Source organism: Flavobacterium sp. XGLA_31 (genome assembly GCF_051547105.1).
GTDB lineage: Bacteria > Bacteroidota > Bacteroidia > Flavobacteriales > Flavobacteriaceae > Flavobacterium.
This window is the reverse complement of the sequence record NZ_JBPTTM010000001.1, coordinates 230,687-288,357: the sequence shown is the minus strand read 5'-3', so window position 1 is coordinate 288,357 and position 57,671 is coordinate 230,687. Positions and strand designations below refer to the sequence as shown.

Here is a 57,671-nt window from a genome sequence, read left to right as displayed (position 1 = left end):
CTTGTGCTGCTTCGGTTGCCGGAGCCATCTCTTTGTTTTCCTCTACTTGCGGCTCATCGGTTTTGACTTACGGAGGAGCGGATGCCGCTAACTGCTATTGGCAAACTACATCGGGCGGTACCTCAATGGCCAATGTGGCCACTACCAATTATACCATTTCAACTTCAGGCACCTACTACATAAGAAATTACAACGGTACCTGTTGGTCACCGGGTTTTGCTTCAGCTACCGTAACGGTAAACAATAACCCTGCCGTTACCTCCAGTCCCACCAACGTTACAGTAATCGAAGGCAATACCGCCTCCTTTACAGTAGGCGCTACAAATGCTGGTTCGTACCAATGGCAGGTGGACACCGGCAGTGGTTCGTTTGTCAACATAAGCGGAGCCACTTCAGCTACCTTAACCCTTACCGGTGTTACTTTGAGCATGAGCGGGTACAAATACTTGTGTATTGTAAATCCGTCCTTTCCTTGCACCTTACCGGCCGTTTCGGCTTCGGCTACGTTAACGGTAAACCCTTTTTTGAATTCCCTTTCTGATATAGTAGCTGTTTCTTTGTCTGAGGCGGCTACGATACCAACTACGGTGAATAACGTGACCATCAGTACGTCTACCGACGGCGTACAGGTATGGCAATTTACCGTACGAGACGGAGGTGCCGCCAGTCCTGATACAGATTTGTATCCTACTATACTGACCGCTTTCAATATCGCACAGGTGGGGAATACGGTTTCTACTTGGTCGGACGCTATTTACTCTATAGGATTGTTTGACGGAACGACTTTTATTGCCAACGGAACCGTAACCGGAACCCAAATTCAGTTCAGCGGCTTGAATGTAGTGGTAGCAGACGATAACACCAAAACTTTAACCTTGCGCTTGTCGCTCAAATGTTCTTTGGGAGCGGGCGCTTTAGACAACGACCACTTTGGGTTTTCTATCAGCAACGCCAATACCACTTTTTCCGCTTCGGGTTCGGGTAAATCGGGTTTTACAGCAGCGGCCTCCAACAATACTAAGAACGTGATTGCCGTAGATGCAACTAAACTTACTTTTACTACACAACCCGTTAACACCGGACAAAACAACACCATGGCTTCGGTTGTAGTCAAAGCTACGGATGCCTGTGGGAATGTGGATTTGGGCTTTACCGGCACCGTATCGTTAACCAGTACGGGTACGATGAACGCCGTGACGCCTATCGCCATGACCGCGGGAGTAGCGACTTTTACCACCATTGTACATACGGTGGTGGGAACCGGCTACACCTTGACGGCTTCGGCTGCCGGTGTAAGCATTGCGACGAGTACCACTTTTAACATTACGGCTGTAACCATCTTCAGCGAAGGAGACTTTGCGGTAGTGGGAGTGAACTCCAATATTACGTGTTGGACCGGTTCGTATGTATATAAAATAGGGGACGACGAAATCAGCTTCATTACCTTTAAAGACATTCAAAACGGCGATGTGTTTTACATTACCGATAACGGTTACGAAAGAACCACTGCCGGATTGTGGGGCGATACCGAAGGCGTGTATCAATTTACCCGAAACGGTTCTACCATACCGGCCGGTACCATCATAACCTTTAGATTCTTGCAGAATAATTCCGGGGTAACAGGAGGAGCACCAACGGATACGATGGAGTTTATGTCACCGGATGCCTCATGGACTTTTGTTAAAGCGACCGGATTTACCGGAACGTTGAATACCAATTCCGGAGGGGATCAAATCTTCTTTATGCAGGGCGGCACCTGGACCAACCCGGCGGGAACCCATGATGCTACCTACAGTGGCGGCACATTGTTGTACGCTTTCAATACCGGAACTGCATGGAATTCTTTTATGAACAACACCCAACAATCAGGCTTGCCGTTGGCCTTGCGTTGTTTCAACATGATGCCGGGCAGTGCGACCGATTACACCGAATATACCGGACCGACTACGGCCGCGTCTAAATACGACTGGATTGTACGATTGAACGACCCAACCAACTGGACCAACAGAGGCAGTTGTGCCGGTTACCTGCGTACTCACGTGGGCATGACCTATACCATCAATGCCGATACCTATGTAAACGGGGTATGGACGGGTTCAAAATCAACCGACTGGTTTGATTGTGCCAACTGGCAAACCCTGAAAGTGCCAACCGCCACAACCGATGTGAGCGTGAATGCCACGTATGCGACTAAAGATGCAGTGATTGATGTAGTAGCCAACGCGACCAATGCTGCTTTGTACAGCAATCAGGCCAAATGTAACAACATTGCCGTTTCGGCCCGCAAAGTACAATTGGAAGGCAACACGGCCAATACCTTAGATGTGAACGGGAATTTGACGATTTCCGGAGCGGGAGCCATTGATATGGATGACAGCAACTCGGGTACGGCCGACGGTCAGATTAACTTGTATGGCAACTGGACCAACAGTGTGGGCAACACGGCTTTCTCGGAAGGCAACGGAACGGTACAGTTTACCGGAACGGGAACCCAAGTGGTAAGCAACGTGACTCCGGAAGGCACCGAAACGTTCTACAATGTGATTTTGAACAACAACTTTGATACAACGGTTTCCAACGATTTAATCGCTTCGAACAACCTGACCATCAATGCCAACAAAACCTTGACGGTGGATTCGGCAGGTTATGTACGGGTGAACAACAAATTGTCGAACAACGGAAATGTATACATAGACAACAGCGGTCAATTGATTCAGGTGAACGATACCGATACCAATGACGGAACTTACACCGGAACCAAGTTCCAGGTGAAAAGAACCGCTATGGCCAAGAACACCGATTATATTTATTGGAGTTCTCCTTTGAACACCTTTGATGTTTCGGGCATCCCGAACGGCTACCGTTACCTTTGGAACACGACCTATGTGAACACCAACGGAACCCAAGGAAACTGGGTGCCGGCTTCAGGAAATATGAGTACCGGCAAAGGATACATTGCCCGCGCTTCTAACGGGGCGTCTGTGGCCACAGCCCTTCCGGTGACTTTCAGCGGCAGCAAACCGAATAACGGAGCGTCTACCTTTACGGTTTACAGAGGAAATTATACCGGCATCGACTATGATGCGGACTTGGCCAACGCCGACAATGTGTTGACGACCAAATACGATGACAACTGGAACCTGCTTGGAAATCCGTATCCGTCAGCTATAGACGCTGAGAACTTCTTAGTTTTGAATCAGGCGGTGATTGACGGTTCGGTTTGGATTTGGAAACACGGACTGTTGCCGAATTCGACGACCAATCCGTTCTATGCCAACTTCCAGTACAATTATTCTTCTTCCGATTATATAAAATACAACGGACTGGGTTCTACCGAACCGGATACCTTTGCCGGTAAGATTGCTTCCGGACAGGGATTCATGGTGAGTATGAAAGATGTGGGTACCTTTGTTTCGGCAGGGGCCAATACCAACTTGGATGTGTATTCGGGAACTATCGCGTTTAATAACAGTTTGCGTAGTGACTCTTCACTCAATCCGTACATGCCGCAAAACAATACCGATTTCTACAAATCGGCAATGCAGGCAGAGGTAGTGGGTAATCCGACTCCGGTAACCGAAGAGAAACACCGCATTTGGTTAGACATCACTAACAATACGACCCAGCAGTCAGACAATATGTTGGTGGGTTATTCTACCCATTCGACTATGGGAAGAGACAACTTGTACGATTGTTTCTTTGTGACGAGAGGAGAAGAGAGTTTGTATTCGTTGATTGACGACAAGTCCTTTATCATTCAGGGCCGTCCGTTGCCGTTTGACGAAAACGATCAGGTGCCGTTAGGCGTTAGCATCAATCAGGAAGGCAGCCATACCATAGGTATTAAAAAAGCCGACGGCTTGTTTATGGGAGATACCAACATTTATTTGGAAGACAAACAAATGCACATCATCCACGATTTGAAACAGGCGCCGTATGAGTTCACTTCCGCTAAAGGAACGTTTGACAACCGATTTGTGTTGCGCTACACCAACAGCGCATTGGCTACACCTGATTTCAACACCTTAGACAACAGCGTGGTGGTAGCGGCAAATCACGGAACCCTGACCATCAAATCCTATTTGGAGAACTTGCAGCAAGTGACGGTGTATGATGTGTTGGGCCGACAATTGCTGAGCGTTGCTAACCTGAGCAACACGGAATTCTCAGCGTCTGATATGGCGTCAGCCAATCAAACATTGATTGTAAAAATCAAACTTCAAAACGGAACAGTAGTAACCCGCAAAGTGGTGCTCTAACCGATAGATAACCTGGTAGAATACTAAAAAAGCGGCTGAGTTATCAGCCGCTTTTTTAGTTATACGATGGTGTTTTCAATTGCTTTTCGGTTCTTGTAGTCAATCCACTTTTGGCCTCTCCATTGGCGCATCAGGGAATCAAAATAGCGCATGATAAAGACATTGTAAGCCGCTTTGGACAGGTTGGTTATTTTGCGGGGAAATGCGCGAAGGCTCATGGAAAATCCCGGGGTGACATACTTCATGTAATGCCAATAGCCTTCCGGCATGTAGAGCATCTCACCGTGATTCAACTCGGTCACCAGCCCTTTGGCTTTTTTCAGGGCCGGCCATTTTTCAAAGTCGGGATTGTCAAAATCGATATCTTCTCTCGAGATTAAGGCATGCGGTACTTTATAGAGATACGGGGTTTGGTCGGGAGCAAACAACACGCACCTCTTTTTGCCGTGAAAATGAAAGTGCAGGATGTTGGAATAATCAATGTCATAGTGCATAAACACTTTTGAGTTTTCGCCGCCAAAGAAAAGCATCGGCAATTGTTTGACCAAGCGCAACCCGATATCAGGCCATTTAAAATCCTGTTTCAGCACCGGCACTTCCTTGATGAGATTGTACAGGAAAATGCGGTAATTGGTGGGTTTGGATTGGAGCAAATCAATATAATCGCCCATTTTCATCTGCGCATGCGCCTCGTTGAAACCGTCTTTGTGGGAAACCGGTCGGTCGTCATAAAGCGGTACCGTTTTATCGCCGGCTATGGTTTTGATGTAATTCAGATTCCACTTTTCATAAGCAGGCCAATCGGCAGTAAGCTGTTCGATAACGACCGGCTTTTGTTTTCTAACATAGTTGTTATAAAAATCTTCTTTGCTTATCGTTTTTACGCGTTCAATTTCTGACAATGCTAGCGCCATAGAAAGTGGTTAAAGGAAGTTACAAAAAATGCTCTGAGCTTGTGGCAAAGAGCAAATTTATGAAAGGTTTCCCGAAAAGAGAAAAACTTATGTTAAAATCTTATTTTCCTTTGGTTGAGGCTTCTAAGTTTCTTTCGATGGTATGACCCGGTCGGCTCCATTTTGGTTTTTCTCCTAAAGATTGGTATTGCGAATCTTCCGCTTCTACGGTTTTAGGCTGCATGATTTTGATAAATGGTTTTTGAGCTACTAAGCCAAGGGTTTCGAACATTTTCATGTCTTCATTCACATCCGGGTTAGGAGTGGTCAATAGTTTGTCTCCGGCAAAGATAGAGTTGGCTCCGGCAAAGAAACACATGGCCTGACCTTCGCGTGACATTTCGGTTCTTCCGGCTGAAAGACGCACCTGAGTTTCCGGCATCACGATACGGGTAGTGGCTACCATACGAATCATTTCCCAGATTTCTACCGGTTTTTCATTTTCCATCGGAGTACCTTCTACCGCCACTAAGGCGTTAATCGGCACCGATTCCGGCTGTGGGTTTAAGGTAGAAAGCGCTACCAACATACCGGCACGGTCTTCAATACTTTCACCCATTCCTATAATACCTCCGCTACATACGGTAACATTGGTTTTACGAACGTTCTCAATAGTATTCAAACGGTCTTCAAAACCGCGGGTGGAAATCACTTCCTTATAATAGTCTTCAGAGGTATCTAAGTTGTGGTTGTAGGCATACAAACCGGCTTCGGCCAAACGCTTCGCCTGATTTTCGGTCAACATCCCCAAGGTACAACATACTTCCATATCGAGTTTGTTGATGGTACGCACCATTTCCAATACTTGGTCAAATTCTTCTCCGTCTTTTACATTACGCCAGGCAGCTCCCATACAAACACGGGAGGAACCATTGGATTTGGCACGCAACGCCTGGGCTTTTACCTGACTTACGCTCATCAAATCGTTGCCTTCAATATTGGTGTGGTAACGGGCAGCCTGAGGGCAGTACCCGCAATCTTCCGGACAACCGCCGGTTTTGATAGATAATAAAGTGGAAACCTGAACCACATTAGGGTCGTGGTGTTGTCTGTGGATGGTGGCTGCTTCGTAAAGCAAATCCATTAAAGGTTTATTGTATATTGCGATGATTTCTTCTTTCGTCCAATTGTGTTTTGTGATACTCATAGGTGCCTGTTTTGATGCACCAAAAGTAGTTAAATTGTGATTAAGTTACAATTTTGTCACGCTTAAAAAGTGGCGGCTATGCGTTTTCGGTAGACGTTTTCTTTCTCCAGAACTGCATGGCTACAAAAACCACTATAACGGCAGAAGCAATCCCTTCAAAAAGTACTCCGATACAATATTCATTGGCAGTGGGATTACCGCCAAAAAGAAATTCACCCGAAAGGTTATCAATGTAGGTGTTTCCTCCTCTTAAATAAATGTAGGTCAACAGCCCAGCCACACTCAGCAATACTCCGACAATCGCCGTAATCCCGGCAGAGAGCAGGTTAAGGACATAACCGGTCTTGCCTTCCGCCATGTTCGATTGCAACGTACGGCTAACACCATAATACACAAAAGCCGCATTGAGTATGCGCAAATAAAGCAATTTGGACAGCCCGAAAAATTCCATGATCAAAAAGTAAAGGGCAATTCCGGTAAAGATTACGATTCCGTTGGTAAGTTCTTTTGGCAGTTTCATCTTGATGCGATTTTAAGTGAATAATCAAAAAGCAGTCAACCAAATTTAAGAAAATATCTTTGGAGTTGTGATTGTTTTAACAATTAATGTTAAAAATAGTTGCTGAAAACCAACAATTTACAACGTATTGATAAACTCTAAAGCCGTGGTTTTGTCCAGAGCTAATTGGCTTTTCAGAGCGTCAAGCGATTCGAATTTCTGTTCGTCCCGCATCCTTTTGAGGAAAGAAACGGTGAGGGTTTGGTTGTAGAGGTCTTCCTCAAAATCAAACAGGTTGATTTCGATGGTTTGGGAGGTTCCGTCAACGGTAGGTCTTGTTCCGATGTTCATCATCCCAAAAACAGTCGTACCGTGGAGTTGGGTTTTGGCGATGTAAACGCCGTTCAACGGAATGAGCTTGTAGTCTTCCGCAACTTGTATGTTGGCGGTAGGATAGCCAATGGTTCTGCCCAATTGTTTGCCTTTGGTCACCTTTCCGGTAAGAGCGTAATCGTAGCCGAGATAATCGTTGGCCAAAGTAATGTTGCCGGCCTCCAAAGCGGTTCTGATTTTGGTAGAGCTGATGGAAACTTCATTGATGGTTTCTGCAGAAATCTGTTCCACTTCAAAACCGAAGCTATTGCCGAAAACGATTAAATCGTCAATATTGGCGGTACGGTTGCGGCCAAAACGATGGTCGTGTCCGATGATGATTTTCTTGAGATTGAAGGTATCTTTCAAAACATCTTTGACAAACTCTTCTGCGGTTAGTCTCGAAAATTCTTTGTCAAACGGATGCACCACTAAATGATCAATACCCAAATGTTCCAACAAGGCAATTTTTTCGTCGAGCGTGTTGAGTTGTTTCATTTCTGTTCCTTCCTGAAGAACGGCTCTGGGATGAGGAAAAAAAGTAAGAACCAGGCTCTCACAATCCATCGCTTTGGCATTGGCGATAAGTTGATTCAGAATCTTTCGGTGTCCCAAATGCACGCCGTCAAAGGTACCGATAGTGACTACCGTTGGTTTGGTACTGTGAAAGGATTGTATGGAATTGAAAATTTTCAAAACGGATGCAGGTATAAAGCGCAAAAATAGATTTTTGAAATGAAAAAACGGCTTTGTTTGCCATTTTTTATGATTTGGAGATGAGGAAAAGGAACAGGGTTTTATGTGGATAAAAATAAATGAGAAGGAGAGTAGGGTAAAATCAAATATATTGGTTATAGGTGGTTGTAGGAGTCATACAATGACTGTTATTTATAATCTAAAACATACAACAAATTAGCTTCTAATTTACGGAAATACAACATAATGTTAATTTTTGTTGAAAAAGATTTAAAAAAAGTAGAGCCAATTTGTAAAGTATTGAAAGATAATTATCTTTGTTTCCTTTATTTAACCAAAAAACACCATGAAAAAAATTTTACTATTGACTTTTGTTTTATCCATTAGTCAAATTTTTGCTCAAAAGAACAATGCTTGGTCTTTTATAGACAATGAAAGAAGCATTACTTCGGAAAGAGTAAAAGAAATGCCTTATTCTGAAAACCAAAAACTGGTTGCCTTTAATTTTGATGTATTCAAACAGCAGTTGGTGAATGTAGCTCAAAAAGCTTCAGGACAGGCAGGGGTTGAGATTGTTTTACCCAATGTTGACGGAGGATTTGAAAAATTCTTAATTTGGGAATCTTCTAACTTTGAACCTGAATTACAGGCAAAATTCCCTAACATCAAGGCGTATGCAGGGATAGGGGTTACAGACCCTACAGCAAAATTATACTTCAGTTTTGCTCCGATCGGAATCCAAACTATGGTTATGAGAGCAGATAATGGTTCTGAATTCATAGAAGCTTTTACCAAAGACAAATCAGCCTATGTTGTTTTTGATTCTAAAACCAGAATCAAAGGAAATTTACCTTTTAACTGTACCACTAAAGATGTGGAGGTGGTAAGCCAATTAAAAAATAACCTTACCGTATTATCAAGCGCCCAAATATATAAAACCATGAGGTTGGCGTTGTCATGTACTGGTGAATACGGGGCTTATTTCGGAGGAACAACAGCGGGTGCTTTAGCAGGAATGAATGCAACTATGACCCGTTGTAATGGTATTTATGAAAATGATTTGGCCGTAAAACTTTTGATGATTGATAACACAGCCGTTATTTATACAGATGCGGCTTCAGATCCTTATTCAGATGCAAGCGGTATGGATAACTGGAATGCAGAGTTACAAACGACACTGACAGATATCATTGGTGAAGCCAATTATGATATTGGGCACTTGTTCGGAGCCTCAGGAGGAGGAGGAAATGCCGGTTGTATCGGATGTGTTTGTGTGAACGGATCCAAAGGAAGCGGAATTACCTCACCTGGTACAGGGGGACCGGTAGGGGATAACTTTGATATTGATTATGTAGCCCACGAAATGGGGCACCAAATGGGGGCTAACCATACCTTTACTCATACTACCGAAAACAATGCGGTTAATGTGGAGCCCGGAAGTGGTTCGACCATTATGGGATATGCCGGAATTACTGGGTCTACTGATGTGCAGGCCCATTCAGATCCTTATTATGCCTTCAAAAGCATCTCACAAATTCAAACGAACTTAGGAACCAAATCATGTCCTATATCTTACAATGCCTCATCTACACCGGCGTATACAAATCTTAAACCTACAGTAAGTGCAGGAGCGGATTATACTATTCCGATTGGAACAGCATTTAAACTGACTGGAACGGCAACCGGACAAACGGGAGAGGCGCTGACGTATTGTTGGGAAGAAAATGATGACGCTACTACTTCCTTAGGTCCTACGTTATGTTTTCCTTCACCGACGAAGACCAATGGTCCTAATTTCAGATCAAGACCACCAAGCACCTCAAATGTTAGATATTTACCACCATTGGCAAGCGTTTTGGCAGGAAATTTAACCACTACTTGGGAAACGGTTTCGACGGTTGGAAGAACATTAAATTTTGCCTTGACTGTAAGAGATAATGTACTTAACGGAGGACAAACCAATACGGATGCCATGATTGTAACGGTTTTAGCCACGGCAGGGCCTTTCACAGTAACATCTCAAAACACAAACAGTATCAACTGGATTCAGGGTTCCCAAGAGACCATCACTTGGAATGTGGCAAATACTACTGCTTTAGCAGGTTCAGCTAATGTGAATATTAAATTATCCACAGACGGAGGATTAAACTTTGATACCGTTTTGGCTTCTAACACACCAAATGACGGTTCTGAAATAATCACTGTACCTGCAGTACAAGCCCTTAATTGTAGAATCATGGTGGAAGCAGCAGGAAATATTTATTATGCTGTGAATTCAAAAGCATTTACCATTGGTGCCAACTGTCGTGTATATACGGCTACTCCTAATGCGGCCATTGCCGACGGTTCAGGAACAAATACCGCGGGAGCAACAACGACATCGGTGCTTAATGTACCGGATGCTTTTACCATCAGCGGATTGAAAGTGAATCTTAAAATAGATCATACAAGAATTGGAGACTTAGTAGTCAAAATTACACACCCTGACGGGACGTTAAGAACCCTTTGGAACAGAACATGTAACAGTGCGGTCTATTCAGGTATCGATATGACATTTGCCGATGGTACCGGAACAATCACTTCAGCATGTGCCAGTCCTACAGTGGGAACCCATCAGGCATCTCAGGCATCAACAGCTTTAGCAGGATACAACAACAAGACTTCAGCCGGAAACTGGACGTTAACGGTAACAGATAATTCGGCTACCAATACAGGAACTTTGGTTTCTTGGGGACTTGATTTCGGTTGTACATTAGCCAACAGTGAGTTCGAAATTTCTAATGTATCGGTTTATCCGAACCCTAACAGAGGAAATTTCAATATTCAGTTTGACAATCCGGCCGCTTCAGAAATCAAGGTGGTGGTTTACGATATGAGAGGAAGAAAAATATTTGAAAACAATTATGCTAATCAAGCTACTTTCAACGAAAACATTCAATTAGAGAATGCCCAAGCCGGTGTTTACTTAGTTAATGTTATTGACGGAAGCAAAAAGGTTACGAAGAAAATAGTTGTAGAATAAATTTCATTCTATTAAATAAAAAAAGGGGGCTTTCAAAAGCCCCCTTTTTTATGGGTCATCCATAAAAGGTTATGAAAACAACAGGCAAAGGACAACTCCGATTTTCTGTTACATTCAACAGGGAAAAGAAAAGTACTTGTAAAGATGAAGAATCCTTGAGTGGAAGAGACGATAAGATTTGCTAAAGTACTTGATACAAAAAGAGCCCGCTTATTGCGGGCTCTTTGTTTTTGTTATGGATTTTGATTTAAACGGCTTCGGCGTTTTTCATTCTTCGGTCTCGCAACCAATACTTAGTTCGTTTGACCAAGTAGAACATGACCGGAACCATTACTAAAGTCAATACGGTAGCATACGTCAATCCGAAGATAATCGTCCAGGCCAACGGCGACCAGAAAATAACGTTGTCTCCACCCATATACAAGTGTGGATTCAAATCAGTAATCAGTCCGAAGAAGTCAAAGTTCAATCCGATAGCTAACGGAATCAATCCCAATACAGCCGTCAAAGCAGTTAACAATACCGGACGCAGACGCGATTTTCCACTTTCAATAATAACCTCTTTTATTTCTGCTAAACTCAAATCATCATGACTTTCTACCCCTTTTTCAGCTACTTTTTTGTCAAGCAACAATACAAAGAAGTCCATCAATACAATGCCGTTCTTTACCACAATCCCGGCCAGTGATATAATACCCATCATGGTCATCAGTACAACGAAATCCATCCCGGCAATGACATAACCATAGAAAACACCACTGAAACTCAAGAGTACCGTGAATAAAATCACTATCGTTTTAGATACTGAGTTAAATTGTAATACAATGATAATCGTAATTCCCGCCATAGCTAAAAACAACGCATACATAAGGAAGCTTTGGTTTTTACCTTGTTCTTCCTGAACTCCTGAAAACGAATACGTAATTCCTTTGGGTAATTGGTATCCTTTTAATTCAGTAGCAATTTGTTTGGTGATTTCATCACCGTTATAACCGGTCAAAACGTTCGAATAAACAGTCATGATGCGTTTGTAATCTTTTCGCTTGATTTGATTGTAAGTATCCTTTTTTTCGGTATGGGATACTGCTGAAATAGGAACTTGCATAATCTGACCGTTTGCCTGATTTCTGAAGGTCAATGCCTGATTGAACAGTACATTTTCGTTTTTGCGTTGGTCTTCCTGCATACGAACCACAATATTGTAGTCGTCATCACCTTCTTTAAACGTGGAAATCTCCTGACCATAAACCGAACGACGTAAATTAAATCCTAATTGTCCTGTTGAAACCCCTAAGCTTCCGGCATTCACACGGTCTACTTTTACTTCCAACTCCGGACTTTCTTTATTCACATCCACATTCAATCGCTCAATTCCGGGAATTTTTTTCGAATCAATAAAAGCAATCATTTTGTCAGCTTCTTTCAGCATCACATCATAATCGGCACCCGCAGCACCGGTTAACTGCACGCTGATAGGATAACCGGCAGGGGGACCGTTGGCATCTTTTTCGACAGTAACCTTAGCTCCGGCAATTCCTTTTACACGTCCTCGAATCTCTTCCAATACGTCTGACGTGTTAACGCCTCTTCTGAATTTGAATTCGGTGAAGTTTACCGTAACTTTTCCTTTGAAAGGCGTTTCATTAGCAGATCCGGCATCCACATTTGGGTTTCCGGCGCCAACGCCCACCTGAGAAACAATACTTTCGGCCAAATAATTCTCGCCGGTCTTCGGATCGATATATTTTTTCATGATATCGATAATCTGTTTTTCAACAAAAAGTGTTGCCTTGTTGGTTTTATCAATATCGGTTCCTTGCGGATACTCTATGTAAGTGATGACCTGTCTTGGGGTGTTATCCGGGAAGAATAATACTTTTCTTGGAAACACGCCCAAAAGGATGATGGAAAGGAACAACATTCCGATAATCCCCACCAGCGCATACCAGGCTCTCTTACCGGTTAAAATTTTAGCCAAAAAGGTCTTGTATTTTTCTTCCAATCTCGGGAAGAAGCTGTGTTGGAAATCTTGTGTCCATTGATACAATTTGATTTTATACAACCACATTAATCCCAGAGAAATAATAGATAAGTGTCCTATAGCTCGGGCTAATTTGGAATCGTAAATGTTTCCGAGTAAGACAAAAATTACTCCGGTAGTCACAAAAATAATCGAATAGAACTTGGCTGTTTTTTTGCTTACATTTTTATCTTCAATATCCATTGAACCTCCTGTCATGGCAGCATTGATAACCATGGCCACAAATAAGGAAGCAGTCAGGGTAACAGTCAGCGTTATCGGGAAGTAAATCATGAATTTACCCATAGTGCCCGGCCAAAGAGCAAACGGTAAGAACGCCATCAAGGTGGTTGCCGTTGAGGAGATTACCGGCCAGGCTATTTCACCGATACCAATTTTGGAGGCCTGCAGTCGCGACATGCCTTTTTTCATGTTGGCAAACACGTTGTCTACCACCACAATACCGTCATCTACCAATAATCCCAATCCCATTACCAATCCGAATAGTACCATGGTGTTCAGCGTTTTTCCGAAAGCAGCTAATAAGGTAAAGGCAATCATCATCGAGAGCGGAATGGCCGCCCCGACAAATAAGGAGTTACGCAATCCCATGGTAAACATCAGTACAATCATTACCAATACGATTCCGAAAATGATGTGGTTGGACAACTCATCAACCTGATGCTCTACACGCGAGGATTGGTCATTAGTCAATTCTACTTTTAAATCTTTCGGCAAATAGTTTTCATGCGCTTCTTTGATTTTTTCTTTCACTTGATCAATAGCCGAAATCATATTCTGACCCGAACGCTTTTTCACGTTAAGCATCACCACTTCTTTGCCTTTTTCACGGGCATAGGTGGTTTTTTCTTTTTCTTTAAACGAAACGGTAGCAATGTCTTTTAAGTACACTGTTCCGCCGGTGTGTTTTACGATAACGTTTTCCAACTCCATCGGGTCTTTGATTTCACCCACTACACGAATGTTATTTCGGGAACCTTGTGAGATTAGATTTCCTCCCGAAATGGTCATGTTTTCGTATTTCACAGCATTTTGAATGTCGTCAAAAGAAACCTGAGCGGCAGTCATTTTGAAAATGTCTACGGCAATTTCTACTTCTTTGTCATCCACTCCAAGGATATCCACTTTTTTGACTTCGGGAATTTCCTCTATGTCATCCTGCAACTTCTCCCCATAGTCTTTTAACTGTTGGGTCGTGTAATTTCCTTTCAGGTTAATGTTCAGAATTGGCACCTCTTCAGAGATGTTCAATTCAAAAACATTGGGCTCCACCTTACTGCCATTGTCCAGATTAGGCCAGTCGGTATCGGCTTTAACGATATCAACTTTGTCTTTGATTTTGGTTTTGGCTTCTTCAATGCCCACATTATCGGAGAATTCGGCAATAATCATCCCGTAATCCTGATAGGAGTTGGCGGTTACTTTATCTACACCACTGATGTTTTTGATTTCTTTTTCGAGTGGTTTGATAATTAGTTTTTCTACATCTTCAGCTGAATTTCCGGGAAAAACAGATGAAATGTATACTTTGTTTTCAATAATCTCCGGAAAATCCTCCCGGGGCATATTAATATAGGATAGCAATCCTGTAATGACGATAAGAAAGGTGAAGATGTACACCGTGACACGGTTATCTATAGCCCAACTTGATATGCTGAATTCTTTACTTTGGTGACTCATTTCTGTTTTGATTGAGAGGTTTGTTTAATTAGAAATTCAATTTCATGCCTTCTGAAATGCTGTTCACACCTTCGGTTACGATGATTTCATTAGCCGAAATTCCGCTTAGAATTTCAGTCACGTTATCGGATGATTTACCCGCTTTAACAATGGTTTTTTTGGCGGTTCCGGTTTTGCCGTTGCTGCCGTCTACCGTAAAAATGAATTTATTGCCTTCCCCGTCTTCTTGTACTACATTGGTAGGAACCACTATAGCATTTTTGTTGGTGTAATCAATGATTTTCAATTTGGCTACCTGATTCGGACGCAGCATGTTGTCCGGATTCGGTACCGCTACTTCAATACCGAAACTTCGGTTGTTCGGGTTGATAAAATTCCCCACCTGACGTACTTTTCCTTTATAGGTTTTTCCCAAAGAGGTTAAATACACATCTACAACCGTTCCTACTTTAAGCTTACCGATATAGGTTTCCGGGATAGTGGTGGAAACGTACATGTTGCCCAGATTTACAATTCGCATCAGACCTTGAGGACTGGGAGCAACTACCTGACCTTTTTCTACAAATACTTCATCAATAGTACCGGTAAAAGGAGCTTTGATAACCGTTTTAGCCAATTGGGCTTTGATTTGAGCTACACCCTTTTGAGCAGACACCATTTGTGTTTGGGCTTGCAGGTACTGAATTTCTGAACCGATTTTTTTATCCCAAAGATTTTTTTGTCTTTCAAAAGTAGTTTTCGCCAAGGCATATTGATTTTCGGCATTCGCCAATTGTTGGCTCATACCACCGTCATCAACACGACCTAAAACCTGTCCTTTAGCGACACGGTCTCCGGCTTTAACAGTTAAGGAAGTTAAGGTACCGCTGAATTCCGGCTGTACCAAAATATTTTCTTTGGTATCCACACTTCCTTGGATGTCTAAGTAATGATTAAAAACAGTGTCTTTAACTGTCATAATCGAAACCAAAGCTTCATCTTTTTTAACATCAAGAGTAGCAAGGGCTTCTTCTATTTTGGTGATGTCACTTTGTAAAGCGGTTTTCTTTTCCTGTAATGCCTTAACATTTTTGGCACTAATCAGGTCATCGATGTTGTCCTGTTTTTTGACATTGGAACACGACAGCAGAACCAGTGAGAATGCAGTGATATAGAGTATGTTTTTCATAAGTAATGGATTAGTTTTTATTTGTTAGTTTTTCTAAAGCGGCCTTTTTGTTGATGATGTTCACCATCGATTGCAAATAGTTTTGTTGCGCAGTGTACAATTGACGCTGTGCTTCACTGAAATCAAAACTGGAGGACAATCCTTCGGTAAATTTGATTTGCTGTTTTTTCTCAATGCGCTCAGCCAGGTTCAAATTGCTTTTTGAAGTGGCATATTCTTCTATGCTGAATTCGTATTCACTTTTGGCTTTTTCGTATTGCAACTTCAACTGTTGCTCGGTTTGCGTCAACTGGGTTTTGGCTTGTTCGTAAGCAATTTTAGCTTGCTGCGTTTTAGCACTTCTTCCGAAACTGCTGAAGATAGGGACATTCAAACTCACACCAAGATTGGAGTACTTATTCCATTTCTGCTTACTGTCGGCAAAAGAAAAATCATTAGCGAAAGAGTTGTATCCAAAGTTTACGGCAGCTCCGAGAGTAGGGAGCGCTTTGCTTCTTTGCAATTTTAATTCCAGTGATTTCTGCTCCTGAAAATTAGAAGCAATCTGATAATTAATGTTGTTGTTCACGTCAAATCCGTTTTGACTCAACGCCATGTCAAGATGGGAAAGCATCAGATTGTCCAGTTTGTCAGTGAGTGTCAAATCGGAATTCACGTCAATACCCAAGGTAAACTTGAGCATCTTGTTGGCCACATCCAAAAGTCTTCGGGTATTATTCAGATTACTTTCGATAGAAGCTAACGTGATTTGCAACTGCTCCACATTTTCCTCCTCTATCAAACCGTTTTTATAGGTTTCCTGAGTATCAGCCAATGTCTTGGATAAAGTCGCCTTGTTTTTTTCCAAAATAGCAATGCTCTCTTCAGCTAACAATACATTTCCGTAAGCGTTGATAACCGTTTCCTTGATGTCTGTATTGGTTTTTAACTTGGCATTTTCATAGTACTTCAGGTAGGTTTTTGAGGCCTGAAGAGCCACGATATAAGAACCGTCAAAAATCAATTGACTCAACGTCAAACTGGAATTCATAGACTGTTTGGTTCCGAAAGCAACCAGGCTGATGGTATTAGGATCAGCCGAAGGATTGAATGCATTGCCGGATATCCCCTGTAAAGTGAAATCGAAATTGTTCAGATAACTGGCACTACCACTGATTTGAGGCAAACCGGTAGCAGTGGTCTCCCATTTTTTCTGTTTGGCAGCGTCAATATCCCTATTGGCATTGATAATGGAATAATTGTGTTGCAGGGCATGGTCTATGGCCTGTTGCAAGCTTAACGAATAGCTTTGCGGTTTGTCCTGAGCCTGCAGTAGGCCGGCTATCAGGAGAAAGATTAATACAAATTTGTGTTTCATAGATTGATGATTATTGATTATTATTTTTAATTAACTGCTCTAAAATGGCAACACCTTTTGAAGTACATATACCGCGCAAATGGTATTCTAAATAGGCCTCTTGTACCTCTTTGGTACTGAATTGTATCGGGTTGAATAGCTCGGCATCTTTGATGCTGGTCATGCCGGCAAAATAAAAACGGGCTATTAATTCCACGTTGATGTCGTCTCTGAATAGATTTTGTTCCATACCTTTTTTTAAGTTAACTAACACGCAATCTCCCATTTTGTCAAACTGTCTTGACATTAACGTTTTATGGATTTGTGGGTAGTATTTTTGCAATTGATAAATTGGTGAAGTCGACTCGTTTTTTAAATTTTTCAAAACAAAATCTTTAATGACAAAAAGTTCTTCAATCGGGTTTTTCCCCATAGTTAAAATGGCATCGATGCCACACGATATGGTTTCAAACAAATTCATTGTCACAGCTTCCACTAAGCTGTTTTTGTTTTCAAAATGCTGGTAAATGGTTTTTTTGGAAATTCCCATTTCTGAAGCAATGTCATCCATCGTAACGCTTTTAAAGCCCAGCGTTAAATACATGTCAGTTGCTTTTTGTATAATCTTTGTATCCATTTCTATTCTAAATTGAGGTGCAAATGTAGAAAGGAAACTTTTAACACAAAAATAGTTTCCATGGTTTTTACAAAAATTTAACATTTCGTTAAGCAGGGTCGTTTGTTATCCAATGGGAATAGCCTAAATTAGCCGAAAAATATTTTCATGCAGGCTATTGCACAATATCAGGAAATGGTTTCCGCGCATTTCAACTCCTTGATTGCAAAAAGAGAACCTAATAATTTGTACGAACCCATACGTTACATATTGTCGTTGGGAGGCAAACGCTTACGTCCGGTGTTAACACTGATGGCAGCAGAAGTTTTTGATGTGGATTGCCAAAAGGCTTTAGCCGCTGCTACCGCCGTTGAAGTGTTTCACAACTTCTCACTCATCCACGACGACATTATGGATGATGCACCTTTGCGCAGGGGAAACGAAACGGTTCACGAAAAATGGAATATCAATACCGGAATCCTTTCCGGCGATGCCATGCTAATCTTAGCTTATCAGTATTTTGAAGGATACGAGCCTGTCATCTTTAGGGACCTGGCTAAACTATTCAGCAAAACAGCTTTGGAAGTTTGTGAAGGCCAACAATACGACGTCGATTTTGAAACTCGTGAGGATGTTACCATTCCGGAATATTTGAAAATGATTGAATTTAAAACGGCAGTATTGGTCGGAGCCGCGATGAAAATGGGAGCTATAGTAGCCGAAACCTCTCAGGAGAACGCAGACGCCATTTATGATTTCGGTTTGAATCTGGGCATCGCATTTCAGTTACAGGATGACTATTTAGACGCTTTTGGGGATCCGAAAACGTTTGGCAAACAAGTAGGCGGCGATATCATCGAAAACAAAAAAACCTACTTGTACCTCAAAGCAATGGAATTTGCCAAACCGGATGAAAAAGAACAGTTGCTGCACCTGTTTTCCATACAACCGGATGACAATACCGATAAAATCAATTCTGTAAAAGAAATGTTCCATCAAACCGGTGCCTCGGCGGCCACACAAACAGCCATTCAGCACTATACTTTTAAAGCTTTGGAAACGCTGGATAAAATGCACATCAGCGATGATAAAAAAAAGCTGTTGAAAGCTTTCGGGGAAAATTTAATGAACAGAAATGTCTAGTTATATCGCGCCAGTCAATACAGATAATTTACTTTCGGAAGCCGAAAGAGAAAACCTGTATGCCAAATTGATTGAACAAATCAATAAGGATTTCAACTTTGCCAACGAGCCGATTGACTTCCCGCAAAGTACTTCGCCTTACGAATTGAAAGTACAACTACACGAAAAAATTTACCGCTTAATTCAATACAAATACTCAGAACTACTCAACCTGCTTTACATTATTGATGTTCCGGAAGAAAACATCAAACAATTGGATGGAGGTGACACAGTAGCACTTTCCGAACAAATTGCCTTTCTGATTTTAAGACGCGAGTGGATGAAAGTGTGGTTTAGAAACCGTTTTTAGAACTGATCAGTAAGTTAATCAAACCGGTAGCCAGTGCACTTCCCACATCTGAGGCTCCGTAAGGGTTTAACGAATCTATTTTCATCCCGTCAAAACCGTAATTCGAAAACGATTTGAGATTACTCATATAGTAAGTGTCGTTCACTCTGACAAACTGATCATTCATTTGAGTGGTAGGATTGTAAATCTGTAAAACATAGCCCGAAACATAATTTTTCTGATTGGAAAAACCAATCGTGAAAGAGAGAGGACTAACGCTCAGAGTCGAAAAACGGGATTGAAACCTGCTGTTAGGGATGGGATTGTTCCCGAAAGAAATCGGATTTTGTGAAAACCCTGTAAAGGTCAGCAATAAAGCGAAATAACAAAAAATGGTTTTCATAGTGATACAGTTTAAAAATAGGCTCTGATAAAGGGCATAAAGGCACTGCCGTAAATATCTTTGTTCTTGTCATAAAGTACATTCACCCGGGCGCCGATGGTAATGTTATCCGCATGATATCCCGCACCAACATACAAGCCGGTGTTCCAAAAGCTCTTTTTCACATTGTTATACAAATCAGCGTAAGTGGAGTTGACATGAATTTCTTCAACTTCCAATGATAACTGAGCTTCTTCAATAGGATTAAATAAACCGATGATACTGCCTCCCACCACATTCGAGGTGTAATAGTTCTTTTGTTTTAAATGGCTGTATTGCAAACCGGTTCCCAAGGCAAAATAATCATTGAAATTATAAATAGCGCTCGGAGCAACAGTAATGTCCGTGAATTCATTGCCGGTAGAAAGACCAAAAACACCACCAAATTGCACATGTTCCCAAAATGCTCCGGTTTTGGCCTTGGGTAATGGTTTTTCTTGGGCAAAAATGACATTGGAAATGCCAAAAACCAGCATCAAAATCAATAAGTGGCAATTGAATTTTAAAGTATTCTTTTTCATGAAAAGAGCTATATTTATTTAGCGATATAAATGTACTAAAAACATTGAAAGATTATTACAAATGTCATACTTTTGCAGTTGATTTTCTAAACCACTGAATATTTAGTAAAAAGTTATGGATAGGTTTTCCTTTTTAAACGCAGCACACACCGAATTTTTTGCCGATTTATACGAACAATACCTTCACAATCCCGATAGCGTAGAACCAAGCTGGAGAGCCTTTTTTCAAGGGTTCGACTTTGGAATGACGACCTACAACGAAGAAAATGCAGGGGAGCAAATAGTGGCCACACTAAACAGCAACCAAGATTGTAGTATTGTTTCCGATAAATTACAAAAAGAATTTAATGTATTACGATTAATTGACGGCTACAGAACCCGCGGTCATTTATTCACTCAAACCAATCCGGTCCGCGACCGTAGAGTCTACGAGCCCAATTTGGATATCCAAAATTTCGGACTCACTTCAGCCGATTTGGATACTGTTTTTGATGCGGCTAAAATTTTAGGGAAGCAACCTTCCACCCTAAAGCAAATCTTGACACATCTCGAGAGTATTTACTGCCAGCATATCGGTATTGAGTACATGCACATGGAGAATCCTGTTTTCGTAAATTGGGTACAGGAGCGCATCAATGCCAATGACAACCAACCCAATTTCAACGCCGAACAAAAAAAACACATCCTCGGGAAACTCAACGAAGCAGTTTCTTTTGAGAACTTTTTACATACCAAATACGTAGGACAAAAACGCTTCTCTCTCGAAGGAGGAGAAAGTTTAATTCCGGCTTTGGACGCCGTAATCGAAGCAGCTGCCGAAAAAGGAGTGGAGCATTTCGTGATGGGAATGGCCCACCGTGGTCGTTTGAATACACTGGCCAACATTTTCGGAAAACCAACTCAAGACATTTTCTCCGAATTTGATGGAAAAGACTACGACAAAGAATATTTCGATGGAGACGTGAAGTACCACTTGGGTCTGACATCGGAACGCAAAACCAAAACGGGTAAAAAAATCAACATCAACCTGGCACCGAATCCATCGCATTTGGAAACGGTAGGAGCCGTGATTGAAGGAATTACCCGTGCCAAACAAGACAAATATTTCCCGGAGGATTTCTCTAAAGTATTGCCTATCGCCGTTCACGGGGATGCCGCAGTAGCCGGTCAGGGAATCGTATACGAAATTGTGCAAATGGCGCAATTAGACGGTTACAAAACCGGTGGAACCATTCACATCGTCATCAACAACCAGGTTGGGTTTACCACCAATTATTTGGATGCCCGTTCATCAACCTATTGTACCGATGTGGCCAAAGTTACCTTGTCGCCGATATTGCACGTCAATGCCGATGACACCGAAGCCGTGGTACACGCCATGTTGTTTGCCTTAGATTTCCGCATGCAGTTCGGCCGCGATGTATTCATCGATTTGTTAGGCTATAGAAAATACGGACACAACGAAGGGGATGAACCGCGATTCACCCAACCGGTATTGTACAAACTCATAGCCCGTCATAAAAACCCAAGAGAGATTTATGCCGAAAAACTGATTACCGCCGGAATTGTTGATGCCGCTTATTTGACCAAAATTGAAAACGAATACAAAGCGAAGTTGGATGAAAATCTGCAAGCTTCCCGTAAAAAAGATTTAACCATTATTAAACCTTTTTTACAAGATGCTTGGGAAGGTTTTGTACAGGTTTCAGATGACGAAATGCTGAAAAAAGTAGACACCACTTTCGACAAAAAGAAATTGGATGCTATTTTGGAAACCATCTCGACTTTACCATCCGATAAAAAATTCATTAGTAAGATTACCAAAATCGTAACTGATCGCAAAACCATGTACGATAACGATGCCATCGATTGGGGAACCGCTGAAACGTTGGCTTACGGTTCGTTACTAACCGAAGGCTACGATGTTCGTATCTCCGGACAAGACGTAGAAAGAGGAACTTTCTCGCACCGTCACGCCGTGGTAAAAGTGGAAGACAGCGAAGAAGAAGTAATCTTGTTGAATGCAGTAAAAGATAAAAAAGGGAAGTTCAACGTATTCAACTCCTTCCTTTCAGAATATGGCGTTTTAGGTTTTGACTATGGGTATGCCTTAGCCAACCCGAATGCCTTGACCATTTGGGAAGCCCAGTTCGGAGATTTCTCCAACGGGGCCCAAATCATGATTGACCAATACATTTCGTGTGGCGAAGACAAATGGAACAACCAAAACGGAATCGTTCTATTGTTACCACATGGTTACGAAGGACAAGGAGCAGAGCACTCTTCAGCACGTATGGAACGTTACTTGCAATTGTGTGCCAAACACAATATGTACGTAGCCGATTGTACCACGCCGGCCAACTTCTTCCACTTGTTGCGTCGTCAGATGAAAACCAAATTCCGCAAGCCGCTCGTGGTGTTCTCACCTAAGAGTTTGTTACGCCACCCATTGTGTGTTTCCACACGTGAGGAATTGTACAAAGGCAGTTTCCAGGAAGTAATTGATGATAAATCAGTAGATAAGAAAAAAGTAAAAACCGTGGTATTCTGTACCGGAAAATTCTATTATGATATTTTAGCCGAAAGAGAAAACCTTGGAAGAAATGACGTAGCTTTGGTTCGCATAGAGCAGTTGTTCCCGTTACCGACAGAACAATTGAAAGCCGTGATTGCCGCTTACCCGAATGCCGACGATTTCGTTTGGGCACAGGAAGAACCGAAAAACATGGGGGCTTACAGCTACATGTTGATGAATTTCGACTTGGTACCATGGCGTTTGGCTTCGTTAAAAGCCTACGCGGCACCGGCCGCCGGAAGTCACACCCGAGACAGAAGACGTCATGCGGATGCGATTCGAATGGTATTTGATAAGAATTTATTCCGTTCCTAATTTTTAGGAGCTGATACCTGCTCTCCGCTGTATCTTTTGTTTTGTCATCCTGAGCTTGTCGAAGGAAAAACAAAAGGATGCCGCTCCAATCAGGGCTAAAAATAAAGCAACACAAACAGAACCAGTAACATAAACTAAAATACAAAATCATGATTTTAGAAATGAAAGTCCCTTCACCGGGAGAATCGATTAAAGAAGTAGAAATCGCAACTTGGTTAGTACAAGACGGTGATTACGTAGAAAAAGACCAAGCCATCGCTGAGGTAGATTCAGACAAAGCCACTTTAGAGTTACCAGCAGAAGCCAGTGGTATCATCACCCTAAAAGCAGCTGAAGGTGATGCGGTAGCGGTTGGTGCGGTTGTGTGTTTAATCGATACCGGTGCCGCTAAACCAAGCGGAAGTGCTCCGGCAGCCGCGGAGGTGAAAGCGGAAGCTCCGAAAGTTGAAGAAAAGAAAGCAGAAGCACCTAAAGCAGCAGCTCCGGCTCCGGTGGCAGCGGCCTCCTATGCAGCGCAAACGCCTTCACCGGCCGCTAAGAAAATATTAGACGAAAAAGGGATTCAGCCTTCAGATGTAGTGGCTACAGGAAAAGGCGGAAGAATTACCAAAGAGGATGCCGTTAACGCTGTACCTTCTATGGGAACGCCAACCGGAGGAACCCGTGGTTCAGAAAGAACCAAATTGTCAATGTTGCGTCGTAAAGTGGCAGAGCGTTTGGTGGCAGCCAAAAACGAAACCGCCATGTTGACGACCTTCAACGAGGTAGACATGACCAACATCTACGCATTGCGTGACCAATATAAAGAAGAATTCAAAGCCAAACACGGGTTAGGATTGGGCTTTATGTCCTTCTTCACCAAAGCCGTAACTCGCGCTTTACAATTATACCCGGATGTAAATTCCATGATTGACGGTCAGGAGAAAATCTCCTATGATTTCTGTGATATTTCCGTAGCAGTATCAGGTCCTAAAGGATTGATGGTGCCGGTAATGCGCAATGCAGAGTTATTGTCATTCCGTGGCGTAGAAGCCGAAATCAAACGATTGGCCTTACGTGCCCGTGACGGACAAATCACGGTAGATGAAATGACAGGTGGAACCTTTACCATTTCTAATGGAGGTGTTTTCGGAAGCATGTTGAGCACACCTATCATCAACCCGCCACAATCGGGAATTCTTGGGATGCACAATGTAGTGGACAGAGCTATCGTAAGAAACGGCCAAATCGTAATCGCCCCGGTGATGTTCGTGGCCTTATCGTATGACCACCGAATCATCGACGGACGCGAGTCAGTTGGATTCTTGGTAGCGGTAAAAGAAGCTTTGGAAAATCCGGTGGAAATTTTGATGGACAACAACCCTAAGAAAGCGTTAGAGCTTTAGGGTTTCTACCTGCCTCGGACGAGGCGCCTATATATGTAAATCCCGCTTGGTCATCTGAGCGGGATTTTTTTTGAAGCAAAAGAGTCAATTTTAAAAAAAGAGAGCCTTCAGAATAAAAATGATTCTTCAGGAGAATTTATAAAAAGTTAAGGGTTATTATTTATTTTAGCAGACTAAATTTTTTTTGCCCCTTTTTTAGTTTTACTCATGTATAAAATTATTTGTTATTGCATACTATTATTGTCCTTCTCTTCGGCAGTTGCTCAGGAATTAACGGAGCTCGAAATTAAAAAAACCCGAAGCATACAAGAACAACTTATCGCCAATCCGGAGCAGGCGTATGCCGAAGCCTTGGAAATCAGTAATTCTGAAAACGAGTTGTTTCGTTTTTACGGCAACTACTATGTAGCCAATTATTTTTACAATAAATCCGAGTTGGCCCACTCCGGGCAACTGCTCTTAGCGCTTATAGCAAAAATTGAAAAGAGTGACTTGCCCAAATCAAGCAAAGTATACCAGGATTTGCTGGGCATGTGCGTCAACAAGCTGTTCTATATCCATAAAAATTTAGGCGACTATGACAGGGCCTTGTTTTATCTCGATAAATATAAAAAACAGTTACCGGACAATCGTTTTAACGAGCAATATGGCTTGATAAAAGTGGCCATGGGCGATTATGTCAATGGGATTAGACTCTTGAAGAAAGAGTTAATGACGTCACCACACCTGAAATTAGGCGTAGGGGAAAAAAAAGTAATGAATAAAAAGTTATTTGCGGATAAAAACAATTTCATAGGAGAAGCCTACCAACAGTATTATATCAAGTCTAAAAAAAGAGTGTATTTGGATTCTGCCAATTATTACTTTAACGCGGCAGCCACGATGCTGATACAAGACAATTTTTATCCGGAATATACCAAGGCATTGCTCTACATGCGTGAAGCTAAAAGCGCGGCTTTAGGAGGAGATTATTCCAAATCATTGTCTTTATACAGAAAAGGGAAGAAGTATCCGGTGGTTCAGGAGAACATCAGAACCGTACAGCTATTTGATTTAGGAATGGCCGATTGTTTTTACCATGTAAAGCAATTGGATTCCGCATTTTTCTACAGTGAAAAATACATCAGGAGTTACCCTGTAACCAAAGTGTCAAAAGAAAACCTCTTAATGGCCTATAACATTATGACACTGTGTTACAGTGAAAAAAAGGACCATAAGAATGCCTACCGCTACGCCCAAAAAAGCTTGGCCCTGATTCAATCCATAGAAGGCATAAAAAATAAATCGTTGAACTTCCTGCACAACTATGATTTGAATGTCATCAAAGAGGAATCCAATCAAATTATTACGGCCAAGAATTATTTTAAAATCTCTCTTTATGGTATTTTGATTATTCTGGCCATCGTGGTGTTCATTTTTTATTATTACTACAAAGATCAGAAAGAAAAGCATTACCGTTTTTTAAAAATCATTCAAAATCTGAAGGAGTCGAAAGCCTCAGATATTCATAAAGTACCTGTCAATACCACAGAAGCACAACCCAAACCACTCATGGATGAGGAGCTTGTCGAGAAATTGGCGTCAGGGTTAAAAAAGTTAGAGCAGAAAGAAGCTTATTTAGACCCGAATTTCAAGTTGGCGTTTGTAGCCAAAAAATTAAATACCAATACGGCGTATCTGTCACAATACTTCAATCAGGTCATGCAAAAAACTTTCTCAGAATATACCCAGGAATTGCGCATTCATTATGTGCTCCAAAAGCTGATTGAGGTACCGCATTTTCGTAAATATACCCTGCAGGCTATTGCGGAAGAAGTGGGGTATAAGGATGCCAATACCCTGGTTCGCGTTTTTAAAAAGCAAACGGGTCTTTCTCCGAATTATTATATCGAAAAATTAGAAAATTCAGATTAAGTATTTTAAAATCAATAAAATACATTTCATTTTAGCTACCGATTATTTATAAATAGTCCGATAAACAAATTGGTCTGACAGTTCTTATCGCATAGTTTTGGCGGGAATTCAATCAAAATTTAACCCCAACGAATTCCACCAAAACAGAATTATGAAAAGAACAATTACGCTCCTATTACTATTACTATCATTACAAACGTTTGCGCAATGCTGGCAAAGTATCAGCGCAGGGTACAATCATTCATTAGCGGTTAAAGAGGATGGAACACTCTGGGCATGGGGTTCTAATGGTACAGGGAAATTGGGTGACAATACTACTGTTGATAAAACCATACCGACTCAAATTGGGTCAGATACCAATTGGCTGAAAGTCTATGCCACTTTTAGTTCATCCTATGCCTTAAAAACAGATGGGACACTTTGGGCTTGGGGTTTTAACTTTAACGGGGAGTTAGGTTTGGGTACAACAGCGGTGTCTTCTCTTGTGCCCGTACAAGTAGCCCCGGGATCAACTTGGCAAAGTATCAGCTCGTCTGTTGACTTTTGTTTAGCCATAAAAACTGATGGTACCTTATGGTCATGGGGAAGAAACAATTACGGGCAGTTAGGAGATAATTCAACTACTAATAGAATTTCACCTACTCAAATAGGAACCGATACCAATTGGCAATTCGTTTCAGCAGGTCATAGTTACGGCTTGGCTATAAAGTCTGATGGCACGCTTTGGGGGTGGGGTCGTAATGCACTGGGTTGGCTGGGAGATGGAACAGATACAGATAAAACGGTTCCAACTCAAATAGGTACTGATACCAACTGGCAAAAAGTAGATGGCGGTTACTTTCACTCTATGGGTATAAAAACAGATGGGACACTGTGGGCATGGGGTGCTAACACCAGTGGAGAATACGGAATGGTAACCTCGCCTATGATATCCTATGTTCCGGTTCAAATAGGCACAGAAACCAATTGGCTGGATGTATCGGCAAGTAGAAGCTTTACGTATGCCATCAAAACCAATCATTCCCTTTGGAGTACCGGCAGAAACGACGTAGGACAGTTAGGTAACGGAGCAAGTACTACAGCTGATGTATTGGTATTCACTCAGGTTGGAACCGCTACAAATTCTTATGAAATTGCTACCGGATACTATCATGTTTTAGAAAGAAGCGGGGACGGTTTCATAAGAGTTACCGGAAAGAATGATAATGGACAACTGGGAGACGGAACCCTTATCAATAAAAATGCGCTAACGTACATTTCTTGTTATCCAACGGTGTTATCTAGAGAAAATTTTGCTACTAACGAATTAAAAATATATCCAAATCCGGTTAAAGACATTTTAAACTTTTCTTTTGATAAAGAAATTACAGCGGTTTCAATTTATAATTTGTTAGGTCAAGAAGTTTATACGAAATCTGTAAACAGCAACGAAACGTCAATTGATATTGCCGCGTTGTCTGCAGGCACGTATGTAATGAAAGTAACGGCTGGTAACGAAGTAAAAACAGTAAAAGTCGTAAAAGAATAATCTACAGTAGTAACTATTTTTTATAAACAATCAAAATATGAAGAAAATTATTTTGTTGGCGTGTATCGCTTTCACAGTGAATAGCCAAGCCCAATTATTAGGCAAATTAAAAAAAGCAAAAGATCAAGCCGAACAGGTATCGGATGCGGTTGACAAAGGAAAAGAAGTGGTCAACAAAGCCGACAAAAAGAAAAAAGGCGGTGGCGGCGGTTTCCCGACAGGTTTAAAATTGGATTGGACTACGTTCAAACAAACACCGGCGGTAACGTTCAACTCGCTTCTTTACGGAACAGGTTCCAATCCGGGATTAATTAATAGTTATACCGCTACTTTTATCCCGAATAAAACGGTTGACGGTAGAACCGTGAATGCCTTTGCGGATCAGTCAGAGTATTTACGTATCAAGGTGTTCAAAGACAACCAGTACATGAACTATTTTGAATATTCCGGTGACCAGGTTTTTGACGACGGGAAGAAAACAAAATTCAATGAGCCAAGTAGTCGTTACAAACGCGATGGCGAGTGGGTAGGACATTCAGAATCCTTTATTACAGACTGGGGTCCGGGGAATTACCGATTGGATTTTTATGCCGGAGACAAAATGTTTTATTCGTTCGATTTTGAATTGGTAAAACTAACCAATAATGATCCGTATGCGGCGATGAATGAAATGTATGTAGTTCGTGGTCCATGGAATAATTATGCCTACATGAATTATGCCGATACCGGAAACTTGTTGTTTGGTTATTACATCACACACGAGGAGTTTAAACCAAATCCGGCCAACAGCGCCAAGACCAACAAAAGTGTAAAATGGAGTGTGAAAATGTTCAAAGACAACAAACTGTTTGCGTTAAATTATGGCAACGGACCAACTACCGCACAGGTTGAACAAGGAAAATGGAACGAAGAGCAATGTGCGTTCAAAAGAGTGGACAAACCGGGTGAAATTAAATTTGCCGATTTAACCGATGGTGCCTACAAAGTGGAATTGACCGTTGAAGGAGAAGCCAAACCGAGAATTTACAAGTTCGATGTAAAAGACAAAAGAATCGTTCAAATCCCGGAACAAGACAGAGCTAAAAACACCGATCCAACTCGTCTAATCGAAGGATGGAACGACTTCTTCTGGATGAAATTAGAAAAGTAGTCAGCAGCAGTCAGAAACTATAGTGTTCTGAAGCGAATGATAATCAAGTACAAAACAAAATCAGAGTACTTGGAAAACAAATAATAATTGTGGCTTGAGACCCGACTGAAAAGTCGGGTTTCGCTTTTTATAACCTGAATCGGGCTGCCAAAACCACCGCCGGACAATAATCTACCGTTGCACCTTCAAGTGGCTTTTCGTGTCAAAAACAGTAGCACAATGATGGTTATGGCGTAGTTGTGGCGTAGTTGTAGCGTATCAAAGTGCCACAAGAGGTACACTATAGCCGAACCAAACACGCTTTATCAGGCGGTGTTCCACGGTACCCCTTCCGGTTGTATTCCCCACAAGTTGCAGTATTTTTACAGCCTCCTCTTTTTTACACCATGATGATATAATAGTTTTTTGTTTATTTGTGATTCACTTTAGGAACTATGAAAACGAACCCAAAACAGGCAGCTATCGGCTTTATTTTTATCACCATGCTCATCGATATTACGGGCTGGGGGATTATCATACCTGTAATTCCCAAACTAATCAGGGAATTGATAAATGGGGATATCAGTGAAGCAGCCAAATACGGTGGTTGGCTTACGTTTGCCTACGCCATAACACAGTTTGTTTGCGCACCGCTCATAGGAAATTTAAGTGACAAGTACGGCAGACGGCCTATTATCTTAATTTCACTTTTCGCCTTTGCGTTAGATTATTTGTTGCTGGCGTTTTCGCCCACCATTGTCTGGTTGTTTTTAGGGCGAATCATTGCCGGAATGACCGGAGCCAGTATTACCACGGCCTCGGCCTACATTGCCGACGTGAGCACACCCGAGAACCGCGCCAAGAATTTTGGAATGATTGGGGCTGCCTTTGGGTTAGGGTTCATCATCGGACCGGTAATCGGAGGTTTGCTGGGGCAGTTTGGATCCAGAGTGCCTTTTTATGCGGCCGCAATTTTATGTCTGTTGAACTTTCTGTACGGCTATTTTATTCTACCCGAATCGTTATCTCAGGAAAACCGTAGAGAGTTTGAGTGGAAACGCGCCAACCCCATAGGAGCCTTGCTCAACTTGAAAAAATACCCCTCCTTAATCGGGTTGATACTGGCGGTTTTTCTCTTGTACGTTGGTGGGCATGCCGTGCAGAGCAATTGGAGTTTCTTTACCATGTATCGCTTCCATTGGGATGAAAAAATGGTCGGCATCTCCTTGGGAGTAGTGGGGTTGTTAGTCGGTATCGTACAAGGCGGATTGATTCGTTGGACGAGTCCACGGCTCGGAAACGAAAAAAGTATCTATATCGGTTTGGCGCTGTATACCATTGGGATGTTGCTCTTTGCCTTTGCCACCGAAAGCTGGATGATGTTTGTCTTCCTCATTCCGTATTGTTTGGGAGGCATAGCCGGACCGGCACTCCAAAGTGTAATTTCAGGTAAAGTACCACCCAATGAGCAAGGGGAAATTCAAGGGACCCTAGCCAGTTTGATGAGTGCTTCCGCTATAGTCGGGCCGCCCATGATGACCAATACCTTTTACTTTTTTACGCATAAAGAAGCGCCGTTTCCATTGCCCGGGGCCCCTTTTCTGTTGGGAGGATTTTTAATGTTAATCAGTACCGTCTTGGCGTATGTGTCATTAAAAAAACACTTTACTTCAGATACAAACAATGATGGTAATAATCAATAATGGCCTTGCCTTCCAATAAAATATCCGCACCAATAATCCCATGAACCGGCTTGGCTTTGTGCTGCTGCAAGGCTTCATTGACATGTGACATATCAAAAATAACCAAATGAAAAGCATCAGTCTTCCAGCGCCCGATTTGCAGGCTGTTGTTTTTGGCCAATTGCGTAAACATGCCCGTGGCTCCCGCACCGGCCGCTTTGGTCTTTGATCTTCCGGCTTTCAGTTGGAAAAAATCAATGCTGTCAAATCCCACGCAACTGTTACTGGCTCCGGTGTCTAAAATAAAGCTTCCCGAAACACCGTTAATCTTAGCTTTAATGAGCAAATGCTGTGTTTTGGAAACGGTAAATCTGATTTTCTTGTATTTTTCTTTTTGGAGAACTTCGTGTAGGTTTTTCATAAAAAAAGAATGTTGTCAAATGTAATTCAAAAAACGATAGCAAACTTTGTAACTTTGCCGCTTTGAAATCTATTCTTTTCCAATGATACTCACGGATACACATACACACCTTTATTCCGAAGAATTTGACCAAGACCGAACCGAAATGATACAACGCGCCATTGCTGCCGGAGTTTCGCGTTTTTTTGTCCCTTCCATTGACTCGGAGTATACCCAAAAAATGTACGATTTAGAAGCTCAGTTCCCGGAGAATATTTTTCCGATGATGGGCTTACATCCCTGTTATGTAAAACCCGAAACATACAAACAGGAGTTGGCTCATGTTGAAGCCGAATTGGCTAAGAAAAAGTTCTATGCCATAGGAGAAATAGGCGTCGATATGTATTGGGACAAAACTACTTTGACTATCCAGCAGGAAGCGTTTCGGCATCAGATACAACTGGCCAAAAAATACAAGTTGGGAATCAACATCCATTGCCGTGACGCTTTTGATGAAGTTTTTGAAGTACTGGAGAGTGAAAAAGCAGCTGATTTATTTGGAATTTTTCATTGTTTCACCGGAGATTACAATCAGGCGCAAAGGGCTATCGGCTTAAATATGAAACTCGGAATCGGAGGTGTAGCTACTTTCAAAAACGGAAAAATTGACCAGTTTTTAAATGAAATCGATTTGCAACACATTGTGCTCGAAACAGATTCTCCTTATTTAGCTCCGGCTCCCTATCGCGGCAAACGAAACGAAAGTAGTTATCTCAGGCTCGTAGCCGAAAAACTGACACAGATTTACCAATTGCCTTTAGAGGAAATTGCCCGAATCACCACCGAAAACGCAAAAGCTGTTTTTGGGATTTAATACAGAAATCATCAAAAATTGAGTTTTTTTTTGTTCATTTGTTTTTCAAAAATGTAAGCCAAGATGCAGAAGTTTGATAAAATTCGTCCTTTCTATGACGCCGAAGTGAATGACGCCATTCAATCAGCTGTCAATCACCCCATGATGAAGGCATTAATGGATTTTACATTTCCTGATGTAGCGGATGAAGTATGGAAAAATCAACTCAAAATGACCCATTCCATCCGTGATTTTCAATGTAATTTCATTTACAAATCGGTACAAAGAGTCTTGGCCAAAAGCTCGGAAGGCTTAACAACTTCAGGTTTTGAAAAATTAGAACCCAACACGTCTTATCTTTTTATCTCTAATCACAGGGATATTATTCTTGATACTTCTTTGCTTAACGTAGCCTTGTTTGACCATGGCTTGGTGATGACCGCCTCAGCCATTGGAGATAATTTGGTTAAAAAATCATTTCTTAAAACCCTGTCTAAGCTCAACCGAAACTTTATCGTACAACGTGGTTTGCCACCCAGAGAATTGTTAGAAAGTTCCAAGTTGATGTCAGAATACATCGCTCAATTGTTGTTGCGGGAAAACCGCTCGGTTTGGATTGCGCAGCGCGAAGGCAGAACCAAAGACGGCAACGACGCCACCCATACCGGAGTATTGAAAATGTTGGCCATGGGTTCAGACGAAGAGTGTATGATGCAGTATTTCAAAAAAATCAAAATTGTACCCGTTTCCATTTCGTATGAATACGATCCTACGGATGCTTTGAAAATGCCACAATTGATGGCGGAAGCAAATGCCGAAAAATACATCAAGGAAAAAAACGAGGATTTTATCACGCTATTGAGCGGGATTATTGGTCAAAAGAAACGCATTCATATCCATATTGGAGATGTTTTAGACCATGAATTGGATAAAATCACCGAAGAATTTGACAACAACAACAAACGAATTCAGGCTTTGGCACAAGTTATTGACGACTCTATTTTGCAGAGTTATAAATTGTGGCCTACAAATTTTATAGCCTATGATTTACTCCATAAAACCAACATGTACAGTCATTTGTATACAGAGAGTGAAAAGTCTATTTTCGAACGCAGATTAGAGATGAGAATAGATGAAAATAATCCTCAAATGGTAGAAAGTTTTCTGGCGATGTATGCCAATCCGGTAGTCAATAAATCCAAATACGAGAATGCAATCTAAACCGAACATCCTTTTGATTTACACCGGTGGTACCATCGGAATGATGAAAGATTTTGAAACGGGAGCACTCAAAGCATTCAACTTTAAAAAGTTGCTGCAAAAAATTCCCGAACTCAAACAATTGGATTGTAATATTGAGACCGTCTCTTTTGAAAAACCTATTGATTCCTCCAACATGAATCCGGAGCAATGGGAAAATCTGGCTACAATTATTGAAGATAGTTATGATAATTTTGATGGTTTTGTAGTGCTTCACGGCTCTGATACCATGTCCTATTCTGCTTCGGCGTTGAGTTTTATGTTGGAGAATTTAAATAAACCGGTGGTGTTTACCGGCTCACAATTACCGATTGGGGACTTGCGTACGGATGCCAAAGAAAATCTGATTACGGCCATTCAAATTGCTACCCTGCATCACAAAGGACAGCCGGTTATTAACGAGGTTTGCTTGTATTTTGAATACAAACTATACCGCGGAAACCGTACCACTAAAATCAATGCGGAGCATTTTAATGCTTTTGCATCGCCCAACTATCCGCCTTTGGCAGAATCGGGAGTGCATTTGAACATTAATCCGAATGCCATTTTACAAAAGCAGATCAATAAAAAACTGGCAGTTCACAAAACACTGAATGACCATGTAATGATTGTTAAAATGTTTCCGGGTATCAGCGAATCCGTATTGTCATCTATAATGGCTATCCCTAATTTAAGAGGAATTGTTTTGGAAACGTATGGCTCCGGCAATGCACCTTCAGATGATACATTCATTCAAATCCTCAAGAAAGCGATTAAGAATGGTTTGCATGTTGTTAATGTGACACAATGCTCCGGAGGTAGCGTTAATATGGGGCAGTATGAAACCAGTACCCAACTCAAGAAAATCGGAGTGATTTCAGGAAAAGATATTACGACTGAAGCCGCCATTACCAAGCTGATGTACCTGTTAGGACAAAATGTGGCACCAGCAGTTTTCAAAACCATTTTTGAAACATCACTTCGAGGCGAAATGCAATAATAAATTGTAGTTCGGACTTTTTTTACTGAAAAAAAATGTTGTTCTTTGCAACACCAAAAAGAGAGGTGTCCGAGTGGTTGAAGGAGCAAGCCTGGAAAGTTTGTATGTGGGTAACTGCATCGTGGGTTCGAATCCCATCCTCTCTGCAAAAAAATAGTAGTATGCGAAACGGTTTGTCAATACTCGCTTTTTTCATAACGTTAACGCTTACGGCTCAAAACGTTGAAACCGATTTTGACGCACCGGATTCCTTATACCGCGAAGACCAATTCTATTTTTCAGTTTCTTATAATATCTTACAGCGTGGCCCCTCTGGGCTGAGACAAAATAAATTTTCTACGGGACTTACCACAGGTTTTTTGCGCGATATGCCGTTGAATAAAAAGAGAACTTTTTCTATTGCGGCCGGTTTGGGATATTCTTTATCAATTTACAATCAGAATATGGGGATAATTGATGTGAATGGTGAACCAACCTATCAAATCCTCAATTCAGAGAATATTACGTATTCTAAAAATAAATTATCGTTGCATTGTATCGATCTTCCTGTCGAATTCAGGTGGCGTAACTCCACACCGGAAAGCCATAAGTTTTGGCGCGTTTACACCGGCTTGAAGTTCAGTTATGTGGTTTACAATCAGTATAAGTTGGTTTCTTCAGAAGGAACACTAAAGCAAAGTAACCTCCGTGATTTAAATGATTTTCACTACGGGATTTATTTAGCAACCGGCTGGAATACTTGGAATATTTATGCGTATTACGGATTGAATCCGTTGTTCAAATCTTCGGCAAAAATTGATGGACAATCTATCGACATGAATACAGCCAATTTTGGACTGATGTTTTATATTTTATAGCCAAAGAGGCAGTAATATCAGTTGTGGTATCAATCCGCAGGCATAACCAATAAGAAGCTCTTTATGAGTATGTGCTTTCATTATTAATCTCGAGGAAGCCACTAAGCCGTTCATAATGATAAAAAAAGCCACAAGGTTTACCGTGTTAATTTGACTTTTCAAACTCAACCCAATAATAAAAGCAGTTAGTGCACTCATCCCTATCATATGAATGCTGGCTTTGATTTTGGCATACAACAAAAGAAATGCAAACAAGGCACTGAACAGCCCTCCGAGAAAAAAGAAATACAAAGCTGGAAACCGGTCTATAGTGATGCTTTTTTGAATCAAAACCGACAACAACATAATATGTAATAACAACGGGATTTTACGATGGGAAATATCCGAGAGCATCACATTGTCTATTTTGCCAAAGGTTCTTAAAAGATAGAAAAACGCTATCGGCAACAAAAAGGTAATAATGATAATTTGTAAAAACAATATCAAATACTGCTGTGGGGTAAAATAAGTGGCGTCCAGCAACACATAAAAAAGAGTGCCTAGTAACGGGATGAAAATAGGATGAAAAAGATAAGAAAAAAAAGGAAGGATTTTTTTCAAGGCGCTTAGTGTTTAGATCTTCTTTCTCATCCGGGCTACAGGAATGTCAAGCAGTTCACGGTATTTGGCAATGGTTCTTCGGGCAATGGGATATCCTTTTTCTTTTAAAATCTCAGCCAATTGATCGTCGGGAAGCGGTTTGGATTTATCTTCTTCCTCCACAACTGTTTTCAAGATTTTTTTGATTTCCAAAGTAGAAACATCCTCACCTTGATCGTTTTTCATTGCTTCAGAGAAGAATTCTTTAATCAGCTTTGTGCCATAAGGCGTTTCCACATATTTGCTGTTGGCCACACGGGAAACCGTTGAGATGTCGAGTCCTATCATATCGGCAATGTCTTTTAAAATCATCGGTTTCAACTTGGTTTCTTCTCCGTCAAGGAAGTATTCCTGTTGAAAATGCATGATAGCATTCATAGTTACAAACAAGGTTTCCTGACGCTGCCGAATGGCATCAATAAACCATTTGGCTGAATCCAGCTTTTGTTTGATAAACTGTACGGCATCTTTTTGTGAATGCGATTTATCGCGTGAGTCCTTATAGGTTTGTAACATTTCCTGATAATCTTTTGAAATATGCAGGGTAGGAGCATTCCTTCCGTTTAAAGTCAGCTCTAATTCACCTTCCACTATCCGAATGGTAAAGTCAGGAACAACTTGTTCTACCACACGGTTGCTACTGTCAAAAGTGCCACCCGGTTTCGGATTAAGCTTTTCGATTTCCTCGATGGCTTTTTTCAGTCGCTCTTGGGTTATTTCGTATCTCAGTAATAGCTTTTCGTAATGTTTTTTGGTGAAGGCCTCAAATTGATTTTCTATAATGTCAATCGCTAATTCGATATACTCCGTAGGCGTTTTGTGTTTTAATTGTAATAGCAAACACTCCTGTAAATCGCGGGCACCCACTCCTGAAGGTTCTAAATCGTGAATGACATGCAGAATTTTTTCTACAGTCTTTTCATCGGTATAGATGCCTTGGGTAAATGCCATGTCATCCACTATGTCAGGAATACTTCTTCGCAAATAGCCGTCATCATCAATGCTTCCTACCAAAAATTCAGCAATGTCCCTTTGTTCGTCAGACAGTATAAAGGTGTTCAATTGATTAACCAAATCCTGATGAAAACTTACCGGCTCAGCAAAAGGAGTCTCGCGGTCGTCGTCATCTTCGTTGTAATTGTTTGTCTGTAGTTTGTAATCGGGCGTTTCATCGTCACTCAGGTATTCATCAATGTTGATTTCCTCAGCTCCGATGCTCTCATTATCATCAAACTCGTTGTATTCATCATTATTGTCAAACTCGTCCTTTTGATACAACTCTTCCTCTTCTTTCCCGTTTTCCAAAGCAGGATTCTCTATCAACTCTTCTTTCAGACGTTGTTCAAATGCCTGTGTAGGTAACTGAATCAACTTCATCAGCTGAATTTGCTGAGGAGATAGCTTTTGAGATAATTTAAGATTGAGAAATTGCTTTAACATTATACGATTCTCTGGTTATTTATTTTCCCGATGAATTGAATGGACAAATTGACAAACCCACAAAAAAATGTTTAAAATTCTGCATTTTGCGGAGTTCTCGGGAATGGAATCACGTCGCGGATATTGGTCATACCCGTTACGAAAAGTACCAGTCTTTCAAATCCTAATCCGAAACCGGAATGAACTGCAGAACCAAAACGACGGGTGTCTAGGTACCACCATAATTCTTCTTCATCTATTCCCAGAACTTTCATTTTTTCAACCAAAACATCATAACGCTCTTCTCTTTGTGAACCTCCTACGATTTCACCAATGCCCGGGAACAAAATGTCCATGGCGCGAACGGTTTTCCCGTCTTCATTCAAACGCATATAAAAAGCTTTGATGTTGGCCGGATAATCGAATAAAATAACAGGACATTTAAAGTGTTTTTCTACCAAATAACGTTCGTGCTCTGATTGCAAATCAGCACCCCATTCGTTGATAATGTATTGGAATTTTTTCTTTTTGTTTGGAGTTGAGTCTCTTAAAATATCGATGGCTTCAGTATAAGAAACGCGTTTAAAATTGTTTTCTAAAACGAAGTTCAATTTTTCCAATAATGACATTTCGCTGCGTTCCGCTTGTGGTTTTGATTTTTCTTCTTCCATCAGACGGCTTTCTAAAAACTTTAAGTCATCCTGACACTTATCCATAGTATATCGGATTACATATTGGATGAAATCCTCTGCCAAATCCATATTGTCATTCAGGTCATTGAAAGCCACTTCGGGTTCAATCATCCAAAATTCAGCCAAGTGGCGCGAAGTGTTTGAGTTTTCTGCGCGGAATGTTGGTCCGAAAGTATAAATTTGACCTAAAGCCATTGCAAAAGTTTCGCCTTCCAACTGTCCTGAAACAGTTAGATTGGTGTGTTTTCCGAAGAAATCTTTTTTGTAATCAATATTGCCCTCTTCTGTTCGGGGTAAATTGTCTAAAGGCAAAGATGTTACCTGAAACATTTCTCCGGCTCCTTCGGCATCGGCACCGGTAATGACCGGAGTATTTACATATACAAAACCTTTTTCCTGAAAATATTGATGTACTGCAAAAGCCAATACCGAACGCACACGCATAATAGCGCCAAATGCATTGGTACGTACACGTAAATGGGCATTTTCTCTAAGGAATTCCAAAGAATGCTTCTTAGGTTGCATTGGAAATTTTTCCGCATCACAATCACCTAAAATTTCAAATTGTGACACCTGAATTTCATATTTCTGTCCGGCGCCTTGGCTTTCAACTAATTTTCCTGTAAGCGAAAGAGCAGCTCCGGTTGTGATTCTTTTCAAAGTTTCCTCCGATGTGTTTTCAAAATCGACAACACACTGTAAGTTATTGATGGTTGAACCGTCGTTCAATGCGATGAATTGATTGTTTCTAAAAGTTCTTACCCAACCTTTTACGGTTACCTCATAATTCGTTTGATCACTGTTTAGTAAGTCTTTAACTTTTGAATGTTTCATTTTTAAATCGTTTTTCTGATGCAAATATAATTGAAAACGGACTATTTTTCTCCACCTTCATTTTCGTCCTCCTCGTTGTTATCTCTGTAAATATTGATGCTGGGTTCTTCGAGTTCCGACATTTCTTTTTTACCGCTCCATTTTTCGGTAGTCAAAACTAAGGCCGGGAGTACCACCAAGTTGGCAAACATGGCAAAAGTCAGTGTCACCGAAATCAATCCGCCAAGCGCTATTGTTCCGCCAAAGCTGGATAACGTAAATATCGCAAAACCAAAAATGAGTACTACGGAAGTATAAAAGGTGCTGACGCCGGTTTCATGAAGGGCGCTGATTACTGCTTTCTTGATTTTGCCGCCGTTTTGAATGAGGTCATGACGGTATTTGGCCATAAACTGAATGGCGTTATCTACCGAAATCCCAAATGCGATACTGAACACTAAAATAGTGGAAGGTTTCAACGGAATGCCAAAGTAGCCCATTAATCCTGAAGTAATGCAAAGCGGAAGAATGTTCGTTACCACTGATGCAAAAATCATTTTCCACGAGCGGAACATATAGGCCATTAATCCTGCGATAAGCAGTATGGCAAATATCAAAGATTCCACGAGATTACCCACTAAATAAGTAGTTCCTTTTTGAAACACTAAAGCTTTTCCGGTAAGGGTCACTTCATAACGGTCACTCGGGAAAATGGCAGCAATTCGGGTGTGTAGTTTTTGCTCTATTTTAGCCATTTCTTCGGTGCCAATGTCTTTCATAAAAGTCGTAATACGAGCATATTGTCCCGTTTTATCCACGTAGCTTTTCATCAAATTGTCCTTGGAACCTTTTGTCGCATTTTTGGCATACGACAGAATAAAAGCCTGTTCCTGAGAATTGGGTAAATCATAATATTCAGGGTTGCCGTTGTAGAACGCTTGCTTTGAATATTTGACCAAATTTACAATTGAAACTGGTTTGGAAAGCTCGGGGATGCTGTCAATGGTTTGTTGTAATTCATCCATTTTGCGCAAGGTAGAGGCTTTCATTACCCCTTTTTTGCGTTTGGTATTAATCATAATTTCCAACGGCATTACACCATTGAATTCTTTTTCAAAGAAAACAATGTCTTTAAAGAAGGAGGCGCTTTTCGGCATTTCGCCAATCAGACTACCCGAAACTTTCATTTGAGAAACTCCGATAATACTGAAAACCAATAGCAAACCGTAAATGGTGTAAATCAAATTACGCTTGTTTCGAACTAAATTTTCCACCGAGTTTAAAATGGCCGAAAGATAATTTTTGCTCAAGTGGTTCAGGTGCTTCTCTTTGGGCAGCGGCATAAAACTGTACACTATCGGGACGACCATCAAAGTCAAAAGGTACACAGTAATAACATTAATCGAAGTAACCAGTCCAAATTCATAGAGCAAGTCATTTCCGGTAATCATGAAAGTGGCAAAGCCTATGGCCGTGGTCAAATTGGTCATTAGGGTTGATACCCCGATTTTGGAAATCACGCGTTGTAAAGCCTTAGCCTGGTTGCGGTGAGTTTTGATTTCCTGTTGGTATTTGTTGATAAGGAAAATACAGTTTGTAATACCGATAACGATGATTAACGGAGGAATAATGGCGGTTAATATGGTAATTTTATAGTGAAACAGTCCCAAGGTTCCGAAGGACCACATTACGCCTACAATTAAAATACATATTGAGATGAAAGTAGCACGATGCGAGCGGAAAAAGAGGAAGAAAATTAATGAAGTGATAAACAAAGCCGCACCAATGAACAGCCCAATCTCGCCCTTCATGTTTTCGGTATTGATGGTACGAATGTAAGGCATGCCCGAAACTTTCAGGTCAATGTGAGTCTCTTTTTCAAATTTTTCTACGGCAGGAACAATCACATTCAGGATAAATTCTTTGCGTACCGGAGAATTTACGACTTTTTTATTGATGTATATGGCCGAACGGATACTTCCTGTTTTTTTGTTGAAAAGCAACCCCTCATAAAATGGCAGATCGTTAAAAAGCTGGCGCTTGATTTCGGTCAAGTAAGCTTGACTAACCGTTTTCTTTTGGTCCACCAAAGGGACTAATTCAAAACGCTCCAGCGAGTCGTTTTTCTGTAATTTTTTTAAATCATTAAGAGAAACAACCAACTCTACTTCTTTGTGTGACTTTAATGAGGACATCATCTCATTCCAAGCTTTATAGGCTTTTGGAGTGAAAAAAGTATTGTCTTTGATGCCGATGACAATCAGGTTTCCTTCCTCACCAAAGGTGTTTAAGAACTGGGTATAATCTTTGTTAGCTTTGTGGTTTTTGGGTAATAAGTTGGCTTCATTGTAAGTCATGCCGACGTTTTTCCATTGCAAGGCCAGAAATAGGGTTAATAAGACAATTCCAACGCTGATGGTTATTCTGTTTCTCAGAATAATTCCGGCGATAAATTCCCAAAATCCTGCTGTTAATTTCTTTTTCATTCTAAATTTAAAAACGGTTGCAAAGGTAATTAAAACCCACAGAAATGGACGTGAATTTGAGAAAGATTTACTTAATTTAACACGTCATTAAGACCTTAAATTAAATTATTGTTAACGGCCAAAAAAAATACAAAAAAATACGTTGCTTTTTAGCATCTTTGTAGGCAAACAGTACAATTGAATTCGGATGAGAAACTTAAAGAACACTCTATTTTATTTAGTCGTAACCGGTGGTTTTACAGCCTTAATGTACTGGATAGTAGAGCAGGGAAGATTGTTGGAAGTTGGTAGAAAAATCATTTCTCCATCCTCTAGTGATAGTCAATGGACCCAGTTTTTAGCTTCGATGTTCCATAATTTGCAACATCCGTTGGCTTTATTGCTTTTTCAAATTATCACTATTGTTTTAGTGGCCCGCATCTTTGGCTGGATTTTCAGAAAAATTGGCCAACCCACAGTTATCGGTGAAATTATTGCCGGGATTGTGTTAGGGCCATCTTTGTTCGGACTTTATTTTCCGGATTTAAAAGATGCTCTTTTTCCGGTTGATTCTTTGGGTAATTTGCAGCTGTTGAGTCAGGTAGGATTAATCCTTTTCATGTTTGTTATTGGAATGGAGCTCGACCTGAAAGTGCTTAAAAATAAAGCAAATGAAGCTGTAGTTATCAGTCATGCCAGTATAGTAATCCCGTTTGCTTTAGGAATTGGATTGTCTTATTTTATCTATCATCAGTTTGCGCCGGCAGGGGTGGAATTTTTGTCATTCAGCTTGTTCATGGGAATCGCGATGAGTATTACTGCTTTTCCTGTTTTGGCCCGAATTGTACAAGAACGCGGGATTCATAAAACCCGCTTAGGAACCATTGTTATAACTTGTGCTGCTGCAGATGATATTACGGCCTGGTGTATTTTGGCCGTGGTTATTGCCATAGTCAAAGCCGGTAGTTTTGTCAGTTCTTTGTATGTTATTGCGTTAGCAGTGGTGTATGTATTGACAATGCTCTTTGTGGTAAAGCCTTTTTTGAAGCGTGTGGGAGAGTTGTATGGAAAAAGAGATAACATCAAAAAATCAGTGGTTGCTATTTTTATACTGACCCTTATAGTTTCTTCTTACTTAACTGAGGTTATTGGAATTCACGCCCTTTTTGGCGCTTTTATGATGGGAGCCATCATGCCCGATATTTCTAAATTCAGAAATATTTTTATTGAAAAAGTAGAAGATGTTTCAGTGATTTTATTGCTTCCGCTGTTCTTTGTTTTCACCGGATTGCGAACCGAAATAGGGTTGATTAATGAGCCCTATTTGTGGAAGATAACCGGCTGCATCATTGCTGTTGCCGTAACCGGAAAATTCTTTGGAAGTGCTTTGGCGGCCAAATTTGTCGGACAAAATTGGCGTGAAAGTTTGACCATTGGTGCATTGATGAACACCCGCGGCTTGATGGAATTGGTAGTGTTGAATATCGGATATGAACTGGGAGTGCTTTCGCCAAAAGTCTTTACCATGATGGTGATTATGGCGTTGGTTACTACGTTCATGACCGGACCGGCTTTAGACATTATCAACTTTATTTTTAAAACCAAAGACATTATCATTCCATCGGAAGTGAAGAAGAATTCTGATTTTAAAATTTTGATTTCTTTTGGGAATAACGAAAAGGGAAAATCTTTATTGCGTTTGGCAAACAGTTTGGTAAAACGACAAACAGATACCGCCAATGTAACGGCTATGCACCTCTCAAACAGTGATGAAATGCACGCCTATAATTTGGAAGAATACGAAAAAGAAACTTTTGAACCCATTGTCAAAGAATCCAAAAAACTGAATCAGGAAATCACTACCATTTTCAAAGCGACAGGTGATATGGAAACAGACATAGCCGATATTGCTTTGGAAGGAAAGTACGATTTTGTATTGGTGGGGCTTGGTAAATCTATTTTTGAAGGAACAATTTTGGGCAAAGTGCTTGGTTTCACTTCAAGAATTATCAACCCGGACAGATTGTTGGACAAGTTCAAAGGCAAAGAAGGCTTGTTTGAAAACTCTCCTTTTGATGACAGAACCCGACTGATTATCTCTAAAACCAAAACACCACTGGGCATCTTGATTGACAAAGATTTACATCAAGTCAATAACGTTTGTGTCGGTCTTTACGCTATAGGAGATGTTTTTCTAATCGATTACGCACAAAAACTCATTTATAACAATGATGCGAAAGTAACGGTTTTGGAGAATAACGGGCAAACCAAAAATAATTTTATTGTTGAAAATGCCTTGTCAGCCTTGGAACAAAAGCACCCGGATAAAATAGAAGTTTTGAATCCGGAAAAGCTGAACAAGCCTCTTTTGGAAAAACAGGACTTGATGATTTTTAGTTTAGAAACCTGGAAAAAACTGGTGGATGATGAGGTGTCTTGGCTGACTGACATCCCTTCAGTATTGATTATTAAACCATAAGACTGTTTCTGAGGAAACAGGAAAGAGGATTAAAAACCAAAATCAAACACAAAGCTAAGTTTTATAGCCAAATTATCTTCAAATCTTGGTAATTGGTTCGGGCCATATCGGTAAAATCCTGTAAGTCCGAATCCTTTATAAATTTGATTCAGTTCGATGCCTGATTCAAAAAACCCCTGATTCAAGGTTTTGTAATCAACACCAATGTGTCTTTCCTGATTTTTAAGATTTCCCCAAACCATGCGGGTTACCAAAACAAGTGATGGTTTTACCTTGGGAAATAATTCCACGCGCCGCGAACCGTGTTTAAATTGTAACATGATGTATTCGCTTGAAAAAAACTCATTGAAATACATGGTTTCAAAACTGTTTTTGCCCGCTATCGTTATACGTTGCAGAATGTTATCTTTGGTCAGATTATTTGGAGAGGTGTTATACAAATGAGTGAGGGGCAAAGCACCAAAAACGTATCCGGCTTGTAATAAAACTTCTGATTTCTGTCCATTCAGGTATTTTTTTTCATATTCAACCCGAGCATCTAGCTTCCCGAAATCAAAATCATTATTCAAAAAATGAGGCAGTGATTTGGTGAATTGAAAACTGAATTTTGGAAATCTTTTTTCAAATTCAATCTTTCCGTTAGGAGTTTGCATAAAATCACTGAAGGGATTCCACTGTATCGAAAACATGGCTGTTGTTATCGAATAATCATGATATAACCTGCCGTTGTAATCAAAAGTATAATTAAACAACGGAAGGACTTCGCTATGCGTCAGCTGCCAAATGCTTTCGGTTTTCGGAATAATTTTGGTTTCAATGTAACCGCGCCAGGTTTTGTGATTGTAAAACGTACTGATGTTAATCGGTCTCGGGTCATAGAGTTTAAAAACGCGTTTGTCAGTGGCAAAATTAATACTTGCAATTTCACGAACATCATCGGTGTAAGAACCTCCAATCCAAGTGTTGGAAAAGTTTCCGATACGAAATGCCGCACCTCCATTATATTTTATGGTTTCGTCTTTTAATCCATAAGCGGTGTAACCTTCCAAACGAAATTTTCGGGAAAACTGTTCGTTCGTAATACTGCCTATTCCAAAACGAAATCCTTCAAAATTATTGTAACTCAGCAAATAGCGCAAGTCAAAATCAAACGGCCCGAAGGGCACATAACCATTGATAATTTTTCGACCAAATCTGATTTTCTTTTCAATTTTTTGTTTGGCTACCACACTATCCAAAACAAAATAGGTCCGCTGGCTTCTGATGTCGAGACTGTCGATACGATTTTGTTTCCAAAAAGCGTCGTCTTGGTCAATGGCACTTTCTTTAACGTCAATGGCTATCGATGACTTTTTGATTTTTAAATCCGGGTTGATTTCCAAATCAAAAACATGCATTTCTGAAGCCAAATAAGTGAAATCGGAAGCGTTTTTTTGAGAATTACTGTCGTCATCTTCAGCGGCAAATTCAATTCTGCCTCCCAAAATAGCGGTAGGTTCTTTGCTTTTTCCTTTCACGATTTTGAAGTTTTTCCGAATCGGAAACCATATGCTTTCTTTGGGTAAATAGCGGAATTCATGAATGCCGGTTATGTCTAAAACACCACGAATACGCATGATGGCTTTAGCCACTGCAAAGTTTTCCCGGTCAATATACAACAAGCCTTCCAGCCCTTTTGAACTGATTTTGTTTTTGAAATAAATGACAAAGACGTCCCGTTTGTCAATAGCTGTGGTGTCCAGAATTTTATAACGATATTCTTGGAGTGCTGCATTGGAAATGGGGCTTTTATACTTGGTTTCAAAAAGTTCATATTTGGGATCATATATCGAAAACGATTGCAGCCCAAAACCTAAAAGCTCATAAATAGGTTCTTTAAATCCCGCCATTTTAGTGCCGAGTATGGTTTCTTTCAGAATAGGTTTCTCGTATTGAAAACGGGAGACTTTTTCAGTTAAGAACAGATGTTGTTTGTCAATGATTTTCTTGAATTTGTAATCAGAGGAATCTATTTTGATAATTTTGTCTTTGGTAACAGCATCCACAAAAAGGGTATCAATTTTTCCTGCAATAGAATCAGGATTAGCAGAAACCAACAATTTGTTATAGGATTTGAACTGAAAACTTTTCAGTTGCTTTTGGGGATTGTTGGTGTTTTTTTTTCGGATTACTTCCTCAATAATAGCATTCGCCGGATTTTCACCTGAGACGATGACTTCCTGCAAAGCATTTGTTTTTGGAGACAAATAAATGGTAAAGAAGGATTTGTTTTCAAATAGTGAAATCGTTTGGGTTGCATAACCGACATAGGAAACAATCAAAGCTTCAGGTTCTGCAATTAAAGACAAACTGAATTTACCATCTACATCCGAAATGGTTGAAAATCCTTTTTCGGTTGTAATGGTTGCAAAGGAAAGGGGTTTTTGAGTTTCGGAATCTTTAACAACACCGTGAAGCTGAAATTGTGCCTGAAGCCACAGCGGAAAAAACAAAAACAATACAAATAGTTGCTTCATTAGAAAGAGTTTGGCACAAAAGCTACTGCAAAAGTAACAATAAAAAAATCCGCGAGAAGCGGATTTTAATATCGAATTAACAAAGTTACACTTTCATAATCTCGGCTTCTTTTATAGCCAAGTGCTCATCTATTTTTTTAATAAACGAGTCTGTTAGTTTTTGTACGTCATCTTCAGCAGATTTACAAATGTCTTCTGAAGTTCCGTCTTTTTCTAATTTCTTGATTTCTGTATTGGCATCTTTACGTGCATTGCGAATTCCAATTTTGGCATCTTCCGCTTCCGCTTTGGCTTGTTTTACCAAGTCACGACGTCTTTCTTCGGTTAGTACCGGAACATTGATGATAATGTTATCACCATTGTTCATTGGGTTAAAACCTAAGTTGGCAATCATAATGGCTTTTTCAATAGGGTGCAGCATGCTTTTTTCCCATGGCGTGATAGTAATGGTACGGGCATCCGGTACATTAATATTGGCTACTTGAGATAAAGGTGTTTGTGAGCCGTAATAGTCTACAAAAACGCCACCCAACATTTGGGGAGATGCTTTGCCGGCACGGATGTTTAAAAATTCTTTTTCTAAATGCGCAATAGAACCGGCCATCGATTCTTTTGTACTGTCTAAAATAAATTCAATTTCTTCCATTTTTTTACTGTTTCAGAATAGTAAACTATATTTTAACTACGGTTCCGATATTTTCGCCTTCACAAATTTTTATCAGATTCCCTTTTTTATTCATATCAAAAACCACAATCGGTAATTCATTTTCCTGACTTAAGGTGAAAGCGGTTGTATCCATTACATTCAACCCTCTTTTCAGAACGTCGTCAAAGGTAATAGAATCAAATTTAACGGCGTTGGCATTTTTCTCCGGGTCAGAATCATAAATACCATCAACACGGGTTCCTTTCAAAATCACATCAGCATTCACTTCTACACCTCGTAATACAGCAGCGGTATCAGTGGTGAAATAAGGATTACCGGTCCCTGCCCCAAAGATTACGATTCTTCCTTTTTCCAAATGACGTACCGCTCTTCTTTTAATATAAGGCTCGGCTATGGCTTCAATTTTTAAAGCAGTTTGCAAGCGAGTCAGCATGCCCTTGTCTTCTAAAGCACCCTGAAGTGCCATCCCGTTGATTACGGTGGCCAGCATTCCCATATAGTCTCCTTGTACGCGATCCATTCCGTTACTGGCTCCGGCTACTCCTCTGAAAATATTTCCTCCTCCGATAACAATGGCAATTTCAACGCCTTTGTCGTGAATTTGCTTGATTTCTTCGGCATATTCGGCTAAGATTTTCGGATCTATTCCGTATTGCCTTTCGCCCATCAGTGCTTCACCGCTCAGTTTCAGAAGGATTCTTTTGTATTTCATGTGTTGGTTTGTTTGGGTGCAAATATAAACATATTCTGTTTTTGTAACCTATTCGATAAAAAAGAATATTAGGTAACATTTGTCACTTTTCTTTACGATGTGGTTTTGTAGCTTTGCCTCATCAAAATTGAATTTATGCAGACCGTAATTGAAAAAAGTATAGCCAAAAGTCACTCTTATTCCGAATACAGAAACATTGTCAGTTCATTGTTGAAAGAAGGAAAGTCAAGCGGCAACGAGCAGTCAGAAGCCCTGACCCATTATTCCGAATTAAATGAAGTCCGAATGAACCGTTTGGATAAGACAATCAGAATTACTGAGGAAAACAGTCAAAAACTACTTCAGTTAAAAAGAGAATATATTTGGTTGGTCTTATCTGAAGGCTGGTGCGGTGATGCCGCTCAGTTGGTTCCTGTGATTCATAAAATGGCCGAAGTTTCTCCAAAAATTGATTTGAAAATTGTCTTCCGTGATGAGAATCCGGAGCTGATGAATCAGTTTTTGACCAATGGAACCCAATCTATTCCGAAGCTTATCGTTTTAGATAAAAACACTTTGGAGGTTTTGGGTGATTTTGGGCCTAGACCACAAGGAGCCAAGCAATTGATTTTGGATTATAAAGCAAAGCATGGCTTAGTTGACGAAACGGCCAAAACCGAGTTACAACTTTGGTATTTGCATGATAAAGGGGTATCGACCCAAAATGAAATTATGGAGGTAATGATGCGAATGGAATAAGTACTAAAGGGTAAAAGTAATACCAAGACTGAAACTGCCTATTTTTTCATCAAAGTTTTTGCTGAAACCATACTGACAAAGCTCCAGGTATAAGCCGAAATGGTCTTTACCATCTCCTATTCCGACACTTATTTTTTTGAAATAACCGGACAATTGGCCACTTCCTATAGCAAAAGCTCTTCCCAATCCGGGTTCAACAAAAACACGAAGGTCCTGATTGATTTTTGGACTGATTTTTACTGAACCGAAAACCGGTGTTACCACCAAACATTCGTTGCCTTTCCAATCCATACCTACGTTAGCCCCAATTCCCAACCAATCGTTCGGTTTAAAACCAAAACCAACGCGGCCACTCATACCGTCCGGTAAAAACCAAGGCTCTTTTTCACCGGAATAAGGGTCGATTTCGCCTGCGTATTGATTGGCCCGAATGGGTACGGAAAAATCAATCTTAACATAAGTGTATTTTGAGCTCTTTGTGTTGATGTCGTCTGAATTGTGAATCTCTTGGGAAAATCCTAAGTGATAAAGAAATAATGCTATAGCGACAAGTTTAGCTTTCATTTTGATTGAGGCTTTTTTCAAAAGCTTCCGGAGAAATGGCATCGGCTACCGAATAATCTCCAATTTTCGTTCTTCGTAAAACAGATAAGTAGGCGCCGGAGTGCAGTGCTTTTCCAAAATCAAAAGCTAACGAACGGATGTAAGTGCCTTTGCTGCAAACGACACGGAATTCGATTTCGGGCAACTCAAATTTAGTGATTTCAAATTCATGAATCGTCGTTTTTCGCGATTTAATTTCAATTTCGGCACCGGCACGGGCATGTTCATACAAACGGACCCCGTCTTTTTTGATGGCGGAAAACACCGGTGGTTTTTGGTCAATTTCTCCCAAAAAGTGTTTAACCGTTTCCTGAATTAACTCAGCAGTAATATGTTCGGTTGGAAAAGTAGCATCCACTTCCGTTTCCATATCATAGGATGGAGTAGTGGCTCCTACGGTAATGGTTCCGGTATATTCTTTGGCCTGTCCCTGAATCTCGTTAATTTTTTTGGTAAATTTTCCGGTACAAACAATCAGTAAGCCGGTTGCCAGCGGGTCTAAAGTACCGGCATGACCAATTTTAAATTTTTTGGGAAGGTCGTATTTTCGTTTTAAAACATACTTCAGCTTATTCACCGCCTGAAACGAAGACCAGGTCAGCGGTTTGTCAATCAAAAGGACTTGCCCTTCTAAAATCGCTTCGGCAGTCATTAGATTGTGGTTAAGGTCAGCACAAAGTAATGAATCAGCAATATCGCCAATCCGGCCACAATTCGGTAATACCCAAAGAGTTTAAATCCGTGTTTGGACAAGTAGCCAATAAACGATTTGATGGCCAACATGGCTACGATAAAAGCCACGACATTGCCCACAATCAAAAAGTTGATTTGGTCGTGCGACAATACAAAACCGTCTTTGTAGTAATCATAACATTTTTTAACCGTGGCACCTAACATGGTTGGCACAGCTAAGAAAAACGAAAACTCAGCAGCTGTAGTGCGGGATAGTTTTTGTGACATGCCGCCAATGATACTTGCGCCACTTCTGGAAACTCCGGGAATCATCGCTAAACATTGAAACAAACCTATTTTAAAAGCGGTTGGATAACTTATTTTTTCAGTTTCCTGTGTTTCTTCTTTATCGGTAAACCAATCATCTACTTTCAGTAAAATAATACCGCCCAACAATAAGGAAACGGCCACCGTTATCGGATTCTCTAACAAAGCATCAATCTTTTTGCTGAATAACAACCCAAAAACCACTGCCGGGATAAAAGCTACTAACAATTTAAAATAAAAATCCAGCGTCTGAAAAAAGCGTTTGAAGTATAAAACCACTACCGAAAGGATAGCGCCGAGCTGAATTACTACGGTAAACAGTTTGGTGAAATCATCATGAGCAATCCCGAAAAAGGAAGAGGCGATAATCATATGCCCCGTGGAAGAAATAGGCAAAAACTCGGTAATGCCTTCAATAATAGCCAATACTATGGCTTGAATATAATCCATTATTCTGATTTAGATTTTTTGAAAATAGAATAAATGGTAATCCCGAAACCAATCAACACAACCGTCGGAGCCAAGCGTATTCTGCGGAAGCTGAAAACATCTTCATTAAAAACCTTCGGATCATCACTGCCACCGCCACTCATTAAAATAAATCCCAAGGCAATTACGGCGATGCCGATAAACAGGAATTTATAATTTACCTTTTCAAAAAGAAAATCAGGTTTTTGCTCGTTATTTTTCATAGTATCTATTGTCTATTCGTCTATTGTCTATTCTCTCTCCTAATACAAATCATCGGTTCTCAAATTCAAAAAGCGTTGGGTAGCAAAGTAAGTGCTGATTAGGGTAATCACAATTCCCAATACCAAAACTCCTAAAAGTACGGCACCTATTGCCAATTGGTCTGCCATGATATTCAAATTCGGGAAATTAGTCTGCACATAAATCAGTACACCCATCAAGGCCAAAATGGCCAATACCGCACCCACAAAACCCAGTATTACATTCGTTTTGATAAACGGTTTTCTGATGAATGATTTGGTGGCACCCACCATTTGCATGGTTTTAATGATGAAACGGTTGGAGTAAATGGATAAGCGAAGCGAACTGTTGATCAGCAATACCGAAATAAAGGCAAACACACAACTCACAATCAAAATCCACATACTGATGTTTTTGATGTTGTCATTCACCAAAGTGACCAATTGCTTGTCGTATACGATGTCCGCAATCATCTCGTTTTTGCGCAGGCGGTTTTCAATTTTGGCAATCTCTGTATTATTTACATAATCCGCTTTCAGGTGGATGTCAAACGAGTTTTGCAGCGGATTCACGCCCAAAAACTGCATGAAATCCTCTCCAATCACTTTTTTGTGTTGCGCAGCCGCCTTTTCTTTGGAAACATATTCAAAAGATTTGGCAAATTTGGCTGTTTTCAACTCGCTGTTAAAGGCGGTCGTCACCGAATCTGTCGCTTCATTTTTAAAGAACACGGTCATCACAATCTCTTCTTTAAAATTGTCCGATAATCGTTTGGAATTGATGACAAAAAGCCCCAATATCCCCAATAAAAACAACACTAAAAAGATACTCAACACTACCGAAAAATAGGAGGTAATAACTCTGCGTTTCTGAAACTTTTCAAATGATGACGACATAAATCTGGTTTTGATGTGGTAAAAATAATAAAGAAAATTGTTTTTCTTCTTTATAACGTACAAACTTTTAACTTTATTATAATAAACGTAAATTTGCCGCTTAAATTTTATAAACACGAGCAACTTTGCTACCCGGCGACTTTGCCATTTTGTAACTGAATAATGAAGTATTTCCACGAACAAATCGAAGCCAAATGGCAACAGTATTGGGCAGAAAACCAAACCTTTGCCGCCAGCAATCATTCTGACAAACCCAAATATTATGTCCTCGACATGTTTCCTTACCCTTCGGGAGCGGGCTTGCACGTAGGGCATCCGCTGGGCTACATTGCTTCTGATATCGTGGCGCGTTTCAAACGTCACAAAGGATTTAACGTGTTGCATCCGCAAGGCTACGATTCGTTTGGCTTGCCTGCCGAGCAGTATGCTATCCAAACGGGGCAGCACCCCGAGAAAACCACCCGCGAAAACATTGCCCGTTACCGCGAACAGTTAGACAAGATTGGGTTCTCGTTTGATTGGAGTCGTGAAGTGCGTACCTCTAATCCTGATTATTACAAACACACCCAGTGGATTTTTATCCAACTGTTCAATTCCTGGTACAATCTGGCTACAGATAAAGCCGAAGATATTTCGGAACTCATCACCATTTTTGAAAAAGCCGGTAATGCCACCGTTCACGCAGTGTGCGATGAGAATACTGAAATCTTTTTCCCGTCCGATTGGAATTCGTATTCCGAAGAAAAGAAACAACAGGTATTGCTACAATACCGTTTAACCTATTTGGCCGAAACCGAAGTCAACTGGTGTCCGGCATTAGGAACCGTGTTGGCCAATGACGAAATCGTCAACGGTGTTTCTGAACGCGGCGGGCATCCGGTGATTCGCAAAAAAATGACCCAATGGTCCATGCGTATTTCCGCCTATGCTGAGCGTTTGTTGCAAGGCTTGGAAACCATCGACTGGAGCGAATCCATCAAAGAATCACAACGCAACTGGATTGGGAAATCAGTCGGCGCGTCAGTAGATTTTAATCTGAAGGATTCCGGCGATCGCATTTCGGTTTTTACCACCCGTCCTGATACCATATTCGGTGTTACGTTCATGACCTTAGCTCCGGAGCACGAACTGGTTTCGCAAATCACTACTCCCGAACAGAAAGCTGCCGTTGAAGCCTATGTGGAAGCTACGGCAAAACGTTCGGAAAGAGAACGTATGGCGGATGTCAAAACCATATCCGGAGTATTTACCGGAGCCTACGCTAAACATCCATTTACGCATGACCTTATTCCGGTTTGGATTGGCGATTACGTGTTAGCCGGTTACGGAACCGGAGCCGTGATGGCCGTACCGTGCGGTGACGAGCGTGATTATGCTTTTGCCAATCATTTCAAAGGACAAAACGGCATGCCTGAAATCAAAAACATTTTCAATCAGGATATTTCGAAGGAAGCTTTTGCCGCCAAAGACGGTTTTGAATTAGTGAATTCTGATTTCCTAAACGGATTGGGCTATAAAGAAGCAACTCAAAAAATCATAGAAGCATTAGAAAAGATTCATCACGGGAAAGGCAAAACCAATTACCGCCTGCGCGATGCCGTATTCTCCCGTCAACGCTATTGGGGGGAACCGTTCCCGGTATATTACGTCAACGGTTTGCCGCAGATGATTGCCGCAGAACATTTGCCTATTGTATTGCCGGAAGTAGAGAAATATTTACCGACCGAAGACGGGCAACCGCCATTGGGCAACGCCACTGAATGGGCTTGGGATACTCATGCTAATCAAGTAGTAAGCAATGATTTGATTGATCACGAAACGGTATTCCCGTTAGAGTTGAACACCATGCCGGGTTGGGCCGGAAGCTCTTGGTATTGGATGCGTTATATGGATGCACACAATGACGGCGAATTTGCCTCAGCCGATGCTTTGAAATACTGGGAAAACGTAGATTTATACATAGGCGGAAGCGAGCACGCGACCGGGCACTTGTTGTACTCGCGTTTTTGGAACAAATTCCTAAAAGATAGAGGCTATGCCCCAACCGAAGAGCCGTTCAAAAAACTGATTAACCAGGGAATGATTCTCGGGATGAGTGCGTTTGTGTATAGAGTTGAATGGAATTATGTATGGTCGGCTTGGGGTGATGCTCCTGAAGGAATGAAGAAAAAAGAATTGCCAACCTTAAGTGAATTCAAGAGAATATTTGTTCCAAAATCGTTTTTTGATAAATTAGGAACATATGTAGAAAAACATCAAGAATCTGATAATCCATACGTTAAAATTATTTCTGAAAAAATTTCAGAGCAGGAGGATTACATGGGTATTTTTAATAGAGATGGATTTGGTGATATATCAAGAGGGTTTGGTTTAGCGATTACTCCTTTACACGTTGATTTATCTGTAATCAACGACATCACTAACGAGTTGGATATCGAAGCGTTCAAAAACCATCCGTTGTATTCGGATTATAAGGATGCCGAATTCATTTTGGAAAACGGCAAATACATTGTAGGTCGCGAAGTTGAGAAAATGTCGAAATCGAAATACAACGTGGTGAACCCGGATGACATTTGTAACGATTACGGAGCGGATACGTTGCGTTTATACGAAATGTTCTTGGGGCCGTTAGAGCAGGCCAAACCATGGAATACCGCCGGAATTACCGGAGTGTCGGGCTTTTTGAAAAAGTTATGGCGACTGTATTTTGACGACAACGGGCTAATCGTGACCAATGACGAGCCTACGGCCGACATGTATAAAACGCTCCACAAAACCATCAAAAAAGTAACCGAGGATATCGAGAATTTCTCGTTCAATACGTCGGTGTCACAGTTTATGATTTGTGTGAACGAATTGGCTTCAATGAAATGCAGCCACCGAAAAATTTTGGAACCGTTAGCCGTAGTGATTTCGCCTTATGCTCCGCATATTGCCGAGGAACTTTGGGCACAATTGGGACACGAAGGGTCTATTGCAACCGTGGCTTTCCCTATCTGTGAAGAAAAATACTTAGTCGAATCGGAAAAAGAATATCCGGTTTCGTTTAACGGTAAAATGCGTTTCACCATCAAATTGCCTTTGGATTTAACCGTAGCCCAAATACAGGAAATTGTATTGGCCGACGAACGCACCATCAAGCAATTAGACGGTAGAACACCGAATAAAGTGATTATCGTACCGGGCAAAGTGATTAACCTGGTAGGATAAACAATTCAATAGGAATAACAACAATCCCAAACTTCAAAAGAGTTTGGGATTTTTTATTTTCTGCCCCTCCGCAACGCACCAAAATGGGTTTTCAAAGCCGTAATCGATTCAAGTGAATCGATTGACCATTTAGATGCGGCTTCCGTCAATGTCAATTAGGCTTCGGAGCGTGTAGTTTAATCTTCTGAGTCCTAAGAATGGTCTTCGTAATGCTTAATTCTATCTTCGTAATGCTATGTTTGAGCATAGTAATATCATTTTGAATCAACTGACGGTGCAGTTCAATCAACTACCGATTGATTTGGAACTTCGGGACTGAAAAACACCCTTTCTGAATGGTTTTGGGTGCCAAATGACAAGCTGTCATTCCTTTAGGTTTGGCGTACAATTTGATGCAACCTAAGAAACAAAAACAAAAAATCATGTTAGGATACTATTTACTCATCGGACTCATTGCTTTGGTAAGTTTTGCTGTGAGTTCCAAACTAAAGAGCAAATTTGAGGAGTACTCACACATTCACCTGCGCAACGGGATGAGTGGTGCCGAAATTGCCACACAAATGCTGCACGACAACGGCATTTATGATGTCAAAGTCATTTCGGTTGAAGGGCAGTTGACTGACCATTACAACCCGGTGAACAAAACGGTCAACCTGAGCGAAGCGGTATACAATCAACGAAACGCAGCCGCTGCCGCCGTAGCCGCCCACGAATGCGGTCATGCCGTGCAGCACGCTAAGGCCTACAATATGTTGCAATTGCGCTCACAGTTGGTGCCCATCGTGAACGTGTCGTCCACGCTTTCGCAATGGTTGATTTTCGGGGGCTTAATCTTAGGGGCCGCGGCTCATATCGGCTTTGGGTTTTACATTGCCGTGATTGGGTTGGTGTTGATGGCGGTAGCTACGGCCTTTAGTTTTATTACCTTACCGGTAGAGTATGATGCCAGCAATAGAGCGTTGGCTTGGCTGAAAAATAAAAACATGTTGAGCCAACAGGAATATGCCGGTGCCGAAGATGCTTTGAAATGGGCTGCCCGCACTTATGTGGTGGCCGCTATAGGAGCCTTGGCTTCACTCTTGTATTGGGCACTTCAGGTTTTTGGTGACAGAAGATAAAAACGAATCCGCTCTTGTAGCGGATTTTTTATGGTTTGAAAAGGATAAGGACTGCTTTAGTAAACCTTTTCGTGCGATATAGTGAATAAGACGTTAAAGCCCTCTTAAAATGGGGGTTTTAGCCTTTTTTTTTGTAGATTCGAACATCATAAATACCACAATAATGATACGATTTTATGCCAATGAAGTGTTTCGGGAAATCGAAACCGATGTTCCTATGAAATTCCGTTACGCCGTCTCCAACAGAGGAAGACTCATTCGCTTTACGAACGAGTTTCGCGATGGTGATGAATTGAAAGGGTCAATATCCGACGGATACAAAGCCTTTAGATACGGAAGAACTAATGAAAATGGGAAAAGAATTTACAAAACCTCTTTTGTGTACAAACTGGTAGCCGAGTTTTTTATTCCGAAAACCTCCGAAGACCAGCAGCACGTAATCCATTTGGATTTCTCCCGCGACAATGATACTGTAGAAAACCTCCGATGGGCTACCTATGACGAAATGATGGAGCACCGAAAAAAGAGTCCCTATGTCATTGAATCCAAGCGTAAGTTGATAGAACACAATTTAAAAGCGGACGGTCGAAAACTGACCACCACCAGTGTGATCCGTTTGAAGAAAATGCTGAACAACCCCGACAGAAAGACCCGCATTAAAATGATCGCCAAGCAATTTGGCATCAGCGAAATGCAGGTGCACCGTATCAAACGCGGTGAAAACTGGGGGCATATTAAGGTATAATTAAAGCTGGATTTGTCGCTCTAACTGTTGTTCGAGAGAAATAAAGGTTTCGGTTCGCGATACCCCTTCAATGGGTTGGATTTTCTTATTGAGCAACTGCATCAGGTGTTCGTTATCACGGCAAATGATTTTGATAAGGATGCTCCAGTTTCCGGTGGTGTAATGACATTCCAACACCTCAGGAATTTTCTTGAGCTCGCGCACGGCGTCTGAATTGCTGGAAGCTTTATCCAGATAAATACCGATAAAGGCCATGGTTTTGTAGCCCAATACTTTGTTGTCTATCACAAATTTAGAGCCGGCAATCACACCGGCTTCTTCCAGTTTGCGCAACCGTTGGTGGATGGCAGCACCCGAAATGCCGATTTTATTGGCAATCTGAAGGATAGGTTTGCGGGCATCTTCCATCAGGTCACGGAGGATTTCTTTGTCTATACCATCAATTTCTATTTGTAATTGGTTTATTTTCATGTAATTAGTTTTTTAAGAACAATAAAACAAGCTAAAGCTTGTATACCTCAAGCCCACCGGGCTTGCTCCTTTTAATTTCAAATCATCAATTTCTATTTGTAATTGGTTTATCTTCATATTTATTATCTTTAAAGTAAAAATAACAATTTACTTTTAACTTATAACAAAAAAACCGAAATCGGTTAAGATTTCGGTTTTCTTTTTTTGTTGCTTTTTAGGTTAATTCCCCATCAATTTATCGGGATTGTAACCTACATAAGGCATTTCGGTTTCTTTGAAAATCACCCCAAATTCTTCGAGTTCTTTCAGTATCGGTTCGTACACTTCTTTGCGAATCGGCAATTGTACGCCCGGTGTTTTGATGTTGCCGTTCAGGATTTGCAAAGTGGCCATGGCTACCGGTAAACCTACGGTTTTGGCCATAGCCGTATAGGTTTGGTCATCGCCTATGCACACCATTTTGGAATCAATTTGTTTTTTTTCACCGTTGATTTCATACCCAAATTTGTGGTACATGACAATCATGTCTTTGTCATCAGGTTGTAAGGTCCAGCTGTCATTTAAGATACGCTCCAGGATTTGAGCCGGTGTGGCATTTTTAAGGCCTACTTTTTTATTTGGGTTGAACAAGTCGAGTTCTAACAATTTGTCCCACATAATATCATCCTGTTCAATACC

The 57,671-nt window shown here is 40.9% G+C and carries 44 protein-coding genes and 1 tRNA gene (2 of these 45 running past the window's edge); 20 read left to right on the top strand and 25 right to left on the bottom strand.

The genetic code is table 11. The annotated features are described in order from the left end of the window. On the top strand, positions 1 to 4,259 hold the 3' portion of the coding sequence (locus tag ACSVH6_RS01195) for a T9SS sorting signal type C domain-containing protein (protein ID WP_438074739.1). The gene continues 667 nt to the left of window position 1, outside the view; only the last 4,259 of its 4,926 coding nucleotides appear in the window; its start codon lies off the left edge, out of view; its stop codon occupies positions 4,257 to 4,259. A gap of 59 nt (positions 4,260 to 4,318) precedes the next feature. Here ACSVH6_RS01195 and ACSVH6_RS01190 read toward each other — a convergent pair whose 3' ends face one another. From ACSVH6_RS01190 to ACSVH6_RS01175, 4 genes are all read right to left on the bottom strand, one after another. Then, entirely contained in the window at positions 4,319 to 5,173 is an 855-nt protein-coding gene (locus tag ACSVH6_RS01190) for a cupin-like domain-containing protein (protein WP_438074737.1), read from the bottom strand. Between the two features lie 100 nt (positions 5,174 to 5,273). Beyond that, a complete protein-coding gene (gene bioB / locus ACSVH6_RS01185) occupies positions 5,274 to 6,359 on the bottom strand; it encodes a biotin synthase BioB (RefSeq protein ID WP_438074735.1) in 1,086 nt (361 codons plus the stop codon). A 76-nt stretch (positions 6,360 to 6,435) separates the two neighbouring features. Then, positions 6,436 to 6,879 (bottom strand): hypothetical protein, encoded by a 444-nt coding sequence (locus tag ACSVH6_RS01180; RefSeq protein ID WP_438074733.1) that lies wholly within the window; start codon positions 6,877 to 6,879, stop codon positions 6,436 to 6,438. 117 nt (positions 6,880 to 6,996) lie between these two features. Then, entirely contained in the window at positions 6,997 to 7,926 is a 930-nt protein-coding gene (locus tag ACSVH6_RS01175; RefSeq protein WP_438074731.1) for a bifunctional riboflavin kinase/FAD synthetase, read from the bottom strand. 346 nt (positions 7,927 to 8,272) lie between these two features. On the opposite strand from ACSVH6_RS01175, the gene ACSVH6_RS01170 reads away from it, so the two are divergent. Beyond that, positions 8,273 to 10,948, top strand: coding sequence for a zinc-dependent metalloprotease (locus tag ACSVH6_RS01170; protein WP_438074729.1), 2,676 nt, complete (start codon positions 8,273 to 8,275; stop codon positions 10,946 to 10,948). 247 nt (positions 10,949 to 11,195) lie between these two features. Here the strand turns inward: ACSVH6_RS01170 and ACSVH6_RS01165 are convergent, their stop codons facing one another. The 4 genes from ACSVH6_RS01165 to ACSVH6_RS01150 are packed head-to-tail and all read right to left on the bottom strand — an operon-like array spanning position 11,196 to position 17,810. Then, positions 11,196 to 14,669 (bottom strand): efflux RND transporter permease subunit, encoded by a 3,474-nt coding sequence (locus tag ACSVH6_RS01165; protein WP_438074727.1) that lies wholly within the window; start codon positions 14,667 to 14,669, stop codon positions 11,196 to 11,198. Positions 14,670 to 14,697: 28 nt separating this feature from the next. Next, positions 14,698 to 15,837 (bottom strand): efflux RND transporter periplasmic adaptor subunit, encoded by a 1,140-nt coding sequence (locus ACSVH6_RS01160; protein ID WP_438074725.1) that lies wholly within the window; start codon positions 15,835 to 15,837, stop codon positions 14,698 to 14,700. A gap of 10 nt (positions 15,838 to 15,847) precedes the next feature. Beyond that, entirely contained in the window at positions 15,848 to 17,194 is a 1,347-nt protein-coding gene (locus tag ACSVH6_RS01155) for a TolC family protein (protein WP_438074723.1), read from the bottom strand. A 10-nt stretch (positions 17,195 to 17,204) separates the two neighbouring features. After that, positions 17,205 to 17,810, bottom strand: coding sequence for a TetR/AcrR family transcriptional regulator (locus tag ACSVH6_RS01150; protein ID WP_438074721.1), 606 nt, complete (start codon positions 17,808 to 17,810; stop codon positions 17,205 to 17,207). Between the two features lie 147 nt (positions 17,811 to 17,957). Between ACSVH6_RS01150 and ACSVH6_RS01145 the strand changes: the two genes are divergently transcribed. After that, complete coding sequence (locus ACSVH6_RS01145) at positions 17,958 to 18,932, top strand: polyprenyl synthetase family protein (protein ID WP_438074719.1); 975 nt, start codon at positions 17,958 to 17,960, stop codon at positions 18,930 to 18,932. Next, a complete protein-coding gene (locus tag ACSVH6_RS01140) occupies positions 18,925 to 19,281 on the top strand; it encodes a hypothetical protein (protein ID WP_438074717.1) in 357 nt (118 codons plus the stop codon). Before ACSVH6_RS01145 ends, ACSVH6_RS01140 begins: the two co-directional genes overlap by 8 nt. Here the strand turns inward: ACSVH6_RS01140 and ACSVH6_RS01135 are convergent. Then, on the bottom strand, positions 19,265 to 19,663 hold the full coding sequence (locus tag ACSVH6_RS01135; protein WP_438074715.1) for a hypothetical protein: 399 nt from the start codon (positions 19,661 to 19,663) through the stop codon (positions 19,265 to 19,267). The two genes, ACSVH6_RS01140 and ACSVH6_RS01135, sit on opposite strands and share 17 nt — an antisense overlap. A gap of 11 nt (positions 19,664 to 19,674) precedes the next feature. Further along, a complete protein-coding gene (locus ACSVH6_RS01130) occupies positions 19,675 to 20,223 on the bottom strand; it encodes a hypothetical protein (RefSeq protein ID WP_438074713.1) in 549 nt (182 codons plus the stop codon). A 115-nt stretch (positions 20,224 to 20,338) separates the two neighbouring features. Between ACSVH6_RS01130 and ACSVH6_RS01125 the strand changes: the two genes are divergently transcribed. The 6 genes from ACSVH6_RS01125 to ACSVH6_RS01100 all read left to right on the top strand — a co-directional run bounded on the left by ACSVH6_RS01125 (position 20,339) and on the right by ACSVH6_RS01100 (position 30,772). After that, the gene (locus tag ACSVH6_RS01125; RefSeq protein ID WP_438074711.1) at positions 20,339 to 23,113 is read left to right on the top strand and encodes a 2-oxoglutarate dehydrogenase E1 component; all 2,775 of its coding nucleotides are present in this window, start codon (positions 20,339 to 20,341) and stop codon (positions 23,111 to 23,113) included. Positions 23,114 to 23,262: 149 nt separating this feature from the next. Continuing rightward, a complete protein-coding gene (odhB, locus tag ACSVH6_RS01120) occupies positions 23,263 to 24,498 on the top strand; it encodes a 2-oxoglutarate dehydrogenase complex dihydrolipoyllysine-residue succinyltransferase (protein WP_438074709.1) in 1,236 nt (411 codons plus the stop codon). Between the two features lie 207 nt (positions 24,499 to 24,705). Continuing rightward, the gene (locus tag ACSVH6_RS01115; RefSeq protein ID WP_438074707.1) at positions 24,706 to 26,412 is read left to right on the top strand and encodes a helix-turn-helix domain-containing protein; all 1,707 of its coding nucleotides are present in this window, start codon (positions 24,706 to 24,708) and stop codon (positions 26,410 to 26,412) included. 151 nt (positions 26,413 to 26,563) lie between these two features. Beyond that, positions 26,564 to 27,940 carry a T9SS type A sorting domain-containing protein gene (locus ACSVH6_RS01110; protein ID WP_438074705.1) on the top strand — a complete coding sequence of 459 codons (1,377 nt, stop codon included), beginning with the start codon at positions 26,564 to 26,566 and terminating at the stop codon, positions 27,938 to 27,940. A 37-nt stretch (positions 27,941 to 27,977) separates the two neighbouring features. Continuing rightward, complete coding sequence (locus ACSVH6_RS01105; RefSeq protein ID WP_438074703.1) at positions 27,978 to 29,090, top strand: hypothetical protein; 1,113 nt, start codon at positions 27,978 to 27,980, stop codon at positions 29,088 to 29,090. Between the two features lie 434 nt (positions 29,091 to 29,524). Beyond that, entirely contained in the window at positions 29,525 to 30,772 is a 1,248-nt protein-coding gene (locus ACSVH6_RS01100; protein WP_438074702.1) for a TCR/Tet family MFS transporter, read from the top strand. On the opposite strand, the gene ACSVH6_RS01095 is transcribed toward ACSVH6_RS01100, so the two are convergent. Then, complete coding sequence (locus ACSVH6_RS01095; protein ID WP_438074700.1) at positions 30,735 to 31,172, bottom strand: retropepsin-like aspartic protease; 438 nt, start codon at positions 31,170 to 31,172, stop codon at positions 30,735 to 30,737. The genes ACSVH6_RS01100 and ACSVH6_RS01095 overlap by 38 nt on opposite strands. Before the next feature lie 82 nt (positions 31,173 to 31,254). On the opposite strand from ACSVH6_RS01095, the gene ACSVH6_RS01090 reads away from it, so the two are divergent. The 5 genes from ACSVH6_RS01090 to ACSVH6_RS01070 all read left to right on the top strand — a co-directional run bounded on the left by ACSVH6_RS01090 (position 31,255) and on the right by ACSVH6_RS01070 (position 35,100). Continuing rightward, positions 31,255 to 32,025 (top strand): TatD family hydrolase, encoded by a 771-nt coding sequence (locus tag ACSVH6_RS01090; RefSeq protein WP_438074698.1) that lies wholly within the window; start codon positions 31,255 to 31,257, stop codon positions 32,023 to 32,025. A 63-nt stretch (positions 32,026 to 32,088) separates the two neighbouring features. Then, positions 32,089 to 33,225: a 1-acyl-sn-glycerol-3-phosphate acyltransferase gene (locus tag ACSVH6_RS01085; RefSeq protein WP_438074696.1), complete on the top strand. Its 1,137-nt coding sequence runs from the start codon at positions 32,089 to 32,091 to the stop codon at positions 33,223 to 33,225. Then, the gene (locus ACSVH6_RS01080; RefSeq protein WP_438074695.1) at positions 33,215 to 34,243 is read left to right on the top strand and encodes an asparaginase; all 1,029 of its coding nucleotides are present in this window, start codon (positions 33,215 to 33,217) and stop codon (positions 34,241 to 34,243) included. Before ACSVH6_RS01085 ends, ACSVH6_RS01080 begins: the two co-directional genes overlap by 11 nt. Before the next feature lie 59 nt (positions 34,244 to 34,302). Next, positions 34,303 to 34,389, top strand: a tRNA-Ser gene (locus ACSVH6_RS01075). 15 nt (positions 34,390 to 34,404) lie between these two features. Further along, the gene (locus ACSVH6_RS01070; protein ID WP_438074693.1) at positions 34,405 to 35,100 is read left to right on the top strand and encodes a porin family protein; all 696 of its coding nucleotides are present in this window, start codon (positions 34,405 to 34,407) and stop codon (positions 35,098 to 35,100) included. Here ACSVH6_RS01070 and ACSVH6_RS01065 read toward each other — a convergent pair. From ACSVH6_RS01065 to ACSVH6_RS01050, 4 genes are all read right to left on the bottom strand, one after another. Beyond that, on the bottom strand, positions 35,095 to 35,700 hold the full coding sequence (locus ACSVH6_RS01065) for a hypothetical protein (RefSeq protein ID WP_438074691.1): 606 nt from the start codon (positions 35,698 to 35,700) through the stop codon (positions 35,095 to 35,097). The two genes, ACSVH6_RS01070 and ACSVH6_RS01065, sit on opposite strands and share 6 nt — an antisense overlap. Positions 35,701 to 35,712: 12 nt before the next feature. Continuing rightward, positions 35,713 to 37,179 carry an RNA polymerase factor sigma-54 gene (rpoN, locus tag ACSVH6_RS01060; RefSeq protein ID WP_438074689.1) on the bottom strand — a complete coding sequence of 489 codons (1,467 nt, stop codon included), beginning with the start codon at positions 37,177 to 37,179 and terminating at the stop codon, positions 35,713 to 35,715. A 71-nt stretch (positions 37,180 to 37,250) separates the two neighbouring features. Further along, the gene (asnS, locus tag ACSVH6_RS01055) at positions 37,251 to 38,684 is read right to left on the bottom strand and encodes an asparagine--tRNA ligase (RefSeq protein ID WP_438074687.1); all 1,434 of its coding nucleotides are present in this window, start codon (positions 38,682 to 38,684) and stop codon (positions 37,251 to 37,253) included. Between the two features lie 41 nt (positions 38,685 to 38,725). Further along, entirely contained in the window at positions 38,726 to 41,149 is a 2,424-nt protein-coding gene (locus ACSVH6_RS01050; RefSeq protein ID WP_438074685.1) for an efflux RND transporter permease subunit, read from the bottom strand. Between the two features lie 187 nt (positions 41,150 to 41,336). Here ACSVH6_RS01050 and ACSVH6_RS01045 point away from each other — a divergent pair, with 187 nt between their 5' ends. Further along, a complete protein-coding gene (locus tag ACSVH6_RS01045; protein ID WP_438074683.1) occupies positions 41,337 to 43,607 on the top strand; it encodes a cation:proton antiporter in 2,271 nt (756 codons plus the stop codon). 29 nt (positions 43,608 to 43,636) lie between these two features. On the opposite strand, the gene ACSVH6_RS01040 is transcribed toward ACSVH6_RS01045, so the two are convergent. The 3 genes from ACSVH6_RS01040 to pyrH form a co-directional block, all read right to left on the bottom strand. After that, entirely contained in the window at positions 43,637 to 46,123 is a 2,487-nt protein-coding gene (locus tag ACSVH6_RS01040; RefSeq protein ID WP_438074681.1) for a DUF5686 family protein, read from the bottom strand. Between the two features lie 85 nt (positions 46,124 to 46,208). Further along, on the bottom strand, positions 46,209 to 46,769 hold the full coding sequence (frr, locus tag ACSVH6_RS01035) for a ribosome recycling factor (protein ID WP_438074679.1): 561 nt from the start codon (positions 46,767 to 46,769) through the stop codon (positions 46,209 to 46,211). A 25-nt stretch (positions 46,770 to 46,794) separates the two neighbouring features. Continuing rightward, a complete protein-coding gene (gene pyrH, locus ACSVH6_RS01030; protein WP_438074677.1) occupies positions 46,795 to 47,502 on the bottom strand; it encodes a UMP kinase in 708 nt (235 codons plus the stop codon). 135 nt (positions 47,503 to 47,637) lie between these two features. Between pyrH and ACSVH6_RS01025 the strand changes: the two genes are divergently transcribed. Then, entirely contained in the window at positions 47,638 to 48,240 is a 603-nt protein-coding gene (locus ACSVH6_RS01025; protein ID WP_438074676.1) for a thioredoxin family protein, read from the top strand. Between the two features lie 3 nt (positions 48,241 to 48,243). Here ACSVH6_RS01025 and ACSVH6_RS01020 read toward each other — a convergent pair whose 3' ends face one another. Genes ACSVH6_RS01020 through ACSVH6_RS01000 form a run of 5 tightly spaced genes read right to left on the bottom strand, consistent with a single transcriptional unit; the run spans position 48,244 to position 51,449 of the window. Beyond that, a complete protein-coding gene (locus ACSVH6_RS01020) occupies positions 48,244 to 48,804 on the bottom strand; it encodes a hypothetical protein (protein ID WP_438074674.1) in 561 nt (186 codons plus the stop codon). After that, positions 48,794 to 49,495, bottom strand: a complete 702-nt coding sequence (gene truB / locus ACSVH6_RS01015) for a tRNA pseudouridine(55) synthase TruB (RefSeq protein ID WP_438074673.1) — start codon at positions 49,493 to 49,495, stop codon at positions 48,794 to 48,796. The genes ACSVH6_RS01020 and truB overlap by 11 nt, the downstream gene beginning before the upstream one ends. Then, positions 49,495 to 50,292 (bottom strand): undecaprenyl-diphosphate phosphatase, encoded by a 798-nt coding sequence (locus tag ACSVH6_RS01010; RefSeq protein ID WP_438074671.1) that lies wholly within the window; start codon positions 50,290 to 50,292, stop codon positions 49,495 to 49,497. The genes truB and ACSVH6_RS01010 overlap by 1 nt, the downstream gene beginning before the upstream one ends. Beyond that, on the bottom strand, positions 50,292 to 50,534 hold the full coding sequence (locus tag ACSVH6_RS01005; RefSeq protein ID WP_438074669.1) for a DUF3098 domain-containing protein: 243 nt from the start codon (positions 50,532 to 50,534) through the stop codon (positions 50,292 to 50,294). Before ACSVH6_RS01005 ends, ACSVH6_RS01010 begins: the two co-directional genes overlap by 1 nt. A 39-nt stretch (positions 50,535 to 50,573) precedes the next feature. After that, positions 50,574 to 51,449 (bottom strand): cell division protein FtsX, encoded by an 876-nt coding sequence (locus tag ACSVH6_RS01000; protein ID WP_438074667.1) that lies wholly within the window; start codon positions 51,447 to 51,449, stop codon positions 50,574 to 50,576. 162 nt (positions 51,450 to 51,611) lie between these two features. On the opposite strand from ACSVH6_RS01000, the gene ACSVH6_RS00995 reads away from it, so the two are divergent. The 3 genes from ACSVH6_RS00995 (at position 51,612) to ACSVH6_RS00985 (ending at position 56,522) form a co-directional block, all read left to right on the top strand. Further along, positions 51,612 to 54,659, top strand: a complete 3,048-nt coding sequence (locus ACSVH6_RS00995) for a leucine--tRNA ligase (protein ID WP_438074665.1) — start codon at positions 51,612 to 51,614, stop codon at positions 54,657 to 54,659. A 422-nt stretch (positions 54,660 to 55,081) separates the two neighbouring features. After that, positions 55,082 to 55,777: a zinc metallopeptidase gene (locus ACSVH6_RS00990; RefSeq protein ID WP_438074664.1), complete on the top strand. Its 696-nt coding sequence runs from the start codon at positions 55,082 to 55,084 to the stop codon at positions 55,775 to 55,777. Positions 55,778 to 55,940: 163 nt separating this feature from the next. Continuing rightward, positions 55,941 to 56,522, top strand: a complete 582-nt coding sequence (locus ACSVH6_RS00985) for an NUMOD4 domain-containing protein (protein ID WP_438074662.1) — start codon at positions 55,941 to 55,943, stop codon at positions 56,520 to 56,522. On the opposite strand, the gene ACSVH6_RS00980 is transcribed toward ACSVH6_RS00985, so the two are convergent. Beyond that, entirely contained in the window at positions 56,523 to 56,993 is a 471-nt protein-coding gene (locus ACSVH6_RS00980; protein ID WP_438074660.1) for an Lrp/AsnC family transcriptional regulator, read from the bottom strand. Between the two features lie 219 nt (positions 56,994 to 57,212). Beyond that, positions 57,213 to 57,671, bottom strand: the 3' portion of a protein-coding gene (locus ACSVH6_RS00975) for a saccharopine dehydrogenase family protein (protein ID WP_438074658.1). Its footprint extends 915 nt past the window's final position; the window shows 459 of its 1,374 coding nt (coding positions 916-1,374); the start codon falls outside the window, past its right edge; the stop codon is at positions 57,213 to 57,215.

Coding starts and splice junctions, on each gene's coding strand:
- ACSVH6_RS01180 (WP_438074733.1), bottom strand. CDS start 6,879: ATGAAACTGCCAAAAGAACTTACCAACGGAATCGTAATCTTTACCGGA.
- truB (WP_438074673.1), bottom strand. CDS start 49,495: ATGACTGCCGAAGCGATTTTAGAAGGGCAAGTCCTTTTGATTGACAAA.
- pyrH (WP_438074677.1), bottom strand. CDS start 47,502: ATGAAATACAAAAGAATCCTTCTGAAACTGAGCGGTGAAGCACTGATG.
- ACSVH6_RS01095 (WP_438074700.1), bottom strand. CDS start 31,172: ATGAAAAACCTACACGAAGTTCTCCAAAAAGAAAAATACAAGAAAATC.
- ACSVH6_RS01135 (WP_438074715.1), bottom strand. CDS start 19,663: ATGAAAACCATTTTTTGTTATTTCGCTTTATTGCTGACCTTTACAGGG.
- ACSVH6_RS01000 (WP_438074667.1), bottom strand. CDS start 51,449: ATGTCGTCATCATTTGAAAAGTTTCAGAAACGCAGAGTTATTACCTCC.
- ACSVH6_RS01110 (WP_438074705.1), top strand. CDS start 26,564: ATGAAAAGAACAATTACGCTCCTATTACTATTACTATCATTACAAACG.
- ACSVH6_RS01005 (WP_438074669.1), bottom strand. CDS start 50,534: ATGAAAAATAACGAGCAAAAACCTGATTTTCTTTTTGAAAAGGTAAAT.
- frr (WP_438074679.1), bottom strand. CDS start 46,769: ATGGAAGAAATTGAATTTATTTTAGACAGTACAAAAGAATCGATGGCC.
- ACSVH6_RS01125 (WP_438074711.1), top strand. CDS start 20,339: ATGGATAGGTTTTCCTTTTTAAACGCAGCACACACCGAATTTTTTGCC.
- ACSVH6_RS01090 (WP_438074698.1), top strand. CDS start 31,255: ATGATACTCACGGATACACATACACACCTTTATTCCGAAGAATTTGAC.
- ACSVH6_RS01165 (WP_438074727.1), bottom strand. CDS start 14,669: ATGAGTCACCAAAGTAAAGAATTCAGCATATCAAGTTGGGCTATAGAT.
- ACSVH6_RS00990 (WP_438074664.1), top strand. CDS start 55,082: ATGTTAGGATACTATTTACTCATCGGACTCATTGCTTTGGTAAGTTTT.
- ACSVH6_RS01160 (WP_438074725.1), bottom strand. CDS start 15,837: ATGAAAAACATACTCTATATCACTGCATTCTCACTGGTTCTGCTGTCG.
- ACSVH6_RS00980 (WP_438074660.1), bottom strand. CDS start 56,993: ATGAAAATAAACCAATTACAAATAGAAATTGATGGTATAGACAAAGAA.
- ACSVH6_RS01025 (WP_438074676.1), top strand. CDS start 47,638: ATGCAGACCGTAATTGAAAAAAGTATAGCCAAAAGTCACTCTTATTCC.
- rpoN (WP_438074689.1), bottom strand. CDS start 37,179: ATGTTAAAGCAATTTCTCAATCTTAAATTATCTCAAAAGCTATCTCCT.
- ACSVH6_RS00985 (WP_438074662.1), top strand. CDS start 55,941: ATGATACGATTTTATGCCAATGAAGTGTTTCGGGAAATCGAAACCGAT.
- ACSVH6_RS01010 (WP_438074671.1), bottom strand. CDS start 50,292: ATGGATTATATTCAAGCCATAGTATTGGCTATTATTGAAGGCATTACC.
- ACSVH6_RS01115 (WP_438074707.1), top strand. CDS start 24,706: ATGTATAAAATTATTTGTTATTGCATACTATTATTGTCCTTCTCTTCG.
- ACSVH6_RS00995 (WP_438074665.1), top strand. CDS start 51,612: ATGAAGTATTTCCACGAACAAATCGAAGCCAAATGGCAACAGTATTGG.
- bioB (WP_438074735.1), bottom strand. CDS start 6,359: ATGAGTATCACAAAACACAATTGGACGAAAGAAGAAATCATCGCAATA.
- ACSVH6_RS01170 (WP_438074729.1), top strand. CDS start 8,273: ATGAAAAAAATTTTACTATTGACTTTTGTTTTATCCATTAGTCAAATT.
- ACSVH6_RS01040 (WP_438074681.1), bottom strand. CDS start 46,123: ATGAAGCAACTATTTGTATTGTTTTTGTTTTTTCCGCTGTGGCTTCAG.
- ACSVH6_RS01130 (WP_438074713.1), bottom strand. CDS start 20,223: ATGAAAAAGAATACTTTAAAATTCAATTGCCACTTATTGATTTTGATG.
- ACSVH6_RS01050 (WP_438074685.1), bottom strand. CDS start 41,149: ATGAAAAAGAAATTAACAGCAGGATTTTGGGAATTTATCGCCGGAATT.
- ACSVH6_RS01105 (WP_438074703.1), top strand. CDS start 27,978: ATGAAGAAAATTATTTTGTTGGCGTGTATCGCTTTCACAGTGAATAGC.
- ACSVH6_RS01190 (WP_438074737.1), bottom strand. CDS start 5,173: ATGGCGCTAGCATTGTCAGAAATTGAACGCGTAAAAACGATAAGCAAA.
- ACSVH6_RS01155 (WP_438074723.1), bottom strand. CDS start 17,194: ATGAAACACAAATTTGTATTAATCTTTCTCCTGATAGCCGGCCTACTG.
- ACSVH6_RS01085 (WP_438074696.1), top strand. CDS start 32,089: ATGCAGAAGTTTGATAAAATTCGTCCTTTCTATGACGCCGAAGTGAAT.
- odhB (WP_438074709.1), top strand. CDS start 23,263: ATGATTTTAGAAATGAAAGTCCCTTCACCGGGAGAATCGATTAAAGAA.
- ACSVH6_RS01045 (WP_438074683.1), top strand. CDS start 41,337: ATGAGAAACTTAAAGAACACTCTATTTTATTTAGTCGTAACCGGTGGT.
- ACSVH6_RS01140 (WP_438074717.1), top strand. CDS start 18,925: ATGTCTAGTTATATCGCGCCAGTCAATACAGATAATTTACTTTCGGAA.
- ACSVH6_RS01020 (WP_438074674.1), bottom strand. CDS start 48,804: ATGAAAGCTAAACTTGTCGCTATAGCATTATTTCTTTATCACTTAGGA.
- ACSVH6_RS01070 (WP_438074693.1), top strand. CDS start 34,405: ATGCGAAACGGTTTGTCAATACTCGCTTTTTTCATAACGTTAACGCTT.
- ACSVH6_RS01100 (WP_438074702.1), top strand. CDS start 29,525: ATGAAAACGAACCCAAAACAGGCAGCTATCGGCTTTATTTTTATCACC.
- ACSVH6_RS01145 (WP_438074719.1), top strand. CDS start 17,958: ATGCAGGCTATTGCACAATATCAGGAAATGGTTTCCGCGCATTTCAAC.
- ACSVH6_RS01080 (WP_438074695.1), top strand. CDS start 33,215: ATGCAATCTAAACCGAACATCCTTTTGATTTACACCGGTGGTACCATC.
- asnS (WP_438074687.1), bottom strand. CDS start 38,684: ATGAAACATTCAAAAGTTAAAGACTTACTAAACAGTGATCAAACGAAT.
- ACSVH6_RS01150 (WP_438074721.1), bottom strand. CDS start 17,810: ATGGATACAAAGATTATACAAAAAGCAACTGACATGTATTTAACGCTG.